At 43.8% G+C, this 46000-nt stretch carries 52 protein-coding genes (1 of these 52 only partly in view); 15 read left to right on the top strand and 37 right to left on the bottom strand.

The window, feature by feature from the left end; all coding sequences use genetic code 11:
• Window positions 1–78: 78 nt before the first annotated feature.
• From ACYUCY_RS16550 to ACYUCY_RS16515, 8 genes are all read right to left on the bottom strand, one after another.
• A complete protein-coding gene (locus tag ACYUCY_RS16550; protein WP_460227632.1) occupies window positions 79–840 on the bottom strand; it encodes a hypothetical protein in 762 nt (253 codons plus the stop codon).
• A 65-nt stretch (window positions 841–905) separates the two neighbouring features.
• Complete coding sequence (locus ACYUCY_RS16545; RefSeq protein ID WP_460227631.1) at window positions 906–1574, bottom strand: hypothetical protein; 669 nt, start codon at window positions 1572–1574, stop codon at window positions 906–908.
• 93 nt (window positions 1575–1667) lie between these two features.
• Window positions 1668–2054 (bottom strand): hypothetical protein, encoded by a 387-nt coding sequence (locus ACYUCY_RS16540; protein WP_460227630.1) that lies wholly within the window; start codon window positions 2052–2054, stop codon window positions 1668–1670.
• Between the two features lie 111 nt (window positions 2055–2165).
• Window positions 2166–2831 (bottom strand): adenylate kinase, encoded by a 666-nt coding sequence (locus ACYUCY_RS16535; protein WP_460227629.1) that lies wholly within the window; start codon window positions 2829–2831, stop codon window positions 2166–2168.
• A 120-nt stretch (window positions 2832–2951) separates the two neighbouring features.
• Window positions 2952–3416, bottom strand: a complete 465-nt coding sequence (locus ACYUCY_RS16530) for an SMI1/KNR4 family protein (RefSeq protein ID WP_460227628.1) — start codon at window positions 3414–3416, stop codon at window positions 2952–2954.
• Window positions 3417–3497: 81 nt separating this feature from the next.
• Window positions 3498–3941 (bottom strand): hypothetical protein, encoded by a 444-nt coding sequence (locus ACYUCY_RS16525; RefSeq protein WP_460227627.1) that lies wholly within the window; start codon window positions 3939–3941, stop codon window positions 3498–3500.
• Between the two features lie 483 nt (window positions 3942–4424).
• The gene (locus tag ACYUCY_RS16520) at window positions 4425–4841 is read right to left on the bottom strand and encodes a PaaI family thioesterase (protein WP_460227626.1); all 417 of its coding nucleotides are present in this window, start codon (window positions 4839–4841) and stop codon (window positions 4425–4427) included.
• 139 nt (window positions 4842–4980) lie between these two features.
• Window positions 4981–5364 carry a hypothetical protein gene (locus ACYUCY_RS16515; protein WP_460227625.1) on the bottom strand — a complete coding sequence of 128 codons (384 nt, stop codon included), beginning with the start codon at window positions 5362–5364 and terminating at the stop codon, window positions 4981–4983.
• A 95-nt stretch (window positions 5365–5459) separates the two neighbouring features.
• On the opposite strand from ACYUCY_RS16515, the gene ACYUCY_RS16510 reads away from it, so the two are divergent.
• Both ACYUCY_RS16510 and ACYUCY_RS16505 read left to right on the top strand, forming a co-directional pair.
• On the top strand, window positions 5460–6533 hold the full coding sequence (locus tag ACYUCY_RS16510; RefSeq protein ID WP_460227624.1) for an integron integrase: 1074 nt from the start codon (window positions 5460–5462) through the stop codon (window positions 6531–6533).
• A 41-nt stretch (window positions 6534–6574) separates the two neighbouring features.
• Complete coding sequence (locus ACYUCY_RS16505; RefSeq protein ID WP_460227623.1) at window positions 6575–6907, top strand: hypothetical protein; 333 nt, start codon at window positions 6575–6577, stop codon at window positions 6905–6907.
• Between the two features lie 28 nt (window positions 6908–6935).
• Here the strand turns inward: ACYUCY_RS16505 and ACYUCY_RS16500 are convergent, their stop codons facing one another.
• The 8 genes from ACYUCY_RS16500 to ACYUCY_RS16465 form a co-directional block, all read right to left on the bottom strand.
• Window positions 6936–8261: a DUF58 domain-containing protein gene (locus ACYUCY_RS16500; RefSeq protein WP_460227622.1), complete on the bottom strand. Its 1326-nt coding sequence runs from the start codon at window positions 8259–8261 to the stop codon at window positions 6936–6938.
• Window positions 8258–9355 (bottom strand): AAA family ATPase, encoded by a 1098-nt coding sequence (locus ACYUCY_RS16495; RefSeq protein WP_460227621.1) that lies wholly within the window; start codon window positions 9353–9355, stop codon window positions 8258–8260. Before ACYUCY_RS16495 ends, ACYUCY_RS16500 begins: the two co-directional genes overlap by 4 nt.
• Window positions 9352–10716 (bottom strand): DUF4350 domain-containing protein, encoded by a 1365-nt coding sequence (locus ACYUCY_RS16490; protein ID WP_460227620.1) that lies wholly within the window; start codon window positions 10714–10716, stop codon window positions 9352–9354. Before ACYUCY_RS16490 ends, ACYUCY_RS16495 begins: the two co-directional genes overlap by 4 nt.
• Window positions 10706–12340 carry a hypothetical protein gene (locus ACYUCY_RS16485; protein ID WP_460227619.1) on the bottom strand — a complete coding sequence of 545 codons (1635 nt, stop codon included), beginning with the start codon at window positions 12338–12340 and terminating at the stop codon, window positions 10706–10708. Before ACYUCY_RS16485 ends, ACYUCY_RS16490 begins: the two co-directional genes overlap by 11 nt.
• Window positions 12321–13304: a stage II sporulation protein M gene (locus ACYUCY_RS16480; protein ID WP_460227618.1), complete on the bottom strand. Its 984-nt coding sequence runs from the start codon at window positions 13302–13304 to the stop codon at window positions 12321–12323. Before ACYUCY_RS16480 ends, ACYUCY_RS16485 begins: the two co-directional genes overlap by 20 nt.
• Window positions 13305–13338: 34 nt before the next feature.
• Window positions 13339–14070, bottom strand: coding sequence for an RDD family protein (locus tag ACYUCY_RS16475; protein ID WP_460227617.1), 732 nt, complete (start codon window positions 14068–14070; stop codon window positions 13339–13341).
• 50 nt (window positions 14071–14120) lie between these two features.
• Window positions 14121–14558 (bottom strand): single-stranded DNA-binding protein, encoded by a 438-nt coding sequence (gene ssb / locus ACYUCY_RS16470; RefSeq protein ID WP_460227637.1) that lies wholly within the window; start codon window positions 14556–14558, stop codon window positions 14121–14123.
• 377 nt (window positions 14559–14935) lie between these two features.
• A complete protein-coding gene (locus ACYUCY_RS16465) occupies window positions 14936–16333 on the bottom strand; it encodes an MFS transporter (RefSeq protein WP_460227616.1) in 1398 nt (465 codons plus the stop codon).
• 313 nt (window positions 16334–16646) lie between these two features.
• On the opposite strand from ACYUCY_RS16465, the gene ACYUCY_RS16460 reads away from it, so the two are divergent.
• The gene (locus ACYUCY_RS16460; protein ID WP_460227615.1) at window positions 16647–17318 is read left to right on the top strand and encodes a LuxR C-terminal-related transcriptional regulator; all 672 of its coding nucleotides are present in this window, start codon (window positions 16647–16649) and stop codon (window positions 17316–17318) included.
• A 49-nt stretch (window positions 17319–17367) separates the two neighbouring features.
• On the opposite strand, the gene ACYUCY_RS16455 is transcribed toward ACYUCY_RS16460, so the two are convergent.
• The 3 genes from ACYUCY_RS16455 to ACYUCY_RS16445 form a co-directional block, all read right to left on the bottom strand.
• Window positions 17368–19326 (bottom strand): hypothetical protein, encoded by a 1959-nt coding sequence (locus tag ACYUCY_RS16455; protein ID WP_460227614.1) that lies wholly within the window; start codon window positions 19324–19326, stop codon window positions 17368–17370.
• A gap of 246 nt (window positions 19327–19572) precedes the next feature.
• Window positions 19573–20229, bottom strand: a complete 657-nt coding sequence (locus ACYUCY_RS16450) for an alpha/beta fold hydrolase (protein ID WP_460227613.1) — start codon at window positions 20227–20229, stop codon at window positions 19573–19575.
• On the bottom strand, window positions 20222–21145 hold the full coding sequence (locus ACYUCY_RS16445; protein WP_460227612.1) for an alpha/beta fold hydrolase: 924 nt from the start codon (window positions 21143–21145) through the stop codon (window positions 20222–20224). The genes ACYUCY_RS16450 and ACYUCY_RS16445 overlap by 8 nt, the downstream gene beginning before the upstream one ends.
• Window positions 21146–21438: 293 nt before the next feature.
• Between ACYUCY_RS16445 and uvrA the strand changes: the two genes are divergently transcribed.
• From uvrA to ACYUCY_RS16430, 3 genes are all read left to right on the top strand, one after another.
• Window positions 21439–24321 carry an excinuclease ABC subunit UvrA gene (uvrA, locus tag ACYUCY_RS16440; protein WP_460227611.1) on the top strand — a complete coding sequence of 961 codons (2883 nt, stop codon included), beginning with the start codon at window positions 21439–21441 and terminating at the stop codon, window positions 24319–24321.
• A gap of 566 nt (window positions 24322–24887) precedes the next feature.
• Entirely contained in the window at window positions 24888–25829 is a 942-nt protein-coding gene (locus tag ACYUCY_RS16435) for a lysophospholipid acyltransferase family protein (RefSeq protein ID WP_460227610.1), read from the top strand.
• A 127-nt stretch (window positions 25830–25956) separates the two neighbouring features.
• Window positions 25957–27459, top strand: a complete 1503-nt coding sequence (locus ACYUCY_RS16430) for a helicase HerA-like domain-containing protein (RefSeq protein WP_460227609.1) — start codon at window positions 25957–25959, stop codon at window positions 27457–27459.
• A 90-nt stretch (window positions 27460–27549) separates the two neighbouring features.
• Here ACYUCY_RS16430 and ACYUCY_RS16425 read toward each other — a convergent pair whose 3' ends face one another.
• Window positions 27550–27753: a dodecin family protein gene (locus ACYUCY_RS16425; RefSeq protein ID WP_460227608.1), complete on the bottom strand. Its 204-nt coding sequence runs from the start codon at window positions 27751–27753 to the stop codon at window positions 27550–27552.
• A gap of 495 nt (window positions 27754–28248) precedes the next feature.
• Between ACYUCY_RS16425 and ACYUCY_RS16420 the strand changes: the two genes are divergently transcribed.
• The 9 genes from ACYUCY_RS16420 to ACYUCY_RS16380 all read left to right on the top strand — a co-directional run bounded on the left by ACYUCY_RS16420 (window position 28249) and on the right by ACYUCY_RS16380 (window position 37120).
• Window positions 28249–28671, top strand: a complete 423-nt coding sequence (locus ACYUCY_RS16420) for a DUF6152 family protein (protein ID WP_460227607.1) — start codon at window positions 28249–28251, stop codon at window positions 28669–28671.
• 70 nt (window positions 28672–28741) lie between these two features.
• The gene (locus tag ACYUCY_RS16415; RefSeq protein ID WP_460227606.1) at window positions 28742–29617 is read left to right on the top strand and encodes a hypothetical protein; all 876 of its coding nucleotides are present in this window, start codon (window positions 28742–28744) and stop codon (window positions 29615–29617) included.
• Window positions 29618–29789: 172 nt separating this feature from the next.
• Complete coding sequence (locus tag ACYUCY_RS16410; protein WP_460227605.1) at window positions 29790–30281, top strand: DUF6644 family protein; 492 nt, start codon at window positions 29790–29792, stop codon at window positions 30279–30281.
• 8 nt (window positions 30282–30289) lie between these two features.
• Window positions 30290–30784, top strand: coding sequence for a DUF6644 family protein (locus ACYUCY_RS16405; RefSeq protein ID WP_460227604.1), 495 nt, complete (start codon window positions 30290–30292; stop codon window positions 30782–30784).
• A 28-nt stretch (window positions 30785–30812) separates the two neighbouring features.
• Complete coding sequence (locus ACYUCY_RS16400) at window positions 30813–31826, top strand: YVTN family beta-propeller repeat protein (protein ID WP_460227603.1); 1014 nt, start codon at window positions 30813–30815, stop codon at window positions 31824–31826.
• A gap of 92 nt (window positions 31827–31918) precedes the next feature.
• Complete coding sequence (locus ACYUCY_RS16395; protein WP_460227602.1) at window positions 31919–32992, top strand: LacI family DNA-binding transcriptional regulator; 1074 nt, start codon at window positions 31919–31921, stop codon at window positions 32990–32992.
• Window positions 32993–33477: 485 nt separating this feature from the next.
• Window positions 33478–35058 (top strand): carboxylesterase/lipase family protein, encoded by a 1581-nt coding sequence (locus ACYUCY_RS16390; RefSeq protein ID WP_460227601.1) that lies wholly within the window; start codon window positions 33478–33480, stop codon window positions 35056–35058.
• A 149-nt stretch (window positions 35059–35207) separates the two neighbouring features.
• The gene (locus ACYUCY_RS16385; RefSeq protein WP_460227600.1) at window positions 35208–36161 is read left to right on the top strand and encodes a hypothetical protein; all 954 of its coding nucleotides are present in this window, start codon (window positions 35208–35210) and stop codon (window positions 36159–36161) included.
• Window positions 36162–36175: 14 nt separating this feature from the next.
• Window positions 36176–37120, top strand: coding sequence for an MBL fold metallo-hydrolase (locus ACYUCY_RS16380; protein ID WP_460227599.1), 945 nt, complete (start codon window positions 36176–36178; stop codon window positions 37118–37120).
• A gap of 105 nt (window positions 37121–37225) precedes the next feature.
• Here ACYUCY_RS16380 and rplQ read toward each other — a convergent pair whose 3' ends face one another.
• From rplQ to rplN, 17 genes are all read right to left on the bottom strand, one after another.
• Window positions 37226–37627 carry a 50S ribosomal protein L17 gene (gene rplQ / locus ACYUCY_RS16375; RefSeq protein WP_460227598.1) on the bottom strand — a complete coding sequence of 134 codons (402 nt, stop codon included), beginning with the start codon at window positions 37625–37627 and terminating at the stop codon, window positions 37226–37228.
• 45 nt (window positions 37628–37672) lie between these two features.
• Entirely contained in the window at window positions 37673–38674 is a 1002-nt protein-coding gene (locus ACYUCY_RS16370; protein WP_460227597.1) for a DNA-directed RNA polymerase subunit alpha, read from the bottom strand.
• A 74-nt stretch (window positions 38675–38748) separates the two neighbouring features.
• The gene (gene rpsD / locus ACYUCY_RS16365) at window positions 38749–39369 is read right to left on the bottom strand and encodes a 30S ribosomal protein S4 (RefSeq protein WP_460227596.1); all 621 of its coding nucleotides are present in this window, start codon (window positions 39367–39369) and stop codon (window positions 38749–38751) included.
• A 10-nt stretch (window positions 39370–39379) separates the two neighbouring features.
• Entirely contained in the window at window positions 39380–39772 is a 393-nt protein-coding gene (rpsK, locus tag ACYUCY_RS16360; RefSeq protein ID WP_460227595.1) for a 30S ribosomal protein S11, read from the bottom strand.
• 66 nt (window positions 39773–39838) lie between these two features.
• Window positions 39839–40195 carry a 30S ribosomal protein S13 gene (gene rpsM, locus ACYUCY_RS16355; protein ID WP_460227594.1) on the bottom strand — a complete coding sequence of 119 codons (357 nt, stop codon included), beginning with the start codon at window positions 40193–40195 and terminating at the stop codon, window positions 39839–39841.
• Window positions 40196–40433: 238 nt separating this feature from the next.
• Window positions 40434–40550: a 50S ribosomal protein L36 gene (gene rpmJ, locus ACYUCY_RS16350; protein WP_460227593.1), complete on the bottom strand. Its 117-nt coding sequence runs from the start codon at window positions 40548–40550 to the stop codon at window positions 40434–40436.
• 48 nt (window positions 40551–40598) lie between these two features.
• On the bottom strand, window positions 40599–41942 hold the full coding sequence (gene secY, locus ACYUCY_RS16345; RefSeq protein WP_460227592.1) for a preprotein translocase subunit SecY: 1344 nt from the start codon (window positions 41940–41942) through the stop codon (window positions 40599–40601).
• 29 nt (window positions 41943–41971) lie between these two features.
• The gene (gene rplO / locus ACYUCY_RS16340; protein ID WP_460227591.1) at window positions 41972–42406 is read right to left on the bottom strand and encodes a 50S ribosomal protein L15; all 435 of its coding nucleotides are present in this window, start codon (window positions 42404–42406) and stop codon (window positions 41972–41974) included.
• 2 nt (window positions 42407–42408) lie between these two features.
• A complete protein-coding gene (gene rpmD / locus ACYUCY_RS16335; protein WP_460227590.1) occupies window positions 42409–42591 on the bottom strand; it encodes a 50S ribosomal protein L30 in 183 nt (60 codons plus the stop codon).
• A gap of 60 nt (window positions 42592–42651) precedes the next feature.
• Window positions 42652–43161 carry a 30S ribosomal protein S5 gene (gene rpsE / locus ACYUCY_RS16330; protein ID WP_460227589.1) on the bottom strand — a complete coding sequence of 170 codons (510 nt, stop codon included), beginning with the start codon at window positions 43159–43161 and terminating at the stop codon, window positions 42652–42654.
• Window positions 43162–43185: 24 nt separating this feature from the next.
• The gene (gene rplR, locus ACYUCY_RS16325; protein WP_460227588.1) at window positions 43186–43536 is read right to left on the bottom strand and encodes a 50S ribosomal protein L18; all 351 of its coding nucleotides are present in this window, start codon (window positions 43534–43536) and stop codon (window positions 43186–43188) included.
• Window positions 43537–43546: 10 nt separating this feature from the next.
• Window positions 43547–44080 carry a 50S ribosomal protein L6 gene (gene rplF / locus ACYUCY_RS16320; RefSeq protein ID WP_460227587.1) on the bottom strand — a complete coding sequence of 178 codons (534 nt, stop codon included), beginning with the start codon at window positions 44078–44080 and terminating at the stop codon, window positions 43547–43549.
• A gap of 23 nt (window positions 44081–44103) precedes the next feature.
• The gene (gene rpsH / locus ACYUCY_RS16315; RefSeq protein WP_460227586.1) at window positions 44104–44496 is read right to left on the bottom strand and encodes a 30S ribosomal protein S8; all 393 of its coding nucleotides are present in this window, start codon (window positions 44494–44496) and stop codon (window positions 44104–44106) included.
• A 78-nt stretch (window positions 44497–44574) separates the two neighbouring features.
• Window positions 44575–44880, bottom strand: a complete 306-nt coding sequence (gene rpsN / locus ACYUCY_RS16310; RefSeq protein ID WP_460227585.1) for a 30S ribosomal protein S14 — start codon at window positions 44878–44880, stop codon at window positions 44575–44577.
• A gap of 23 nt (window positions 44881–44903) precedes the next feature.
• Window positions 44904–45443 (bottom strand): 50S ribosomal protein L5, encoded by a 540-nt coding sequence (gene rplE / locus ACYUCY_RS16305; RefSeq protein ID WP_460227584.1) that lies wholly within the window; start codon window positions 45441–45443, stop codon window positions 44904–44906.
• A gap of 102 nt (window positions 45444–45545) precedes the next feature.
• Complete coding sequence (gene rplX / locus ACYUCY_RS16300) at window positions 45546–45857, bottom strand: 50S ribosomal protein L24 (RefSeq protein ID WP_460227583.1); 312 nt, start codon at window positions 45855–45857, stop codon at window positions 45546–45548.
• A gap of 31 nt (window positions 45858–45888) precedes the next feature.
• Window positions 45889–46000, bottom strand: partial view of a 50S ribosomal protein L14 gene (gene rplN / locus ACYUCY_RS16295; protein ID WP_460227582.1) — the end only. Its footprint extends 257 nt past the window's final position; 112 of the gene's 369 nt are visible here — the last part of the coding sequence; its start codon lies off the right edge, out of view — the gene reads right to left on this strand; its stop codon occupies window positions 45889–45891.

Below are 46000 nucleotides of genomic sequence, written 5' to 3'. Positions count from 1 at the left end.
TCCAAGCAGCCGAATTGCGGGCGTTTTAATGGCCTGCTTTTCAAGGCCATTGCCCGCTGTTTCGGCTGGCTTGGTTTGTTAAGTTTTATTGCTACTGTATGCATAATTTTTATTAGCCGACTCTTCCATACCGATTACGAGTGCTTCACACTCCTTAAAAGCTTCTTCATCACCAAATGCTTTGGAAGCCAGGGCAAAGGATGTGAGAGTCCTATAATAGTAGTTCCACACTTCATCTCGATATTCTAATTCTCTTGGAGTCCCACTCATTCCCTTCATATGAAATTGACCTGGAGAACCTCCGTACATTTCCATAACTTGAGGTGATGCAGCGTGAACAAACCCGGAATATGCTTTAGATACCGTTCTCGCTGCTTCTTTTCCGGTACTAGGGTCATCGCCCGCTTCTTCTTGATAGTTAATATACGCTTGAATTTTTTCCCTCCGTACCATTGGGCGCTTTTGGGTGGATTTCAAACTACTTTCCTGATCGAATTCTTCTTCCCAAAAGGCGTCGAGGAATTTGTTGTGTAAATCCTTGAGATCGTTTTTTATGACGCCCATGCTGAGGAACGTAATATCCTCGTTTAACTCATCCAGCACTCGATGCATTACAGCTTGTTCCTGATAGTAACCATGTTCCATCAGAATTTTGGTTGCGTTGAGAGAACTAGTTACCCTTGCAAGTTTTTGAACAATTGCTTGATAAATTGTCTGCTCTTTATACCGAAATACAAACGAATCTCCACAAGGTACTTGCACTGGAGGTTCGACTTTAGCGCTCAACTTGTGTGTCAGCTCTTCAGCTAGAACCGTTATTTTCTTGAATAATATTTCCATACTCGAAAATAAACTTAACGCCTTAAGAAGAGGCGCCGATTAAGGCGTCCTTCTTGCTTAATTTGTTAGAGCTTTTCCTCGCTGCGGGCCATAAAATCATTTAGTGCCTGCGAAAAGAACACTACTTGCCCTTTAGAATAATTATCATATTTCCCATGAGCGGCATCATTGCGCAACCCAAGCCATGCGATAATATTCTTTTGATCAAGCTTGCTATATATTTCTGCTTTCGCCAAGTCAGCATTAAGAACGTCGGCTTTTTTAGGGCTAATTTTTCCTTTCGATTCGATTTCAACTTCTACCCCATTGTTTCTAGCTAATTGCCTGAGGTGTTCCTCTAAGGTGCTACCTAACATTACGGCAGCTGCATCTTTATAGCCTTCATCCAAAAGGTGATTGGCCATTTCAATAAAATCTGAAAAAAGTTCTGCACTTACGACGCCTCTGATACTTTTATGCCAGCCTTGATCAATTTCATCGGAAATCGCCTCAAGCACACCGAGCGATTGTTCGATGGTTGGTCCGTAATTACTATCCTTTGAGTGAAACTCAATGTAGTAAGGATGTTTTTCGCCATAGAACTGGCTTATGAAAGATAGACCCGCTGTACGATATTTATTTTGTATTCTTCCATCGACTATATCGCTTCTATGCTCAGTGCTTCGTTTAGTCGATAAAACCTGCCCACATAAATCAATTAGATATTCAATTCTTTCTTTAAGGGGATTCTCCATTCGATCTCCGTTTTGTAGCTCTAACGCCGCAATTTGGGGCGCGACGCCAGGAGCGTCCCGCCGCGTCTTTTCGCGGCAAACAAGATTGCTTTGTTAAGCATTTTTTACCAATGGATTTGTCAATTTAAAAGATGATTCTGGAACAACACTACCAGTGACTGCACTTATTATTGCCATTTCGAACCTCTCTTTAAAATCATATATTTGATCTGTAGATAAATTCCGAATTTTGAAGATGTCGTTTTTTACAAAATGCGATGTAACCAAATTTAAAACTTTTTGTTGGATAGTTAAAAGCTTATATGCGAGATTGCGATCTACCATATCAGATTCTTTATTATTCTTCGCGATCTGTAATAATTCTAAATGTAACGACCAGAACGAATCGACATCCCACTCGCGATATTCGACCAGTCTTTCGTAAAATGAGCCTTTCCATTTTGGATGGCCTGGAATATTTCGTTCTAACTCTTGATACATCTGCACTTCCTTGATGCTTAACGCCCGCAGAACCGGGCCTGCAAGCGCTTATTGGCCTGCTTTTTAAGGCCAATGCTTGCTGGGTCCGTGTTGCTGCGTTTGTTAAGCCTTTTATTTGCCAAGCTTAGATAATAGTTCATTTTTTACATTCTCTATTGAACTGCTACCATCGATTTTTATATATTGAGCTGAACTATTTTGTTGAAAATAATTTGCAGCAGCCAGGGTACCAGTAACATTGTCGTAATATATGTCATGCCTTTTGTCGATAGCTTCTTCATCCTGGTCATCAGCTCTTGTTTTTAAACTTGCGCCGCAGACTCGGCACAAGTTGTTAGCAGGCTGAATTGACTCTATATAAATATTATTTGGATGATGCGAATGCTCTGTGCAGATTCTTCTGCCCATTATTCGATTTTTTGCAATTGGACGCTCAAGCTCAATTTCTATTATAAAATTTAATTCGCTACCGCTTTCGATTAGAGATTGGTTCAGAGACCTTGCTTGCGAAACGTTTCTTGGAAATCCATCAAGAAGCCAGCCTTGGTTTTTTATGTTGCCCAAAGTTTCAAGTACCATCGGAATCGTAATTTCATCCGGGACCAATTCTCCTTTTTCCATAAATTCACTAGCTTTTTTCCCAAGCTCTGTTCCTTGGCCAAGATGCTCTCGAAATATATCTCCAGACTCTATATGCGCAAGAGAGTAAATATCCTTTATAAGGTCACTTTGCGTTCCTTTACCACTACCATTTGGTCCAAAAATTATAATGTTCATTTAATACTCTAAACTCTAATGTAGGCTTAACGCCGCAATTAGCGGGCCCGGCAAGCGTTTAATGGCCTGTTTTTCAAGGCCATTGCTTGCCCGGGTCCGCTAGATTGCTTTGTTAGCAATTTATTCATATTCAGTAAGACTAAGTTCGTTGGTGATGTCTAGATTTTTAAACCCGTTGCCGACAAATGATTTTAAAAAGGAACCAATGTCTGGTGCAACTTTTCCATAACCCAATGGATCATGGCAACAGTAAAATATTTCAGAATCGTTTTCGGATTTTGGATTAAAAACAAAATAGTTACCTAGAGTATCTGTCGCGATTGCAACGAACCCTTCGATCGGCCCGTTATCTTCATCGAATGGGTATATTTGCTCAGCGTGATTTATGTAAAAATCCTCCGTAGATCCTGACCCAAGCTCCAACAGGAATTCTTTTATCTCCGGCGGAAAAGTGAACCTATACTTTTCTTCAACTTTAGAGAGCAACTCTGGAGAATTCTTCTTTCCTTGCGAGTAGACAGGCTTTTCTCCAAACAAGAATTTCTTGCGAGTTGCTGTTTTAATTTGTGATATTTGCTCGTTCATATGTATTGCTAACGCCTTTAGCACGCGAAAACGGTTGTGTAGCGAAAGCGAAACAACTGGTTTTCGCTGTGCCTAAATTTGTTAGGTGTCGCTTTTCCAGCAATCGGTACTTTCATTTTTTTCATCAAAAATTGATATTCTCTTTAAATTAACAATTTCATAGTAACCACTGATATTTCTATCTTCTTGAATGTACAACAAATCCCCCTGCAAGCGAGCGTTGTATCCACTACAGATATCGGAAATATATTTTCCATCAACAGCTATATCTTCAACATAAACCGAAGATGCAAAATCTAAAACTGAAGCACTATCTTTGGAAATAAACAAATGAAGGCTTCCAGCTGAATCCGAAAGGTAACCATATACTTGGATATGTTGGTCTTCATATTTTTTTGGATTAGCTACAATATTTATAAGTGAAACAGATAATGGCGAGCCTGGAGCCATAGAGTACATTTGAAATTCCTGTCTTTCACAGGAAATTAAAATTATACAGCTTGCAATAATCAACAATTTCTTCATAGATTTTTATTTCACCTAACGCCAAGGTTTGGGGCGCGACGCCAGGAGCGTCCCGCCGCGTTTAGCGGCATACAACACCGCCTTGTTACGTGTACTTAATTTGTATTTCATTTAAGGCACCGTTGCTGCCGATACGTACAAACAAAAAACTTGAAACTACCGCGATTGTTTTACTTTAGCAAGCTACCGATTAGAACGTTGTTGCTGCAAAAAGTACTTGCGATGAACTTTACTGAGCCGCGAACTACGATACTTATAGAATGAAATTTTTAACCTTGCTCCGTGGCTTCTCTACCCTGCGACAGGGTTTGAGTTACTACCGCACTATCTAGCATCTTTTGTAACTTAAAGAATGCACATTTGTTTTTTGCGGCGACACTAAATTATGATTTTTAATACACGTAACGCCTACAACAGCGGCGAGCCACGGAGTGGCGAGTCCTGTTGATTGTACTTGTTACGTGTTTTTTTATTTCAGACATTTTATTTTGGTATTGAGAAGGTGCCTACAGCATGTGCTACAGGATTAGTGTTGCCATCCGAGAGTATTGAAACTTCACCTACTACCAAACTTTTACCCACTTTTAAAAGCGAACACTCTGCTAATAGATCGGATGAAGCTACTGGCCTTTGAAGAAAGTTTATATTCATGTTTGTGGTAACCGCCATTGCAGTTATACCAAGCTCTCCAAATATGGCTGCATATAATGCAGCATCTGCAAGTGCCATCATAAAGGGACCCGATACTGTGCCTCCGGGCCTTAAGTCTTGCTTCGTTACTGGCCTTCTTAATTTTGCCTGCTTATTTCCCAAGCTTTCTACTATTAATTTAGTACCTTCAAATTGCTGCTCAAAGAATGTCTGGACTTCCTCTTTTGTCGCCATTTCATCAATTCTCACATTCTTTCAGATTTACAGACACGTAACAGTTTAATAGATAACGTGGTCAGATATAGGCACCGTGCCTATATCTGACCACTTGTGTCTACATCTAGGCACGGTGCCTACATCTAGCCACGTTACGTATTTTTCGAATTGTCTACTGCTTCTCATTTTTTCCTTCAACTTTTCTAATTATCCTCGATTTCAATCCAATATTAATTGCGGATTGATATTTCATGCACCATTGTTTTTTATTTTTATCCCATCGTGCGCCGGCTGCTTTCGCTTTAGTTTGTAATTCTCGCCCATGGTATCCGATTCTAATAAAAACTAACGAGCGAGATCGCGATTTCAGGTAACCAATCTGTTGACGATTCTTACTCATCTTGGTACGTTCATCAACCACAACTTCCACTGTTGTTAAAATCAACCCTCGCTCCACGTCCTCGCGATAACGTACTGCCAACAGATTGTCGCCCCATTCATCCAAAAACCGCACACTCCCCTTCTCACCCGCAGCAATTGTCTTTATCACCTTCATAAAACCTCCTTGTGAACATTTTTAACTCCGCAGTTGTAAATCACAGAAATACTGTTAATATATACAGCTATATTCTAAAAGCAAGGAAAGCTGAAATGGATGTAAATAAGCGAAAAGAAAATCATCGTAAGCGCACGACATTCTCGAATATTGACTTCAATGTTTACGAATCGCGGTTTGCAATGGATGGCGTGCCGCCGCCAATACCGCTTCAACCAACTCGACTTCTTGACCAAATACGTTTATTTCTTCGCAAAACGGGCAAAAGCTATGCGACAGAAAAAACTTATATTTATTGGATACGTTATTTCATTCGCTTTTGCGAAAAATCTCACCCGAAAGACCGTGGTACTGAAGATGTCTCAGACTTTCTTACTCAGTTATCAACTCAACGAAATGCTTCCGTTAATACTCAGAAAACAGCTTTAAACGCGCTTTCCTTTTTATACAACCAGTTTTTGAACCAACCACTCGGCGATCTAGCTTTTCGTTATGCGAAGCGTCCGCCACGCATACCAACGGTTTTTTCCCACGAAGAGGCAAAAGCGGTTATTGCAGAATTACAATCGTCTTCGCAATTGATCGCGCAGTTATTTTATGGATCGGGGCTTAGAATTTCAGAAGCGGTTCGATTGCGAGTTAAAGACATTGACTTAGCTATGCACTATATCGTTGTGCGCGATGGAAAAGGCAATAAAGATAGAACAACGTTGCTGCCGAAAAGTTTGAATTCAAAACTCACCGAACAAATCGAGCGAGTAAATATTCAACACCAAAAAGATCTTGAAGTCGGTGTTGGTGCCGCTTATTTACCCAATGCGCTTGCGCGCAAGTATCCGAATTACCCGAAGGAACTAGGTTGGCAATATCTATTTCCCTCTACTTCACTGTCGGTAGATCCAAGAGCGGGAGTTGAGCGGCGTCATCATATCCATCGACAAACTATTCAACGTCAAGTCCATCATGCAATACGCAAGGCGGGCATTCACAAACAAGCAAGCTGTCATACATTTAGGCATTCCTTTGCAACACGACTATTGCAAAAAGGTTATGACTTACGAAAGATTCAGCAGTTGATGGGACACAGCGATATAAAAACCACGGAAATATATCTTCATGTACTAGAAGATATTGGTGGATGGGTTGTTAGCCCGATGGACGAAGATTAATTTATTTCTCTAAACACTATTATTTTTATTCGAGGTCAATAATGAACAGAAAGGAAACTTTGGACTACTTCGATAATTATAGCTCGAGTAGGGATGAACTGTACGAACATAGAAGCATGCTGCCGCAACAAGTGATGCGAATTTTGTGGGACGGCTTTGCTTGTGCGGTCGATCATGCAGAAACTACGAGCGCATATTGCGATGTGAGCTTTGCCGCTCAAACTTATTCAAATTTAGTCGATGCGGCAATCGACTTGCCTGAGCTTCAAGCTGAATATTGGGTTGGTCGTGCAGATGATTATCTACCAACTTTTTGGTGCGTATGGATGCAATGGCTCGATGAGCGACATGAGAAGAGAACAAGATTAAACTAAAATACCTTGCTTAGATTTAGCTTCGCCCCTAAATCCTCCCACTCCTCTTCAGCGCCCAATACTGATTCACTAAATGAATCGGCAGTTGCTGCGGAATTGAATCAGCGACGATGACGCCGCTACTGCGGACTCTGTCGAGAAGGCGGGTGCGCATGGCGAGGATTTCGGTGGTTTCGCAATACAGCAAACTGGAATCAAAATCAGTTACTGGTTCTTCGATAACTTCGTCGAGGAAATTTTCGCGCAGGCTGGCGACCATAACTAAATGTTTTTTGTTTAACAATTGCGTCGCGGCAACGACATCGTCGCGGTCTTCTTCTCTGATATTGGTAAGTACGATAACTAAGGCGCGCTTGCGATGTCTTGCCATTAACTCTGTCGCGGCTTCTACCAAATCGCTCGTCGCGGTGCTGGAGTGTAAATCATAAACTGAATTTAAAATGACATTGATATTGGCTTTGCCTTTTACCGGCGGCAGCCAACGTTTATCGCCGGCGTAACTTAACAAACCAATGCCATCGCCTTGGCGTAAGGCGACGTAAGACAACAACAACATTGAATTTAAGCAGTGATCGAAATGACTGAGTTCGCCGTCTTTCGCATGCATTCGACGACCACAATCCAAAAGAAAAATAATGTCTTGATCACGTTCGTCTTGATATTCGCGGGCGATTAATTTTCGTCTTCGTGAACTGGCTTTCCAATCGACTTGCCGCGAGGTATCCCCATTGCGATATTCCCGGAGCTGATGAAAATCTAATCCTTCACCGCGACGTTGTAATAAGTGAACGCCGAGTTGACTCGATTGCTGATCATGCCCTAACTGTTCGAATTGCGTTATCGCAGTGAAGTTTGGATACACATTTACCGTTTGCGGTATCGAGTAGCGGTACCGATAATCCCAAAGTTTACCAGGCGATTTAATACGGATTTCGACGGTAGTGAAGTGGGCATCACCACGGGCGTTAGGATGCGCCCAATAATTTATTTCCGTCGCTTTGTTCGCCATTACCACAACGGACACCGGCAAACCTTTCACATGAATTTGCTCGGGGTAATGATCGGCGACGGTGCAATATAAATCTCGCGCCAAATTATTATCCAAACGGATGGTAACTTTATTACCAACCCCAACGGCAAAACTACCGGGTAAATCGCGGTACACGGTTAACGGATTTTTGTAACTCGAAAAAAAACCATCCCACAAAGCAATGAGCAAGAAGATGGCGAGTGCGAACCACCACAAGTTAGCGAACAAAGCCGTCTCTGAAAAATACAGACGTAACAAGGCAACCGCCAAAGCGGAACCGCTTATGATCAACAGTATTTTTATAAAAAGACGGCTGGGTCTCATTTACGCGGCGCTTCCACAGTTTCGAGTAACTGATCCAAAACACCGTCGACGCTTTGCCCGTCAATTTCCATATCCGCCGATAAAATTATTCGATGTCGCATTACCGCGTGGGCTAGTTTCTTAACATCATCCGGCAACACAAACTCATCGCCTCGTAATAATGCGCTTGCTCTGGCTGCTTTAACCAACGCGATACTGGCTCGCGGTCCTGCGCCTTTAACAATGGCGGTGCTTTCTCGCGTAGCGCGAACTAAACGCACTGCATAATCCATAACTTTATCGTCAATGGTTATTGCGCTGGCTATTTTTTGAAGTTTTATCACATCATCGGCGTTAATAAGCGCTTCCGTATTACTGACCGACAGCAAGTCATCAGAAGGCGCTCTAGAAACATCTTTGGTTAATTTTATTTCACTGTCATAGTCAGGATAATCCATTAGTACTTTTACCAAAAAGCGATCAAGTTCCGCTTCCGGCAATGGATAGGTGCCCTCTTGCTCAATCGGGTTTTGCGTCGCGAATACCATAAAGGGCAAGCTTAATTTCATTGCCTCCCCTTCGATGGTGATTTGTTTTTCTTGCATCACTTCTAACAAGGCCGCTTGGGTTTTCGCAGGGGAGCGATTGATTTCATCGGCCAATAATAAATTGGTAAATACCGGACCTTTACGCACATGAAACTCACCGTCTGCCATGTTGTACATCGAATGCCCCGTAATATCCGCAGGCATCAAATCTGGTGTGAATTGAATGCGTTTGAAGGTACCGCCAAAACATGTAGCCAAGGTGCGCACCAATAAGGTTTTTCCTAAACCGGGGATGCCTTCTAACAATACGTGGCCATTCGAAAGCAAAGCAACAATGACTTGATCAACAACTTCTTCTTGACCGATCAAAACACTGTTAATTCGCTCGCGAATTTTTGCTAAACGTTTGCTGGCACTTTGCACGGCTTGCGCGACATTTGAAGTCGCCGGTTTTTCATTGCCTACGTTGCCAAACCTCTCACTAATTTCGTTATTGGATGGAACATCACTTGCGACATCACTTATCTCTGACGTTTCCGATGAAGGTTTTTCATTGAAGTCTGTCATAACATTTTCCTAATTTTTTGTAATGTTTTTACTGCGTGAAAAAATCGAATTTCATCGGCTGGCGCCGCACCGTGCATTAACCCTTGCAAGGCCTGCTCAGGTTGCTGTGTTATTTCCGCGAGCTTGCTAAGTTGTACGCTTCCGTCAAACGTGTCAAAACCAGGATAGCGTTTTCTCATGGCAAGCCAAATATCCTCGCGCAAGCTTTCAACAAGTTCATCCGGCATTTTATTTCGCCAAAAATAATCACCCACCGCGAGAACATGTTCTTTGAATGATCGACGCGCGACTGCCCTTGAGTTTAGAATTGGCCCGAAGCGTCTAGAAAAATAATAGACCCAGGCCAAGGAGAGAATAATAAGTGCAATACACAGCTCAAAGTAATTATTCCAAATCAACGCCATTAGGCCTGGGACCGATGCACCGTAGAGAAATATAACGTGGTCAGAAGGAGCGACTAACGCGCGTAGCAGATAGGCGTGATCAAACATTCCGATTTGTTGAGATTGCCAAATATTTAAATCTGCCATCACACTTAATCTACCGTCACCAATTTGTAATTGCAGATAGCCAACAGCAATATCACTCTCCGTCCAGTAATTTAGCTTATGCCCTTCGTATTGTTTGTCCTCGCGATACATTGCAGGGTGATATAAAGAACCACTACCAGTAAAGTCCGCCCGGAAAGAATAGCCTGTCGGCTCAAGGTCAATTAACACCGTGTTTTCAGGTATCGAATAATCTTCCAACGCTTTCATATTTTCTGAGAATGAAAATGAATTGGCGGAAAAATCCCTAGAGAATGATTGTCGCTCTCTTAGCCGCCTGCGCCGATCTCGCTCGGCTTGCCGCTTAACTCGCTGCAACTCGGTATCGTCACTTTCTGTTTCAAATTCATTGAAGTCATCGACACCAAAAATTTCCTCGGCATTTACATCGCCTATCCAAGTATCTTCTTCGGTAAATTTTTCAACATTAAAATAGGACAGTAGAATATCGTTTTGCTCTTCATCGTTTAATTGCGCTTCAACAATTACGTGGCCCCCTCTTTCTATCCACTCAACAACGTCATTCACTCTTGAGTTAATTACCACATCGTTTGCATTTTTAATCACCAAGACCTTGTCAGTGGATAGACTTTTGACATCGATAAGCTGATTACTCGATTCCGATTCGATCCCATATAATGCCAAAAAACGCTCGGCCGCCAGATAAGGGTTCTCGCGTGCCTCGTCACTCCAAATTCCGCTCTCAATTGTTTCTACGCGTTCTATGTTTCTCAATACCAGATAAACGAGAACCGCAACAGCGGCGAGCACGCAAACCATAATAAGCGATATTTTTAACGCTTTAGCTTGCATGCTGGGCCTCATTTACAAAAAAACCTGACCATTGTGAACACAAATACTGAACTTCGCTTCTGTCTGGAGTTTGGTGAGCATAGGCGATCAATTGCCAAACACGGGTTAATTGTTTTACGTAGCTACTAAGTCGCTCATTCGATCTTTGGCTAACAACGTCGACACATTCTTGCTCCGTGTAGCCATCAAAAAATTCAAAACTATAGGTATAAATAAGGCCGGATAGTGTCGCGCGATATAACAAGCCCAGTGCTTCACGGTGTTGGCCTTGTTGCCATAGTTTATCCACCTCTTCGGTGATGTTGTCTGGCAGACTTTCTTGTCTCACGTCCAAACCGAATAGCACTTCAGTCTGCTGTTTTTCAACTTTTTGTTTTCTTGGTATCACAATAGCGGACAAGGCATCACGGAAACGATAAATGACAAAGGCGATGACGGCTCCAATCAGTAACCAGAATAGAATTTCGAAACCACCGAGAAATAAACCAACGAAATCGCGTATGCCGCCGAAAAAATTTTCGAGCCAGCTATTTGAAGGTTCTCTAACCTCGGGTACGTCTTCGCGCTTCCAGCGCCAGGACTCCGTCTTTTCAGGTTGATAAAAATCATCGCCCGATAAAATTTCAATGATCTCATCTTTGGATCGCTGAGCGCTTGGCGATTCAGCTAGCTCTTCATAATACTGTTGGACAAAAGGAGAGAGGCTGGTTTTATTTTCTTGCTCTTGGGTCGTATCTGTTTGCGCCCAAGAATGTTGCGGTAAAGTCGTTGCCAATAACATCCCCATCATGGCGCTAGCAATTAATGCGGACATCAGTTTTGAATTAAGCCCAGTGTTCGAATCAGCTGCTCCTTTGTTTTTAAATATCGGCTTCTTAATATTTTTCTCTTGGTGCTGCATTATCAAATGTCGGAAGCGAATTTCAATATCCCAGCCCTCCAGTTCTATACGCCGACATATATACAAGGCGAACCCCGCCACCGTGTAAAAAGGAGCAAGTGCGGCAACACAAAGCCAATAAAGGAAGTTAAGGAAAATCGCTTGGGCCGGATCATCGGATTGAAGATAGCTTGCCCAGTCGACATCGACTTCAATAGGAATCAGTAAAAACACGGCCCCCATTAATCCAAACGCTAAAATATATTCAATGCCAAAACAAACCAAAGTCAAACCAATCGCAGCACCTTCAGATTTTTGGTGGAGCAAATTTAATCGGCGAGAGCGCTCGGCTCCTCTTAAGCCTTCTAAAATACCAATAGGAATATCGTAAGAACGTGTTGGGCTAAACCGACGCCAAGTGAGAGATGAAAACCAATCTCTTCTAAAGATTGAAAACATTCGTCGCAATACGCCTTTCACTTCGAGAGGCTCGCTAAACAAGGCGCGACTTGCCAACATAATCGGCAGACGATCCCATAGCGGTTTGAGCCACCAAACCAGAAGAAAACAACTTAAGGGATAATTAGGAAAAATTGCGGTGACAACAATAAATAGAAAGAAGCTTGGAATTGCCCAACTCAAGGCTAATGGCAACCACCATTTGCGAGCCATGACGAAACCTAAATCGATGGCTTCCCAAGGGGTGCGCAAACGCGGGTCTATTTTAATTCGGCTCAGATCCATGATATTTCTTTCTTCCAACTAAGCCGATATAAGATAAAACCATGAGCCACAACGCAACACCGACAGAAATTTTGACGGGTATTGGCAAGCTCGCTTTCGATGACCAAAACGCCTCGAGAAAGGCGGCGATTAAAAGCATCGCTGCTGCGCCAAAAACAATTTGAATGACGTCTTTACTGGCATCTTTTAGGGCCGCAATGCGTGTCTGCGACCCGGGAGCAATCAACACGGAACCAATTTTTAAACCAGCACCGCCACAAAGAACAATTGCAGTTAGCTCGAAAGAACCATGACCAATCACGAATGGGTAAAAAGTCGAGTAATAACCCAGTTGACTGAGATGGCCACCGACTGCGCCGATCATAATGCCATTAAACACCGTAATAAAAGCCGAGCCGATGCCGAAAAAAATACCTAATGCAAAACTACGAAACGCGATGCCGATGTTGTTATAGATATAGAATCCAAACATGTATAAATCGCTGTCGGCTTCACGCTCTCTTCCCAATACCCGCGCCGCGGGGTCATACATTGACTCCATGCCGCGAACTTGCGATGTATCCATAATTGAATAAATTAATTCGGGATCGAGATAACAAAGGATGCCCATACCAAACAAGGGCACACAAAACAATGCGGTAGACAAACGGATAAAAAAACGATTGCGATACAGCGCGACGGGAAAATCTTCAATAAAAAAACGTAGCCATTGATAGCGAAAACGCGCGCTTTGCGAATATAAAATATTATGGCATTCGACAACGATTAAGTTGAGTCGGTCAACGAGAAAGGTGCTGTAACGACGATGTTTAGCCAACGCAAGATGATGGCAGACTTGTCGATAATGTACTGGCAATCGTTGCAGTACTTCGGGATCTCTGTCGCGCTTTTTCTTGCAAGCTAAAAGCGTTTCTAGATCTTGCCAAACCATTTGATGGGCTAATTCAAAGTCCTGTTGCTTCATCTATGTTCCATGCCTTTCGCTACATGTTTTTTCGTCATCGGTCGCCCAGCAACCAGCGGCCAATACCCCGTAAATAATCGACGCGATGTTTATCATCCACCGGCAAAATGGGTTCCAAAATTGACGCTAATTCATGTTGCCGCGCTTCACTCAAATCACGGAAGCGTTGAGTAAATCCAACAATTGCAATTTGATCTTGGCGGTCCAAAGAAATAGTTGGTGGGCGAGGTCTACTATTTGGCAGGCTATTGGGAAACTTGCTTGATGTTGCTCTGGTTAAATTATTTTTCTGTTTGTAAATGACAATCGTACCCGCGGCGATATCACCGATGCGCCTAAAATTTGTCGTAGTAGCCATGGCGACAAGGCCAAAAGTATAGAAAAGGGGCATAAAATCCGCGGTACGTAGTACATTGCGAATCATTGATGTCCCCCAAGAAATTGGCGTCAGATCATCGTTGACAACGGCGATACCCATCTGCATTTTGCCAATCGTTTGGCCATTGAAATACACCTCGAAAATAACCGGATAAAACCACCACAAAATAAAAAATGTGATCATGGTAAATCCCTGACCGGCGGTAGATCCAAAAATTAAGACAAAAAGTAGGTAGGCGACAAATAAAAGAATGCCGCGAATTAGCCAATCAAGCATACAGGCCAAAGCGCGACTGATAATTCCTGCTGGCTCGGCATTAAGATCAATACTTTCGGGGGTCTCGACAAGAACTTCGGTCGAGATAAGAGAATCCTTCGCGGCGGTCACAGACTAGACTTCCTCATGAAATCTGTTCGGTGGCAAAACCTAAGACGGCCTTAAAACGGAATATCATCATCAAAACTATCCATTCCCTGATCTTGCGGCTGCGGCGCTTGTCCTGATGATTGCTGTCCTTGAGGTGGCGGTTGATTTGAAGAACGCTGATCATTCCGAGGTGGCGCATTGTTGTAATTTGAACTGGCCATCTGGCCACCGGAATCACCACGGCTATCTAGCATTTGCATTTCGCTGCCGACAATTTCAGTTGAATATTTGTCTTGGCCATCTTTGTCTTGCCATTTACGCGTTCGCAAAGAACCTTCGACGTAAACCTTACTACCTTTATGTAAATACTCGCCGGCAATTTCCGCAAGACGATTAAAAAACACCACGCGGTGCCATTCTGTTCGCTCTTGGTTTTCGCCGGTTTGCTTATCTTTCCAAGATTCAGATGTCGCTAAACTCAAGTTAGTTACGGCACCACCACTTGGCATATAACGGGTTTCAGGTTCTTGTCCTAAATTGCCAATTAAAATTACTTTGTTCACGCCCCGGGCCATCGTTCTCTCCTAATCGTTGTTCAAGTTAGCGCTTTGCTAAATAGTGATTCTATTCGCAGGTTGCCGACTGAAAAATGTGTAATCTGAATGTGTTGTATTCTTTGCGAAAGCTCATTTAAGTTATTGTTTAGCCTTGCCTTTATTGAGTTAAGCATCCTCAGCCACCAGGTCTAGTGCCCACTTCCGCCCTTTCACGCCAGACTGGCCAGCTTACACCACCCTAGCAAATCCGACCAGAGAGCAAGTTCTTATTCTTCTTGATGATCGAGAAAAAATACCTCGGCGCCGCTAAGACCCCGAATACAACTGCGCTATGGCTTAGCTTCGCTCAAGCCCATCTCACTGATAAAGCGGTGCTCAAAAATTTGTCTATCTACTTTCAGTCGAGCGGCTTGCCGCTCTTCGATATAGGCGACTTCTGCCACACCCGGAATTTGTTGAAGCTTTGACAGCCACTGACGCTGATCGGCCAGCTCGGCGAGCGTCACCATGACGCTCGACAACTGTTTGGGTTTTGCCATAAACATTGCGACCCAAAACCAACAAGCAGCCAAACCGGCACAAAGCACAAAGACAGCCTTTTCACCGCCATAGGTCAACACTAGGCTGCCAAGTGCGCCACCTAAAAAAGCACCGAGAAATTGGCTAGTTGAATAAACCCCATTGGCAGTACCGCGATGACGTGAAGACGATATCTTACTCACCAGCGAAGGCAATGTGGCTTCAAGTAGATTAAAGGCCAGAAAAAACAAAAATAAACCCGCTAACAAAAAAGCGGGGATAACGAAAAACTGCGCCAATAAAAGCTGCACGCAAGCAAACAATCCGACCGCGCCAACAAAAACCGGCTTAATTTTTCCCTTACGCTCGGCAAGAATAATAAACGGCAACATAACAATAAAAGACGCTACCAAGATTGCCGTATAGACATAAGGGTGCTGTTCGCGCGGAATGCCCGCGCTGTTTTCCAACAATCTAGGAACGATGAGAAAGCTAGCCATCAGAATAAAATGCAGAATAAAAATTCCAAAATCGAGCCGCAGTAATTCTCGATTTTTGAGAGCAAGGTAAATCTCAGCCGTAATATTCTTGCTAGTAAGCGGGGAGTTTGGCAACGTCATATCTGTGTTTACATGCAGTTTCGGGACTTCTGGCACCACCCATACCAGAACCACAGTACCAATTAGAGCGAATGCTGCGGTCACCCAAAATATGGCGGAAACACCGCCGAAATTCGCAACTATCGGCCCCAATATAAACGCAAGTGCAAAAGACACGCCGATGGACGCACCAATACTGGCCATTGCTTTGGTCCGGTTCTCATCGGCAGTAAGGTCTGCAACCATCGCCATAATGGCACTGGCAATTGCCCCAGTTCCCTGTAAAAAGCGCCCCAAAATTAAACCGTAAATGGTGTCGGACATAGCAGCGATAACACTGCCTAGGGCAAACAGTAATAGCCCAAATAGAATAACGGGCTTACGGCCCCAGCGATCGGACCACATCCCAAAAGGAATTTGTAAGATAGCCTGACTACAACCGTAGGCGCCCAGCGCCAAGCCAATGAGAAAATGACTGCTGTAGCGATAATCTTCGCTATAGAGAGAGAGCACGGGCAACACCATAAACAGCCCGAGCATTCGGAATATATAAAGAGTAGCCAGCGAGAGTACGGCACGTCGTTCGTTGGGGTAGTGGTGATTATTCACACAAACAGAGCTCAAACTTGGATAAAAAGACAACTTATTGCAGCACCCACCGTATTCCATTATTTCGTATTATCGGTAAGGTCGAACGGCAGCCCAGCATTTTACCCCAGAAAGCAAGGGAAAGTAGCTCAAGATTTGAAGAATTCAATGCACTTGAGACAAATAAACACCCTTCAGTCACCCAGCCAGTTGCAGTAGGTTCGTTACCGTTCTATTCTTGCCAATTGAAGTTGTTCCGCTGACTCTGGAATTGAATCTGAGTTGGCTCCGTATTTTCCGGAATGGATTCGCTTTCAGCAAAGGACTGACTTGAATGGCAGTAGAAATTTTGAACACAAATTCCAATTCTTCATCTATCGCAATCTTTTCTAGTGACACGGGTAAAGAACCCCGCGCGCTCGCTGATCAGCTTTCGCAAAACCTTACTCAGTTATGTGAAGTTTTACCGCTCCAAGAAGCTATCGACATTGAATCTCGACCTGTAATTTTAATCGATTGCAGTTGCTACACCCCCAACCACATTCAGGATTGGCTTAACCAAAAAAATTCCGGTGTTGTACCGCCCGTTGCCTTGTACAACACTGAAGAGTCAAGTTTGCATGAGTCACTACTTGAATGGCCATGTCTAAAAGGATTTTTCTTTCGAGATACCAATACTCAGCAAATTATTGATGGCTTACGGCTGATCCTTGAAGGAGATTTCTGGGTTCCTCGTCGTTTGTTACACGCCTATTTGGAACGCAACCGCCGCGCACCTCGGCACAACATCAAAGCGCCAGAATTGTTGACACGTCGAGAACGAGAGATATTAAGCTTGTTGGAAAATGGTGCGACTAACGCGGCGATGGCCACCGCTATGAAAGTGAGTGAACATACCATCAAAACTCATCTATATAATATTTACAAAAAGATTGATGTTGCGAATCGTATTGAAGCGATTAATTGGTCACGACAAAACATTTCTAGCCAAGGCATGAGTAACTAAAAACTTAGCTGTTTTTTAACATTAGAAATATTACGAATCGACATTATTATTAAGCTTGATCGGCACCCTGATCACCACCTCGATCAAGCTTCTCAATAAAATCAACGAAAGCAGTATCCACTGCGATTTCCGTTTCGAATAACACCTGCATCCGTTCTTTCACCTCATCTATCATCACATCAAAAAATTTGCTTTGATTTTCAGTTAAATTCATTGTGTGCAAGCTGGTATATAACTCTGACAAAAAATCATCGACGGTTCGCCTTATTTCGGCTGATTGATGCTTACTCTGCACCGCTCGAGTCGACAAATTTTTCTTCACCCGCTGAATCAAACGTTGCATTGTTGCTTTTTGATTCTTCAGTAATAAGCCTTCATCAATAGCCGCCACCATTGAGTCTGCCACCACTAGAACATATTCCAGATGGGTACGTAATTGCTCTATCTCAGGCCTACTTTTGATACCTGTTCTTAAATAGACTCCAACCCTACGATGTCCGGCCAATAAGCCCTGGTTATTATCGATTAAATCAAATTCCGTGGCTTTCGAGGTGACGCTCTGCCTCAGCACATTAGTCACAGCTGATTTTACATTAGCTGCTAACTTGTCGGAGCTAGAAACCTCTATCTCACCTTGCTTCGCATTGATTTTCACGATGATTTGTTCACCAAAATCTTCAAGCGCCTCCAAGACGTGCGTGGCAACAACATGAACTTTTGAATCCATATCCGTTTTTGATGTCGTTATTATTGCCGCTGCTAGCTGTGATCTTATTTTCGAGTCTTCATCTAAACGCTGACTGGCGACTTCTAGTTCGGTGCGGATCGTATCTAATTCTTGCGAAATTTCGTCAGTATTTTTAATCTCCTTCGCTCCTTCCGCGGCCTGCTCTGAGTCGGAAGACATGGAGTCAATGCGTTCTTGCAAGTAGGAAATTTCATTTTCCAATATACCCACGCAACCTTCCGTTTCTGCTAGAAGTTTTTCTAACTTGGAAAGCTGTGCTTCTTTTTCCGCCTGATCTTCCTGACTCAATCCACCAATTGCTAACTCTTTACGCAAAGCGATCAGCTCACCTTCGAGAGAGAAGATCATCTGCCGTTGTTCGGACGTACTACTGCGTAAACGTTGAACTTCATTTTTTAAATTATGATAGTTCTGTATCGCTTCAATTTCGAAAGGATCTTTTTCATCATCAAGCACTTCGTCATGAGTGTTTTTAGAAATCAAAGTATAGGATTTTTTATCTCCCGTTTTCTTTTCGCTTATACTTTCGCTCTCGGATTGCATCCTCATTTTTTCGAGGCGGTCGACTTCTTTTTGGGATTTATCTAGCTCGCGACGGAGTTTTTCAAGGTTGTTTTCTAGCCTTTCGGAAGTTGACTGGGACTCAAGAAGTGCATTCTCCAAAGAATTCAAAGTTTCCAGCGCTTGGTTTTTTTTATCGATCTGCATCTGGTTTAAATTTGATTCAAGCTCATATTTTTTAATCTGAGAGCGCAATATTTCAATCGTGTCGCGTTGCTCAGTGTTTTTCTTATTAAGGCTCTTTAACTCATGAGAGGCCTTCTCTGTCGACCCTGACGCATCACTCAAGCATTTAGCTTTACGATTAAATTGCTCTTGCTTAGTCTCAGCCGTTTTTAAACTGGCAACTCCAGGGTCTGCACTGACACTTGCTGATTCGCCGGGCTTTTTCAGCATGTTTAAACGTAAAGATTCATATTTTTCTTTTAGTTTTGTATGTTCTACTTCAATTTTTTCTAGCGCAGTATTCTTGGTTTGCAGTTGCTGAATTTTCTTCATCAACAACTCACGGATTTGCTGACTCGTTTGATTTTTATCATCGGTTGCGCCATGACTAGAATCCGTTTTATTAATCTCTTGAGCAATTTTCTTTAGATGTAAACGGTGTTTGTTGGCGGCGAATTTTAGACATAGAGCCAGGATAACCACAAAGAAAAGTGATTGACCTATAAGAATGAAGAATGTTTGATTAAATTCCATCGTTCAGTCCGGATTTCCCAAAGCTGATTTCACTAGGGGCGATCATCCATGTAGCGAGGCGCAGGGTTAATCAATCGCATGCAATAGGTAATGAAAAAGGCTTCGCTTATCTAAGCGTAGACTATAAACATGGTTTTATTGGGGGGATTAATGGTCCGTGAAGACGATTATTAAAAAATGAAACAGAAAAGATGAATTTGGCGGCAATTAGAATACGTGTGGGAAGCTATAGTTTTGTAGCAATCGCTACGGAGCTGCTGCTCTAGAATAGTGCTTAAGCGCTTCGTCTAAACTTGTCACTTCTACCCCTGACTCTTCAACAATTTCTGACAACCAGGGAACACGCTCGCATGAACACACAGAGATTGGCCGCTCTAGCCCGGAATACTCCATCGCTAATTTAACAAACTCGATACAGTAATCGGCCGGTCTTACGTCAGTCGTTAACTCCAATATCGCAAAGGGATCTGGGCTAGCGCTTAGGTTTGGATCAGGATAACCAATGTAGGGTGAACTTGATCCCGCACCCCCACCCGCTAGGCCTGTACCGTCTAAAACAATAACGCCTTTTACTAATTCGGGGCGACTACCTGCGGTTAGCGTCGCAACATAGGCACCGAGACCACGTCCTACTAACGTCGCCCCTTCGAGTTCTGCAAGGGCAATGTCTACATCCGCGATGAGCAGTTCGGCAGTGTAGCCACCACCACGAGGTACGGTAGATTGGCCGTGACCAGTAAAATCCAAGGCATAAATTCCACCCGGCCAGTCTTTGTATTGGCTCGGTACCTGCGCAGGAGATTGCTCGCCCAAACCATGTAACAACAATAATCGCGGATGTGGCCCCTCTTGCAAAGTGTGGAGTGCTAGCTGAATTCGACCATGAGTGAGCTGCTTAATCATTGCGTAAAAACTCCAGAACTAGCTCGGCGGTTTCGGTGGGCTTTTCGATATGGAGAAAATGACCAACATCTTTAAGCACTTCTACCCGCGTTGTATTAGGCAAATACTTGCGCAGCGCTTCAGGGTCAACCCCCCAGCCCATGGGTTCACTTTCGGTGCCAAACAAAGCCAACAAGGGAATGGGGAACCCTGGTAAGCGATCGGTGACCCAGCGTGAGCGCCAAGGCCCGAAGCCGCCGAAACGTAGGGAGGGATCAATCCTCCATCGCCATCCGTCCGCAGATTCGTAAGCGCCTTTATAAACAATGTATTCCAGCCATTGGGCTGAAAGGCGAGGATTCATTGGCGCTCGTCGTTCAGCCAATTGTTTCGGCGTGCCGGGTCGCCTTTCCATATCGTGGCAACGGCGACGCTCATCCAACCATTTGATGGCTTTCTCACGTAATTTGATCGTACGTTCTCGATTCGCGACATCAGGAGGAGATTGGCGAAACGGTAAACCATCAATTGACGCAAAACGACTAAAGCGAAAGGGCATCGCCTGGATAATATGGGCAAGCATCGACCCCCCTTTTGAATGGCCAACCACCGGAAAAGGCTCGGTACTGATGCTATTTGCAACAGCCAACAAATCACGTTCATCGGCTTGCCAGCAATAAAGTTCGGCGTGCTCGGAATTACCATGGCCGCGATGATCCCAACTCACCACGCGATATCCGGCCGCTGCTAGCAAGGGGGCAAAGACGTCAAAGGTTCGCGCAAAATCAAAGCCGCCATGAGCGAGCAAAAGTGGTGGTGCTTCTGCCTCTCCCCACTCATAAACCGCTAGGCGAATACCATGAGAGTCGACGGTTCGTTGGCGATCCGGTGCTTTTGCGCCGGGGAAAGAAGGTTCATCAGTCGCATTTTTGATCAAAGTCGCAAGCTCTCTAAATTGATGCAAAGGAAGGGAATTTGAGTCATTGGGTAAATGTTAAAAAGGAGCGAAAGCATAAACAGTCTTTTCAATGAACTCCACCACTATTCCTGACCGAGCAATACTTAAGCTATTTGCGCACTCTTCTATTAACAATGGTGAATTCAACTGATCTAGGTATTTGCATTTTCTGGGTTTTTATCAGCTTCCAACAACATTCGAGGTATGCCTGAACCTTGCCGGCAATTATAATGCCCGGTTCATTTCCTTTATGAAATAGTGGTACAAAACGAGTGGATACAATTTCGGTACGGGGTGCTCGCACCCACAATCTCAAAAATATAGATCTCGATATTCCCCGCGACAAGCTCGTGGTTATAACGGGTTTATCTGGTTCAGGTAAATCTTCACTCGCCTTCGATACCTTGTACGCCGAAGGACAACGTCGCTATGTTGAGTCACTTTCAACCTATGCTCGCCAGTTCCTGTCGATGATGGAGAAGCCCGATGTCGACCACGTAGAAGGCCTTAGCCCAGCCATCTCGATTGAACAGAAATCAACATCACACAACCCTCGCTCAACGGTTGGCACGATAACCGAAATTTACGACTATCTTCGTTTGCTTTTCGCCCGCGTTGGCGAACCGCGCTGCCCTACCCACAATGAACCGCTACAAGCGCAAACGATTAGCGAAATGGTCGACCATATTCTCGACCTAAAGGCCGACACCAAACTAATGTTGCTGGCACCGATCGTTCGTGAGCGCAAAGGGGAACATTTACATGTCTTTGATCAATTACGTCGCGATGGTTTTATACGCGCAAGAATTGATGGCATCGTGGTTGATCTCGATGACACCCCAAAGCTCGACAAAAAGAAGAAGCACTCCATCGATGTGGTGATTGACCGCTTTAAAGTCCGCGATGATCTTAAATTGCGTTTAGCGGAATCCTTAGAAACTGCGCTGCAACTTTCCGACGGCATTGTTAGCATTAGTTTTATGGATGGCGAAGATGAAGATCGTTTGTTTTCTGCGAAACATGCTTGTCCACAATGCGAATATAGCCTGAGCGAACTTGAGCCAAGATTATTTTCTTTCAACAATCCCGCTGGTGCCTGTCCAAGTTGTGATGGTCTAGGCGTAAAGCAATACTTTGATGAAAGCCGCGTTTTACAAAACCCCGATGGATCATTAGCAGAAGGCGCCATTCGTGGTTGGGATCGACGCAATATTTATTATTTTCACATGCTGTCTTCTCTCGCTGATCACTATGGCTTTGATATCAACACACCCTGGAAAAAGCTTCGCAAAAAAGATCAGTCAGTAATTCTCCATGGCTCTGGCAGCACGGAAATTGATTTCAGTTACGTTAATGATCGCGGTGATGTTTATAGCCGAACCCACGTTTTCGAAGGTGTTATTCCCAACATGGAACGACGCTATCGCGACACTGACTCCCAAACTGTTCGCGAAGAGCTGGCAAAATTTTTGTCATCGCAAAATTGTCCGGAATGTCATGGAGACCGTTTGCGCCTAGCAGCGAGAAACGTTTTTATAGACGAAAAAACCTTACCCAACATCACGTCTCTTCCGGTTGGCGATGCCTTTGATTATTTTTCGCAATTAAAATTTGCTGGCGCGCGGGGAGAAATCGCAGATAAAATTTTAAAAGAACTGCGCGAAAGACTGCAATTTTTGGTCGACGTCGGTTTAAATTATTTAACCTTGAGTCGTAGTGCAGAAACGCTCTCCGGCGGTGAAGCGCAACGCATTCGGCTTGCCAGTCAAATCGGCGCTGGACTAGTGGGCGTTATGTATATTCTTGATGAACCTTCGATTGGTTTGCATCAACGGGACAATGATCGCTTGCTGAAAACTTTGACTCACTTACGCGATCTCGGCAATACCGTGATCGTTGTTGAGCATGATGAAGAAGCCATTCGCAGTGCTGACTACGTTATTGATATAGGCCCAGGTGCGGGTGTTCACGGTGGTGAAGTCGTTGCTCAAGGCGACATGAACGCGCTAATGAAATCTAAAAACTCCATTACCGGACAATATTTATCGGGCAAAAAACAAATTGCGGTTCCCAAAAAGCGGACTGAAGTTAATCCAAAAAAACAATTGGTGATTGAGGGTGCCACGGGCAACAATTTGCACGATGTTACCTGTTGGATTCCCGTCGGCTTGATGACTTGCGTTACCGGCGTAAGTGGCTCAGGTAAATCAACGCTAATCAACAACACCTTACACCCTCTTGCTGCCACGGCATTAAATAAAGCGACAACACTTAAAGCAGCTCCATATAAAAGCATTCAAGGCTTGGATCATTTCGACAAATGTGTCGATATTGATCAAAGTCCTATCGGAAGAACTCCGCGCTCTAACCCCGCAACTTATACTGGAATTTTCACGCCTATTCGTGAACTTTTCTCAGGAACACAAGAAGCCCGCTCACGCGGTTATAAACCGGGGCGATTTAGTTTTAATGTCAAAGGTGGTCGTTGTGAAGCCTGTCAAGGTGATGGCGTTGTTAAAGTCGAAATGCATTTTCTTCCCGATGTTTATGTGCCCTGCGATATTTGCAAAGGCAAACGTTATAACCGCGAAACCTTAGAAGTTAAATATAAAGGTAAAAGTATCCATGAAGTATTGGATATGACCATCGAAGACGCCAACGAATTTTTTAATGCAATACCGGCGGTATCGAAAAAATTACAAACGTTAATGGATGTCGGCTTAAGCTATATACGCCTCGGTCAAGCGGCAACGACCTTATCCGGTGGTGAAGCGCAACGAGTAAAACTATCACGAGAGTTATCAAAACGAGACACCGGCAACACCTTATACATTCTTGATGAGCCAACAACAGGTTTACATTTTCACGATATTCAGCAATTACTCCTTGTCCTACATCGCTTAAGAGATCACGGTAACACCGTTATTGTGATCGAACATAATTTAGATGTTGTAAAGACAGCTGATTGGGTTATCGATTTAGGGCCTGAAGGGGGTAGTGGCGGCGGTAAAATTATCGCCACAGGGACACCTGAAGATATTGCAAAACTAAAGCACTCCCATACCGGAAATTTTTTAAAGCCGCTGTTAGAACAAAACTCTAAAACGAGTAAAGCGACTAAAAAGAAAAGGGTTAAGCAAAAAGCTAGCGTTTAATTCAGCGCTATTGCTAAAAAATATTACTTTAAACTATCATTCGTGAATTTGAGGTGGACTAAGGGCACTCAAGTAAATTCAAGAAAACCAATAAAACCAACCTGCAAACATGGGTTTTCGTACCTAAAACCCACCATGACCAGAACAGTGAGTTGATTGTTGATTTTTTGGGATTTCAATGATTAACGAAACAACCGTGGCGCTTCAAGCAAGCAGAAGGGTTGTCGGAATACACTGTTTTCGCCTACCTTCTGCCATGCTATGCTTGCGTTTCTTACCTTGCTCTCGATGGGATAAACGGCAAGGTAAGTACGAAAAATCAGAAAATTAGGACTGTTAAGAAAAATTGATTTTCGATACTGGCGACCCCAGCAAGGGATACTAAACTAATAACAATAAAATTCATTCAACGGCATTATCAGACTGTTCATTGGTAAGTGCATTTAAGCTTAAACGGTTATCATTCTTATTCGCCATTGAATCAACACCACTCAGCCAATAACCACCACACTTATTTAATGTGCCTGCGGACATGTGATGTAAGTGAATCGCTATGAACCCTATCTATGACTGAAGTTTCGAACGCACTGCCAGAAAAAAAAGCCAGCACACCCTCCTTGACCCAAAAGATCACTTTTGCCATCTTCCGTATTTTTCTCACTTTAAGTGCCTGCCTTCCACTTTCCACATCTCGCTGGATCGGGCGTAAAATTGGCTGGCTTTATTACAAGCTGGCAAAAAAACGCGTTCACATTGCACGAGTCAATATTGATATTTGTTTCCCGGAATTGACTGCAAATGAAAAAGAATCACGAGTAAAAAATAGCATCGAAGAAGCGGGTTCTTGGTTTATGGAAGCTGGCGCTATTTGGATGTGGTCCGATGAAAAAATTCTGAAAAACGTTCAGTTTAAAAACATTGAAGTATTTAATGAAGCCGTCGCCTTAAACAAGGGCGTGATTCTCGCTATTCCCCACCTTGGTAATTGGGAAATTATGGGGCCCGCCGTTAGCTTGAATAATGAGTTCGCATGCTTTTATAAGCACGATGAAAAGAACCACCTATTTAGTGAGTTTTTAATCAAGCAACGATCACGGAACGGAACGGTCATGGCTTCGGCAGACCCTTCTGGTGTGCGCTGTCTTTACAAACATTTAAAAGCAGGAAAAGTCATTGGTCTTTTACCCGACCATAATCCCAGTGCCGAGATGGGCGTGTTTGCTCCATTTTTCGAAAAACCAGCATTGACCGGCACTCTGATCTCATCATTAGCGAAAAAAAATAACGCCACGGTGCTCTCTGCTGCAGCCATTCGAACGGAAGCAGGATTCGAAATATATTTTGCGAAGATCCCCAATCAACACAGTGAAGACAAATTGCTCGCAGCAACAAGTGTGAACAAGGCCATAGAAGATTGTATTCGACTAGCTCCAGAGCAATTCCAATGGGTATACCCTCGTTTCAATAAGCGACAAGACCCGAGCACACAAGCCTCCCCATATCGTTAACATTTCGCAGCTGAAACACTCGTCACTCAAAGTCTAGACTTGCGTTTTACGCATCGATCTATAATCTGTCGATTTAGCTTTTTACTATCAAAAAAATCCTTCTAACAACAGCACAACTGGGTATCGTATGTTATTGATCGGAGCCAACCCTCAACAGGAACACGTTCTTTTAAATCCAAAAATGGCCAATCGTCACGGCTTGATCGCGGGCGCTACTGGAACAGGAAAAACAATTACGCTGCAGATATTGGCCGAGAGCTTTTCCAAAATGGGTGTGCCCGTTTTTACGGCGGACATTAAGGGTGACTTGTCAGGTCTCGCCGCCGCCGCCAATCCCCATCCCAAGATTGATGAGCGAATAGAAAAAATTGGTATCGACGGATATTCCGCTCACGCAAACCCCGTTGTGTTTTGGGATATCTTAGGAACAAAAGGTCACCCTGTGCGCACCACCATTACGGAAATGGGGCCTATATTATTAGCCAACCTACTAGAATTAAACGACACTCAAGAAGGTATATTGCACATCGCTTTTGACATAGCTGATGAACAAGGCTTGTTACTAATTGACATTAAAGATTTACGATCAATGTTGAATTGGCTCAGCGACAACCGTAAAGAAATTATGCGTGAATATGGCAATGTTTCTTCGCAAAGCGTTGCCGCGATTATTCGAAAGTTATTAGTATTAGAAAACTCCGGTGGCGACATGTTTTTTGGCGAACCTGCGCTAAACATTCGTGACATGATGCGGACAGATTACAACGGGAAAGGCATCATCAATATACTTCATAGTAAAGAATTGATGATGAACCCACGAATTTATGCAACGTTTTTATTATGGATGCTCTCCGAATTATTCGAAGAATTGGATGAAGTTGGCGATCCAGAAAAACCTCGATTGGTGTTTTTCTTTGACGAAGCCCACCTGTTATTTGATAAAGCTCCGCAAGCCCTACTAGAGCGTATTGAGCAAGTGGTTCGTTTAATCCGCTCAAAAGGCATTGGTGTTTTTTTCATTAGCCAACACCCTACTGACATACCCGAGGATGTATTAGGCCAGTTAGGAAATAGAATTCAACATGCGCTACGCGCTTTCACGCCCAAGGATTTGAAGGCTGTCAAGATCGCGGCAGATACCTTTCGCCAAAATCCAGACATTGATTCGGCGCAACTGATTACCCAACTCGGTGTTGGAGAAGCCCTAGTATCTGTTCTCGACGAAAAAGGTCGCCCTTCGATCGTTCAGCAAACCTTAATCTGTCCTCCGGAATCACGTATCGGTCCACTGAACGAAAATGAACGAAACAAAATCCGGCAAGAATCTCCTTTGCAAGGCCAATACGATAAAGCGGTCGATAGGGAGTCTGCATATGAAATACTAAAAGAAAAAGAAGAACAGCTTATAGCTAGGCAAGAAAATGAAATGGCCGAAGCTAAAAAATTGCGCGAGAAGGCAGAGAGAGAAAAAGCCGCTGCGAAGAAACAAAAAACAAGCCGAAGAAAACCCAGATCGAATCGTCAATCCAATAGTGAAGTTTTTATAAAAACATTAATAAGAACAGTGAGTTCAGGTGTTGGCAGAAAAATCGTTCGAGGTTTATTAGGTTCGATACTCGGGGGACGTTGACTTATCTGAAAATAATCAAATTTCTGAACGGTTTATTAAAAAGGGAGCTTAAGCTCCCTTTTTAATCACAACATGATAACAACCAAAATATTAGTCTTTCAGAATGAACGTAATCTTCATAGTGACACGGAAACCGACGACTTTTCCGTCGTCAATAATCGCTTGCTGATCTTTCACCCACGCTGCTTTCACTTTATCCAAGGTTTTGTTCGCTCTGGCAACGCCTTTTACTACGGCATCTTCAAAACTTTTTGACGAATCAGAAATGATTTCGGTAACTTTTGCGACGGACATTATGCCTCTCCTAAACTAGTTAACTATTATTGAAATGAATCACTATCCTACCTCACTCCCAGACCCTGGCAATCGACCAATCTTCAAATTTTGTAAAATATTATTTAACAATTATTTGTAAGCGGGCAACGAACCTTTGCAGATCAACCCGCTCTCCCACCCTCAGCGCAACCCAAACAGCTGTAAAGTTGCGATTTGACAAAATTGAGGCAAACACCAGATTTGTCCGCTTAACCTAATCTGAATTAGCCCCAGTACAAACGTGACCAGAATACACATACCAACCACGCTCTCTTCACTACCAATAAGGCCTCATCAGTAACTACAGGTATTTTTGTGTAAAGCTCTTAAAAAAGGGTGGTTCTTCGACACTGTAATCGTTTACAGTTAGCCCAGCCTGAAAACGATTACAAAAGTTCGTATGGCTGTGTTTAGCGAATTGCTTATCGATGAGTATCGACACCACTCAAAATTACTTCAAAGCTGGAGGGCTCTATGGCACATATTGGCTTGCGTTATTTATTCAAAATTAGGTTTCTCGCCATCTTAATTGCTGCGTTAGGTGTTTTTAATGCCGTGCAGGTAGCGGCTCATCACTCCGTTAGCGGTCAGTTTGATGTCAGTCAAAAAGTTGAAGTCACTGGCAAAGTCGTGAAGGTCGATTGGGTAAACCCTCATATCTATGTTCACTTGGAAGTGATTGACGAAAACGGTGAAAAAACGATGTGGCGAATTGGCTCGGTACCCGTTGCTATGGCACGAAAAGCGGGCATCACCAAAAAGTCATTAATGGGGAATGGTGACATCGTTAAGATCACCGCGTACCCGGCCCGTGATGGCACCGAAGGATTGGGATTTATGACTCGCGTTGATTACGCGGACGGCACTTTCGTTTCGGTGAGCCCCGATCGACTCTAATGTTTGAGTCCTTATTAATTGAATATTTATTCGCGTCTCTCAACTATAAAAACTAATGGAAGGCAGAATCATGAAAACGTTTTTTTTATACGCTAAAAAATCATCAAACCTATCTCCGGTAAAGAAGTTGTTTGCGATATTATCTTGCGGCTTCCTATTCGCTACAGCGTATTCCGCGACAGCACAAGATCTAGACTTACCTGTCAAAAACACACCAAAGCTCATTAATGGTAACCCAGACTTTTCGGGCGTGTGGGTAAATGATGGCATGAGCTTTATTAATCCCAAGATTGGAGAAGATGGCAGTGTAATTTGTATTGTTGGCTGTCCTCCGAGTGAAGAAGCCAAAGCGAGAGCCGCATCCGCACCTCGAGCACCTCGCCCAAAACCGCAACGACCTGTCTATAAAGACGAGTATCTCGCGAAAGTTAAGGAATTGGATGAGCGCCAAGTTGAACTCGACCCGGCGTTGGCCTGCGGCAATCCCGGCTTACCAAGAATTGGCCCACCGTCAGCAATTGTTCAGAACGCCTCACATATCGTCTTCCTTTATGAAGATCTAGGCGGTAGTTTTTTCCGCATGATCCCAACTGATGGCCGCGATCACTACGAAGACCGAGAACCTTCATATCTCGGAGATTCCGTTGGCAAATGGAAAGACGGTACTTTGACAATTGAAGCGGTGAATTTTAATGACATTACTTGGCTCATTGACGATGGCGCCTTTCATACCGACGAGCTAAAAGTTATTGAAACGTTGCGCATGGTTGATGGCAAACTTGAATACCAAGCAACTGCTTACGATCCTGCTGTACTGAAAGAACCCTTTGCGATGCGCAAGCGCACGCTCAAACTCAGCGACACACCAATGCACGAACCAATTCCATGCGTGGAAATGGATCTCGATCATATGGTTGACGGTTCTTCTCACGATAACGCGCGCTAAAAATTTTTTAGCTTAGAAAGCGTATTATTACTTCAGGCCAAAAATAGCAATCACTTAATATATTTTAAAAAGATAAAAATATTGAGTGATTGCGGTTTATCGCAATATTCCCAAAAAACAAAATTAACCAACTAAAAATAAAAATTTTAAAAAAATAAAATTCGAGGGCATCTTGCAATTATTAGAATCATTTTCTGAAACATCATTAATGATTTGGGTTATCGAATCGAATTACGGTTACCCTATTGTTTTGAGCTTACATGCAGTCGGCATGGCCTTGGTAATTGGCATAATGCTGATGTTCAACCTACGGGTACTCGGTCTCGTACCGTCCATTCCTCTTTCTTCGGTAACGCGATTCTTTAAAGTTGCATGGATTGGACTGGCTATCAATCTTATATCCGGCACCTTGTTATTTTGCGGAAACTACAGTGCCTTTCTTCACAATACCGCATTCTTGAGCAAACTCAGTTTGTTGATTGCCGGAAGCATTGGAACGTGGTTTCTCGCTAAAGAAGTTAGAAACTCGACTGTCATCATTCAGCCATCCCCGAATGAACTCGCGAGCAAAAAAGCAAAAATAATTGCCGCCGCTCTCATTCTTATTTGGTTAAGCGCCATTACCGCCGGACGAATTGTCGGTTATACCAGTATTCCGGAGTAATAGATCTTATGTTTAAAGGCATTGTTACGTGGATGGAGGCGAGCTGGATAGGCGTCGCCGGCCGCGATATTTATTGGTTTTTTCCTGCTGCAGAAGTAGTACATTTTTTCGGATTATGCCTTTTGCTGGGATCGATAATAATTATTGATCTACGCGTTCTAGGTTTCGCAAAAAAAATACCTTTAGAAGCCAGCTTAAAATTAATACCTGTTGCTATTTTTGGCTTGGTATTAAATCTTCTGAGTGGAATTGTGTTTCTGTGTACATATCCAGAAAATTATTTTCCGGCAGCGGCTTTTCAGTTAAAAATGCTAGCTATTGTTATTGGCGGCCTAAACGCTTTCTGGTTTAAGTGGGTCGAGACTCCCAAGTTAGCAGGAGTATCTGATATTGCGGACGTAGGGTTTAGCGCGAAGTTTTCCGCCCTACTCTCGCTGTCGATTTGGCTATTGGTCATTGTGATTGGTCGCTTCCTCCCTTATGTCTCTTTTAGTTCAAGCTAGCTAAACGCTCATTATTTTGGAGATCCACGTGAAAATTAAATTACCGCAATTGATCTATAATGTTTTTCCGATAATTTTTATTGGCTTGTTTTGTAGTACAACCCTTGCAGGCAATTTCAATAATCTGATTATGATTGACAAGCGTGGCGGCTTGGTGCGTTTTTTCGACGCCTCGACTTTCGTCGAAATTTCACAACTTTCGATTGATGGTACGCCTCATGAATTAGCACTTTCGCCCGACCGTCGCACCGCTTACGTGCCCGATTATGGTAACGGCGTTTATCGAAACAACCCTAAACCCGGCAGTAAAATTGCGGTAATCGATTTAGAAACGCGAACACTACGCGGCAATATCGATATTTCTCCGTACTTAGCTCCCCACGGTTTACAGGTTGATGCAGAAGGTACGCTCTACGTATCGTGCGATATCAGTCGTAAACTATTAATCATTGACCCCGATTCATTGACGGTTAGTGATGTTATCGATACTGAAGGAACCGGTCACTGGTTGGTGGTATTACCTGACGGTAGTAAAGCCTATGTCGCTAATAAAAACGATCGTTTATTTGTAAGTGTGATCGACCTTAAAGCCAAACAAATGATTGGCAAAATTCCGATGCCGAATGGCACTCAAGGAATCTCAATCTCGCCAGATGGTCGCAATGTTCTCGCAATGGATCTCACCGAACCTAAAATTGTGGTGATCGATACGCAAAGCGACACCGTCAAACAAGAAATCATTATCGAAGGCAATAAAAGTGGTGGCTGGCAAGCAGAATATTCACCAAATGCTGAAAAGATTATTTCAATTAATGCGCGGGAAAAAACTGCGAATATAATCTCCGCGAGAGACCCAGAGTCAAAACAAATTAGCGTAGACGTCGGCAGCCAACCCTTCGGCATAGAATTTACCGCTGACTCTGAACAAGTGTTGGTTTCCAACCACGGCGATGGCACTGTCTCCTTGATCGATACTCAGCGCGGTAAAGTGATCAAAACCATTCAAGCGGGAACCGGCATAGAGACCCTAGCATACTTTTAACAGTCGCCGAGTCACGGCGGAATTCAGCCCAACTAAAGCCATATTAAGCCGCAGGAAAATTGCTGGATTCATTCCAACTTGCGAATATGACAGTGTACAATCCGCTAATTAATATTGATGGATTGACTGTAAACCATGCCGCTGTCGTTTTATCCACAAGGGCTTACCTGATGGAAGCCCCGATCACTCTTCAAGATGTCGCTGAAAAAGCCGGTGTGTCCGTCGCGACGGCTTCTCGCGCCTTAACTGGTATCAAAGTCAAAAGCAAAAACCAAGAAAAAGTCCTCAAAGCCGCGAAAGAGCTCGGTTATTCACCGAATGAAGCTGCTAGATCACTACGCAGCGTCAGCACCAAGACAATTGGCGTTGTTTTTCACAAACTCAGTGGCGGCTTAGGTATTGAACTTATAGCCTCTCTCTCCGCCGGTTTTGATGCTCGTGGATACTCCCTGTTCGTCTCGACCGCACAAGGACAAGACGAGCTATACGATAAGCTGGTCAATCGATTCTTAGAACGTCGTGTTGATGCGCTGTGTTGTGTACATGGCGCAGGTAAAGGGGAAGCATTAAAACGCTTTCTGGCAAGTGGTACACCAGTGACCGCTTTAATAAGTCAATCGGCCGGCTATTGCTGCCTACCTTTGATCGAACCCAGTATTGAGCAAGCGACCAAGGACTGCCTGAAACACCTTAAAGCTCTGGGACACAAACATTTAATTGTTTACTTTCCTGATCGTCAGGGGCCGACCTTTGAGGAATTCGCTAAAATCGCCGGCAAATCTGGCTTTAAGGTTGAGTCTCGAAAAATTGGCAGTGGCTTTTTCAACGCTGAGGAGGAATTGAAAACACTCTGCTCGGAGCAAAACAAAGCAACAGCGCTTATAGGACCACAATCAAATATTGCCAGTTTATTTGTAGCCGCCGATAAAATTTCCTTAGAAGTCCCCGCGTCAATTTCGTTGATCGCCATTCGAGATCGCGAATTACAAACTCAAAACATCCGACTACCCTTATCTATCATTCATCTAGAACCCGCCAGACTCGGCACCGAAGCAGCAGACCTGATCGCCAACCAACTTGCTGGCGAGCCCGGCATCGATAAAAAGTTGCGTGTGGAAATTGGCAAATGGATAGAAGGCCAGACCACCGCAAAGGCTGCAAATTAGAAAGCCGACCTACTCACCATCCATTGGCGCCCCATTCAATTCCGCAGCAATAATTCCCTAACGCCTAACAAAACTTGGCTTTTTCTTCGACTGAAATCGTTTGCAAAATGATTTTGTGTTTGTCATGCTATCCGCTTCTGAGTATCCAGAAGCCTCAAGTTTGGTCGCGCCTCAAATAAAATAAGGCAATAAAAAATAAGGCGAAACCACTATTTGAAATCAAGTCAAAAACCCGATGCTCGCTAGATAGGGCCAGAAATGTTGGGTTTTCCAACACCTCCTCCACCCAATTAACGCGATGAAGGCATGGTAAAAACTGAGTTAGCAATCAATGTGAGGCGACTTCTATTACCTGATGAGATTAACGTTCCGAACGCCATTTGAAATTCCATATTACCGAGCGTTCCCTTGGAACAGCCCCACACAAATCGACATTGATTGCGCTGTAAATCTAATCGCGCTGAGAAATTAAAGGACTAGAACAAATGAACACGCAGAATAAATCGCAAAATTTCGAGTGTACGCTGTCATTCTTTTTACTCTTGGGATTGACCATCTTCACAAGTTTATCCTTTGCACAGGGACCTGCCGCTGTCGGACCAGGGGCGCGCCCTGCTCCAGCAGAGATCCCCCTCAATGGATCTACTGTGCTCACCAAGCAAGGGCGAATTCAAGGCGCTTTGGTCGATGGTGTCGCGATATTCCGAGGCATACCCTTTGCCGCACCACCTATTGGAGATTTACGCTGGCGGGAACCTGCCGCACCAAAAAATTGGATTGGCGTTAGAGCAGGTAATGTTTTCGGATCAAACTGCCGCGAAGCCGAAGACTGTCTCTATCTCAATATCACCAGCCCTGGTAGCGCAACGGAAAATTCGAAACTTCCCGTAATGATGTACATCCATGGTGGCGGCTTTGCCGGTGGCGCGGGTACCACTGATGGATCTGGGTTCGCAAAGCAAAATGTTATTCTCGTCGGCATCAATTACCGACTCGGTCGCGCTGGCTGGTTCGCCCATCCTTCACTTACCAAAGAAAACCCAGATGGCCTACTTGGGAATTACGGTTTAATGGACCAGATCGCCGCCCTACAGTGGATTCAGGAGAACATTGCCGCTTTCGGAGGCGACTCTAACAAGGTCACAATTTTTGGCGGGTCCGCCGGTGCAATATCCGTGAACTATTTAATGTTAGCGCCTCAAGCCAGAGGGCTTTTCCATCGTGCTATTTCACAATCGGGTTTTGGTCGACTAGAAGCCCAACCCCTGCATACCAAAGACAACACACCCAGCGTCGAAGATACTGGGGTTAAGGTAGCGGAGCATTTTAAAATTACTGGCTCGGATGCTGACACAGCGCAAGCCTTACGCGCAATTCCCTTCGCCGATTTAAATACCAACATTGCCAATATCGGTGCGGCAGGACGATCATTACCTATGGCAGATGGCAAGTTAATTACCGGCTCTGCAGTAGAAGGTTTTACGGCAGGTAAACAAGCCCGCGTTCCCTATATGACTGGCGGCAACAGCGATGAGGCAAGCCTGCGCCGACGCGGTATAAATGCTGAAAATGATTTGGCGGCCATCAAAGAAGGTCGAGATGAATTTCTTGCAGCGTTTGATCCCAGTAATAGTCGAGATGCGAAGCGAATTATTTCACGTTTAGTAAGCGATCAAACCATTAGCGAACCTGATCGCGCCTTGGCCCGAGCTCACGCCAAAACCGGTTCCCCTACCTATGTATATCACTTTTCATACATCCCTAAAGCCGAGAGCGAAGTCGCTTTCGGACTACGTCACGGTGGCGAAACCCCATATGTTTTTAATATTCCCCCGACAGTCGGTTTCGATAATGAAGGCAAAATGTTAGCGGAATCAGCAAACAACTATTGGGTTTCTTTCGCAACAACGGGTGACCCTGCGGCGGCCGGTGGCGTGCAGTGGCCGAAGTTCGATGAAAAAGATGAAAGCTTGATGGAGTTTCCAAATGGCGGAAAAGCGAAAGTGAAAAAACATTTTCATGCGGAACGTTTGGATTGGGTTGAAAAAAACCTTACTGGCGAATAGATATAAATTTCCCAAACACCACAAACAAATCCATCTATGAAACACATCGCTGGGGTTTATTAATTCCCCGCGATGTTAATTTCAAATTAACTTATATAACGCTCATCAACGGATTTTAATTATCAGTTGTTAGTTTCGGAGATTTTCCAATGAAACAAAAAATAAAACTTACTTTTATCATCGCCATTTGCTCATCAATATTAGCGGGGATAAGTGTGCAGGCCGCAGATGAATATAATGGGAAAGCATCCATCAGCATAGGCCTGGGTGAACGCACGGGTAATTTAAGCCTAACTACGGAATGCCGAACAGGTACGCGATTTGTCGAAGGGGCAAGCGGGCTCGTGAAAGCAGAAGACGGTTCGGAATGGATCGTACCGATGAAAATCAACGAAGGTCGCGCTGCCGTTGATATGTACAACAACTGTAATAGTGACGGAGACAATCCCGATTATCTCGACGAACTCGAAACTATTGTTATCGACGAAGACGGTGAAATTATTACGGCGCAAATATTTGGCGACAATTATTTTGAACTCTACATCAACGGAAAATTTGTTGGCCGCGACACCATTAATTTCATTCCCTTTAACTCTAGCGCCGTGCGCTTTAAAGCGAAGTACCCCATTACAGTCGCTGTTCATATGGCCGATTGGGAAACCCATTTCGGCGTAGGTATGGAATACGCAAGCTACAATGTTGGCGATGCGGGATTTATCGCGCGTTTTAGTGATGGCACAATTACCAATGCCGAATGGAAGGTGTTACCGATATATATTTCACCATTAGATGATTTAGGCTGTATCACTGAAGATAAGTTTGGCAACATTGATGCCTCTGCTTGCCCTATTCGACCAAAGTGCTCCGACGAAAACCCAAACAGCTGCCGAGCAATGCACTTACCCACGCCCAATAATTGGACTCAACCTGGATTCGATGATTCAAACTGGAAAAATGCAGCGCTTTATGAAGCGCAAGCGGTTACGCGGGCAAAAGGTTATGCGGATTATGCAGATCGTTTTGGTTCTGCGTCTTTCATTTGGTCACCCAGTTTGAAACTCGACAACCAAGTACTTGCACGTTTTGTAATTGAAAAACCATAAACGGAGTTAATTCGATGAACACTTTACTAAATAAAAAATTATTACTTAGCGCCGTTTTTACGATAAGCGCTTTGGTTTTTGCGAGCGCTGTAAACGCTCAGGGTAATTCAAACAGTGGTCCCATGGTACCGAGAAACGCAACGGTAAAAATATCTGATCATGTTTATGTCATCCCCGATAACAACATCCCCGGCGTACCCAACGTCGGTATCATTGTTGGAAGCCAATCGACCCTCGTCATTGATACTGGAATGGGCCACGCAAACGGTATGATCGTTTTAGAAGAAGCAAGAAAAGTGAGTGGGAATAATCAGCTTTATTTAGTAACAACACATGTTCATCCAGAACATGATCTGGGTGCTCATGCTTTCCCAGACGATACAAAAATGATTCGTTCGGTTACTCAAGTTGCAGAAATCGCCGAAGTTGGTTTACGTACCGCCGATGCTTTTCGGAGTCGATCAGCAGCTATAAAGGAATTACTTGAGGGTGCAGAATTTCGTGAAGCTGACATCGAGTTTGAATCGGAATACAAACTCGACTTAGGTGGAGTCAATGTACACCTCTTTGCAGTAGGACCAAATCACACCCCAGGAGACACAGTAACACTCGTAGTAGAAGACAAAGTGATGTTTTCGGGTGATGTTGCGATGCAAGCGCTCCCCGCGTTTGCCAGTCCTAAATCCAGTCTCACGCACTGGCTAGCAAGCCTCGATCAACTTTACGCGATGCAAGCGAACATTGTCGTTCCTAGCCACGGCCCAATGGGCGGGGCTGAGTTAATTGAGGGTTATCAAAACTTTTTAACAAGCGTTAGGGACAAGACTCAAAAAATGAAATCCGAGGGACTGAGTTTAGATGAGGTTACTGAAAAATTATCGCAGGAGTTTGAAGAGCAATATTCTAGCTCGCGAAGAATTGCAGGGGCAATTCGAAATGCCTATGCAGAGGCGAAATAGCATCGAGAATTCAAACCAAGCGAACAAGTTGTTTAATAGGCATCGCGTAAAAACAAAAAAAGCCGGCTATTGCCGGCTTTTTTTGTTTTTAATTAATTTTTTAACTTATTCTGCTGAATCTTCTTCTGCCGCTGCTGGTTCAGCGAAATCGTTCCGACCAACCAACTCAACATAGGCCATAGGTGCTTTATCGCCCGCACGCAATCCGCACTTAAGGATTCGTAAATATCCGCCAGGGCGCGACTCGTAGCGAGGACCAAGATCAGCAAACAACTTACCTACTGCAGCTTTATGACCCAGCCGTGAAAACGCTAAACGACGATTGGCTACTGTATCTTTCTTCGCTAAGGTAATTAAAGGTTCTGCATATCTACGCAGTTCTTTCGCTTTAGGAAGTGTTGTTTTAATTAACTCATGCTCAACTAACGACGTAACCATATTTTTGAACATGGCTTTACGGTGAGAACTGTTGCGATTGAGTTGTCGCCCACTATGACGATGTCTCATGATATTACCCTACCCTTAAATCTGTCATCGACAGTGAACAATATTTTATGGAGCTAATTTGTCATCGTTCTTCAAACTAGCTGGTGGCCAATTTTCCAAACGCATACCCAATGACAAGCCGCGTGACGCAAGAATATCTTTAATTTCTGTAAGAGATTTCTTGCCCAAGTTTGGTGTTTTTAGCAATTCAACTTCTGTTCGCTGAATCAAATCACCAATATAATAAATATTTTCAGCTTTCAAACAATTGGCTGAACGCACTGTTAATTCAAGATCGTCAACAGGACGCAGTAAGACTGGATCAATCTCTTCTTCTTTCTGCTCTGGCTCAGCTTCTTTCTCGCCTTCAAGGTCAACAAACACAGCAAGCTGTTGCTGAAGAATCGTTGCCGCTCTGCGAATCGCTTCTTCCGGATCGATAGTGCCATTAGTTTCTAAATTCAAAACCAATTTATCAAGATCAGTACGCTGTTCTACTCGCGCACTTTCTACGTCATAGGCTAAACGTTTAATAGGGCTGTAAGAAGCATCCAACTGCAAACGTCCAATCGCTCGAGTTTCATCTTCTTCACTTTGACGCGCGTCAGCAGGCTGGTAGCCTCGGCCGCGAGCAACCGTTAAAGTCATATTTAAATCAACATCGCCAGTGATATTTGCAATCACATGCTCTGGATTTTTAATATCAACTTCATGGTCCAACTGAATATCAGCTGCGGTTACAACACCAGGACCACGCTTATTGAGCTGTAAGGTCGCATGGTCTTTGCCATGTAACAATATGGCAATACCTTTAAGGTTTAATAGGATCTCGATGACGTCTTCTTGCACGCCTTCAATATCGCCGTATTCGTGAAGAACACCTTCTATTTCGACTTCAGTTACTGCGCAGCCAGGCATAGACGATAACAATATACGTCTTAATGCATTACCGAGAGTATGCCCAAACCCGCGCTCTAGAGGTTCTAAAACCACCTTTGCGTGAGTTGCAGAGATTTCACTGACATCTATATGACGGGGAGTTAAAAATTCGTTTACAACACTTTGCATAGCCACACCTGTTAGCGATTCATCACTATGTTGAACTCTATATCGCCGTTGCCAACACTAGACAACGTTGACGCTTACTTCGAATAAAGCTCGACGATGAGGTTTTCGTTGATTTCCGCAGGCAAATCGATGCGATCTGGTACACGCTTAAAAGTGCCTTCCATTTTACTTGCGTTAACATCGACCCATTCAACTTCACCGCGCTGAGCAGCAACGCCAAGCGAACTTTGGATTCGAAGTTGTTTTTTTGCTTTTTCTCTCACCGCAATCACATCACCCATTTGTACGTGGTAAGAAGGGATGTTGACTGCTCTACCATTTACCAAAACTGCTTTATGTGCAACTAACTGTCGCGATTCCGCTCTTGTTGAACCGAAGCCCATGCGATAAACAACGTTATCTAGGCGGGTTTCTAGAAGCTTCAACAAGTTTTCACCCGTCGCGCCTTTTTGACGCGCTGCTTCTTTGTAATAGTTTCTAAACTGCTTTTCTAGCACACCGTATAAACGACGAACTTTTTGCTTCTCGCGTAACTGAACACCATAATCCGACAAGCGACCGCGTCTCTGCCCATGTTGGCCAGGCGCAGTTTCAACTTTGCACTTCGAATCAATGGGTCTAACACCGCTGGTAAGAAAAAGATCAGTTCCTTCGCGGCGAGAAAGTTTACAACGTGGTCCAATATAACGTGCCATTTCTTACCCTCTATACGCGACGTTTCTTCGGTGGACGGCAACCATTATGCGGAATGGGTGTCACGTCGACGATATTTGTAATTTTATAACCAATGTTGTTTAACGCACGGACCGCAGATTCACGACCTGGTCCCGGACCCTTAACTTCAACATCAAGGTTTTTCAAACCATACTCTTTAGCCACTTCACCGGCTCTTTCTGCAGCAACCTGCGCCGCAAATGGCGTACTTTTACGCGAACCCCGAAAACCAGAGCCACCAGAAGTTGCCCAACTCAAGGTATTGCCTTGTCGATCAGTGATGGTGACGATCGTATTGTTGAAAGAAGCATGAATATGCGCAATCCCATCAATAACTGTCTTTTTCACCTTTTTTCGAGGTGCTTGTTTGCTCGGCTTTGCCATTTGATTTTGGTTCCTACACATTCCGCCGATCGCTCTCAATGAGCTTTCGACAATCGAATAAATGAATTACTTTTTAATAGGCTTACGCGGACCTTTGCGGGTGCGGGCATTTGTTTTAGAGCGCTGACCTCTAACGGGCAAGCTGCGACGATGGCGAATACCACGATAACAACCTAAATCCATCAAACGCTTGATGTTCATGGAGACTTCACGTCGTAAATCACCTTCGACAGAAACCTTAGCAACTTCTACTCGAAGCGCTTCAACGTCCGCTTCCGATAAATCGGAAATCTTAGCAGCTTCCTTGACGCCAGCAGAGGCACAGATTTTCTTCGCAGTCGATCGTCCAACACCAAAAACATAGGTTAAGGCAATAACAGCATGTTTATTGTCAGGGATATTGACGCCGGCAATACGTGCCATTCAACTTACTCCAGTATCTTCTTTACTATTTAAAACCAGCTCTAACACTTAAATGCTAAGCAGCTGATTCTGTTAAATTTTTCTTGTCTAGCGCTTGGTCTATCACGCTAATTTTGCCTTTCGCCCCAGGTTTGAAAGCCTTCGTCGGAGCTAAAAGGCGCGAAAGGATAGCGACATTAGCCTTAAAAATCAACCAAGTATTAGCTTTAGGGCCTATGCCTGTTGATTTGAGGATCTATTAACCCTGGCGCTGCTTATGGCGAGGTTCAACGTGACATATCACTCGTAATACGCCTTTGCGTTTAACCATTTTGCAGTTCCGGCAAATCTTCTTTACTGATGCTCTTACTTTCATAATTCACTTCCTCTTGAGTCGAGCTCGTCTTTCACCTTGATGAGAAACTTAGCGCGAAACTCCAGTACCATAATTTTTCAAATTCGATTTTTTCATCAATGATTCGTATTGCTGCGACATCAAATGCGATTGAATCTGAGAAAACAAATCCATTACCACAACAACAACAATCAATAATGACGTCCCGCCAAATATAAACGGAAGGTTTAAACCAGCCACCATGAATTGTGGCAACAAACAAATACTCGCAATATATATTGAGCCAACAACCGTCAGTCGAGTTAACACTGTGTCGATATATTTTGCAGTTTGCTCACCGGGTCTAATACCAGGAATATAAGCGCTCGATTTCTTTAAATTGTCAGCAACTTCTGCGGGGTTAAACATTAAAGCTGTATAGAAAAAACAGAAGAAGATGATAAATCCAGTAAATAAAATCAAATACAGGGGTTGGCCAACACCAATTGCTAAAGAAATACTTTGCAACATATCGCTGACGAAACCGCCTTCTTCACTTCCCTGACCAAACCACGAAGCGATAGTCGCGGGAAACAATAAGATACTACTGGCGAAGATCGCCGGAATTACACCAGCCATATTTACCTTCAAGGGTAGATGGCTACTTTGTGCTGCAAAGACTTTTCGGCCTTGCTGGCGTTTCGCATAATTGACCGTGATTCGTCTCTGCCCGCGCTCAATTTTTACAACCAGCCACACGACTGCAATTAATACGATCGCTATTCCCAATACCCAGAGATAATTTAAATCGCCATTTTTGGCACTTTCTAGTAACTGACCAACACCACCTGGAAACGCTGCAACAATTCCGGCAAAAATCAGCATTGAAATACCGTTGCCAATTCCTCGTTCGGTCACTTGCTCACCGAGCCACATCATAAATACGGCACCAGTTACAAGAGATAAGGTCACCACAAAAAAGAATGAAAAGCCTGGCGAACCGCCATAAGCCTGGCCGGCCAGCGCTACCGCCATACCGAAACCTTGCCCCGTCGCCAATACCACCGTGAAATAACGTGTGTATTGATTGATTTTACGACGACCTGCTTCACCTTCTTTTTTCAACTGTTCCAAGGTAGGAACTGCCGCCGTCATTATCTGCATGATAATAGAAGCGGATATATACGGAATGATGCCGAGCGCTAAAATACTTACTCGCTCAAAAGCTCCACCAGAAAACATGTTAAACATGCCCAAGATGGTGCCTTGCTGTTGGTTGAGTAAGTTAGCCACCTGATCGGGATCAATACCGGGGATTGGAATGTGCGTGCCCACTCTATAAATAAAAATAGCGAGCAGTAAAAAACGTAAGCGAGCCCATAGCTCGCTTAATCCTTTTGTTTTTACGCCTGGCATGTTGCCGGGATTTGCCATTTTTGCCTCAGTATCTTAATCAGTAACGCTTACTCTTCGATCTTTCCACCAGCAGCTTCAATCGCCGCTTTAGCGCCCTTAGTTACAGCAATACCTTTTAGATTAACGGCTTGCTTCAGCTCTCCCGACAAGAAAACCTTGGCTCGCAAAGTATTTTCTTTAATCACGTTGGCTGCTTTTAACGCTTCAAGATCTACAACGTCAGCTTTTAAATTGTTTAATTCAGACAGTCTAACTTGTTCAACAAAACGGCCTACTCGAGAACTAAAGCCATACTTAGGTAAGCGCTTGCGCAACGGCATCTGTCCGCCTTCGAACCCAGGCTTTACTTTACCGCCAGAACGAGACTTTAAACCTTTGTGTCCACGACCTGCTGTTTTTCCAAGACCGCTACCAATACCACGTGCCACACGTTTTTTAGCAGTTTTATGTCCAGGTGCAGGGCTTAACGTATTAAGTTCCATTATTAACCCTCTACCTTTATCAAATATGAGACTTTATTAATCATTCCGCGAACCGAAGGCGTATCTTCCACTTCAACAGTATGACCGATGCGGCGTAAGCCAAGACCAGAAATACACGCTTTGTGTTTCTTCATTCGTCCCGCAGTGCTTTTGGTTTGCGTCACTGTAATTTTTTTCTTAGCCATAGCGCTTTCTTAAAACAGAATTTTTAGGATTAATACAATAAGTTCGGCGAGTATGCAGAACTAGTTCAATATTTCTTCTACAGACTTCCCACGTTTAATCGCAACCGATTCTGGTGAAGCCATTACTTTTAATGCATTGAAGGTGGCTCTAACAACGTTGACAGGATTCGTCGATCCATAACATTTTGCTAGAACATTTTGCACACCGGCAATTTCCAACACTGCGCGCATCGCACCACCAGCAATAACTCCGGTACCCGGAGACGCAGGTTGCATGAAAACTTTAGACGCACCATGACGACCCTTCATTGGGTATTGAAGCGTATCACCCTTCAAGTCGACCTGAATCATATTACGTCGAGCCGCTTCCATCGCCTTTTGGATAGCCAATGGCACTTCACGGGCTTTTCCGCGTCCAAAACCGACTTTACCATTACCATCACCGACAACAGTCAACGCGGTAAAACCAAAAATACGTCCACCTTTTACAGTTTTAGCAACTCGGTTAACCTGAACCAGTTTTTCCTGGAGGCCTTCTGTGTTTGGATCTTCTTTTTTGCTAAATGCCATTTTAGTCGTTACCAATAGTTAACTTTAAAATTCTAATCCGGCTTCGCGAGCAGCATCAGCTAACGCTTTAACTCTGCCGTGATAGCGAAATCCGCTACGATCAAATGCAACCGTTTTCACACCCGCTGCTTGTGCTCTTTCGGCAACTAGCTTACCTACGGCTTTAGCTGCTTCTGAGTTGCCGGTACTACCGCTACGCAAATCTTTATCCAGCGTAGATGCACTCACCAACACTTTATCACCGGATGGAGCGATAACCTGCGCGTAAATATGCCGAGGTGTGCGATGTACCGTTAAACGTGTAACGCCCAACTCGCGAATTTTTGCTCTCGCCCGACGCGCTCTGCGTACACGAGACTGTTTTTTATCGATCATGTTCGCAACCTTACTTTTTCTTCGCTTCTTTACGGCGTACATATTCATCTGCATAACGAACACCTTTCCCTTTATAGGGCTCAGGTGGACGGAACGCTCTAATTTCTGCTGCTACCTGTCCAAGCAATTGCTTATCTGCGCTTTTCAACACAATTTCAGTTTGGCTTGGAGTGTCAACTGACACACCTTCAGGTAAATCGTAATCAACAGGATGTGAAAATCCTAAAGTAAGATTTACTGTCTTGCCGCTTGCTTTTGCTCTATAACCGACGCCATTAAGCTGAAGTTTTTTCTCAAACCCTTCAGTAACGCCAATCACCATATTATTCACTAAAGCGCGTGTGGTTCCCGCAAGCGCTCTAGATTGCTTAGCACCATCACGTGCAGAACAACGTAGCTCGCTACCGTCTTGCACAACTTCAACACTACTGTGGACAGTTAAATCTAATTTGCCATTTTTGCCCTTGGTGCTGATTTCCTGGCCTTTGAGTGTGACCTCAACACCAGTGGGTACAGCTATGGGACTATTCGCAATTCTTGACATGCTGACTTTCCGCTATAACGACTTTAAAATACTGTACAAAGAACTTCACCACCAACACCAGCAGCTCTTGCTGCTCGGTCAGTCATGACACCTCGACTAGTAGTTACAATCGCAACTCCTAAGCCGCCTCTGACTGAGGGTAGTTCGTCTTTATTTGCATAATTACGCAAACCTGGGCGACTACTGCGCTCCAAAGTTGCAATTACGGGTTTACCTTCAAAATATTTAAGTTCGATAGTAAGCTCGGGTTTGCTTTCATCTGTAGAAGCGTAGTTATTAACATAACCTTCTTCCTTCAAAACCCTCGCGACATTCACTTTCAACTTAGATGAAGGCATAGTTACTGTTGCTTTGCCTACCATCTGTGCGTTGCGAATGCGAGTTAGCATATCGGCTATTGGATCTTGCATACTCATAATCGGGTACTCACTATTACTTTTTCCAATTTCTTGTTTCTGTTTTTAAAAATCTAATAATTTAAAAACTTAAATGATTTACCAACTCGCTTTTACCACACCCGGTACATCACCGCGCATAACCGCTTCTCTTAACTTGTGGCGACACAAACCAAACTTACGGTAAACACCGTGAGGACGGCCAGTAATCTGACAGCGTCGGCGCTGTCTTGAAGCACTCGCGTTTCTTGGCTGTTGCTGCAACTTGATATTCGCTTCCCAAACTTGCTCTTCAGTAGACTCGGTGTTGACAATGATTGCCTTCAATGCAGCACGCTTTGCAGCGTATTTAGCAACTGTGGCAGTTCGCTTTTTTTCACGAGCGATCATTGATTTCTTAGCCATATTTATACCTTACCGGTTTCGTCTTAGGTTCTTAGCGGGAAATTAAACGCACGAAGCAATGCTCTGCCTTCGTCGTCGGTACGCGCAGAAGTTGAAATACAAATATCCAAACCGCGCAATTTATCAATCTTATCGTAGTCAATCTCTGGGAATATAATCTGCTCAGTAACACCCATTGAAAAATTACCGCGCCCATCAAATTGTTTTGCGCCAATACCACGAAAATCTCGGATACGAGGAATCGCGATCGTTACTAAACGATCCAGAAACTCATACATGCGTTCTCGACGCAGAGTCACTTTACAGCCAATTGGCCAATCATCACGGATCTTAAATCCAGCAATTGATTTCCGAGCTTTAGTCACAACAACTTTTTGACCAGCAATTTTTTCTAAATCACTAACGGCATGCTCCAAAACTTTTTTGTCGCCAACTGCTTCACCCACACCCATGTTCAGAGTGATTTTAGTGATGCGAGGAACTTCAGTAATGTTTTTAATACCAAGTTCTTGCTGCAACTTGCTTAGCAATTCGTTCTGGTAGAGTTCTTTTAACCTTGCCATTTAACTTTCACCGTCATCCAATTCGTACTTTTTATACGTATTGAGTTGCCCTTAAATATTTTTCAATGTTTTTACTTAACTTTAATCCAAACGACTTTGAGTTTATGCAACTACATCGCCGGTAGACTTATAAATTCGTACTTTCTTCCCGTCTTCGACTTTAAAGCCAACTCTGTCAGCTTTTTTAGAAGTCGGGTTGTAAATTGCTACGTTTGATACCTGAATCGGAGCTTCTTGCTCAACGATCCCACCAGCAACACCTGCTTGAGGATTAGGGCGTTGGTGTTTTTTTACGATGTTAATTCCACCGACAATCAATCGCGTATCAGACATTACCTTTGACACCTTACCGCGCTTACCTTTATCTCTTCCGGCAATTACGATAATTTCGTCGTCGCGTTTAATTTTTTGCATAAACTTTTTCCTCGATAAAACGCCTAACGTTTTACAAAACCTCAGGTGCTAACGAAATAATTTTCATAAACTTCTCACCACGTAACTCACGAGTTACAGGTCCAAAAATTCGCGTACCAATCGGTGCTTCCTGTTGATTTAAC

This window comes from Aurantivibrio infirmus (assembly GCF_054767315.1).
The sequence above is the reverse complement of the archived record's forward strand: the minus strand, read 5'-3'. Positions and strand labels throughout refer to the sequence as shown.

Coding starts and splice junctions, on each gene's coding strand:
- ACYUCY_RS16530 (WP_460227628.1), bottom strand. CDS start 3,416: ATGAACGAGCAAATATCACAAATTAAAACAGCAACTCGCAAGAAATTC.
- ACYUCY_RS16415 (WP_460227606.1), top strand. CDS start 28,742: ATGAAAACGTTTTTTTTATACGCTAAAAAATCATCAAACCTATCTCCG.
- ACYUCY_RS16385 (WP_460227600.1), top strand. CDS start 35,208: ATGAAACAAAAAATAAAACTTACTTTTATCATCGCCATTTGCTCATCA.
- rpsK (WP_460227595.1), bottom strand. CDS start 39,772: ATGGCAAAGCCGAGCAAACAAGCACCTCGAAAAAAGGTGAAAAAGACA.
- rpsE (WP_460227589.1), bottom strand. CDS start 43,161: ATGGCATTTAGCAAAAAAGAAGATCCAAACACAGAAGGCCTCCAGGAA.
- ACYUCY_RS16425 (WP_460227608.1), bottom strand. CDS start 27,753: ATGTCCGTCGCAAAAGTTACCGAAATCATTTCTGATTCGTCAAAAAGT.
- ACYUCY_RS16420 (WP_460227607.1), top strand. CDS start 28,249: ATGGCACATATTGGCTTGCGTTATTTATTCAAAATTAGGTTTCTCGCC.
- ACYUCY_RS16430 (WP_460227609.1), top strand. CDS start 25,957: ATGTTATTGATCGGAGCCAACCCTCAACAGGAACACGTTCTTTTAAAT.
- ACYUCY_RS16550 (WP_460227632.1), bottom strand. CDS start 840: ATGGAAATATTATTCAAGAAAATAACGGTTCTAGCTGAAGAGCTGACA.
- ACYUCY_RS16485 (WP_460227619.1), bottom strand. CDS start 12,340: ATGGATCTGAGCCGAATTAAAATAGACCCGCGTTTGCGCACCCCTTGG.
- ACYUCY_RS16480 (WP_460227618.1), bottom strand. CDS start 13,304: ATGAAGCAACAGGACTTTGAATTAGCCCATCAAATGGTTTGGCAAGAT.
- rpmJ (WP_460227593.1), bottom strand. CDS start 40,550: ATGAAAGTAAGAGCATCAGTAAAGAAGATTTGCCGGAACTGCAAAATG.
- ssb (WP_460227637.1), bottom strand. CDS start 14,558: ATGCCAAGTGGTGGTGCCGTAACTAACTTGAGTTTAGCGACATCTGAA.
- ACYUCY_RS16525 (WP_460227627.1), bottom strand. CDS start 3,941: ATGAAGAAATTGTTGATTATTGCAAGCTGTATAATTTTAATTTCCTGT.
- ACYUCY_RS16495 (WP_460227621.1), bottom strand. CDS start 9,355: ATGACAGACTTCAATGAAAAACCTTCATCGGAAACGTCAGAGATAAGT.
- rplX (WP_460227583.1), bottom strand. CDS start 45,857: ATGCAAAAAATTAAACGCGACGACGAAATTATCGTAATTGCCGGAAGA.
- ACYUCY_RS16370 (WP_460227597.1), bottom strand. CDS start 38,674: ATGCAAAGTGTTGTAAACGAATTTTTAACTCCCCGTCATATAGATGTC.
- rpsD (WP_460227596.1), bottom strand. CDS start 39,369: ATGGCACGTTATATTGGACCACGTTGTAAACTTTCTCGCCGCGAAGGA.
- ACYUCY_RS16510 (WP_460227624.1), top strand. CDS start 5,460: ATGGATGTAAATAAGCGAAAAGAAAATCATCGTAAGCGCACGACATTC.
- ACYUCY_RS16535 (WP_460227629.1), bottom strand. CDS start 2,831: ATGAACATTATAATTTTTGGACCAAATGGTAGTGGTAAAGGAACGCAA.
- ACYUCY_RS16390 (WP_460227601.1), top strand. CDS start 33,478: ATGAACACGCAGAATAAATCGCAAAATTTCGAGTGTACGCTGTCATTC.
- ACYUCY_RS16490 (WP_460227620.1), bottom strand. CDS start 10,716: ATGCAAGCTAAAGCGTTAAAAATATCGCTTATTATGGTTTGCGTGCTC.
- rplQ (WP_460227598.1), bottom strand. CDS start 37,627: ATGAGACATCGTCATAGTGGGCGACAACTCAATCGCAACAGTTCTCAC.
- ACYUCY_RS16460 (WP_460227615.1), top strand. CDS start 16,647: ATGGCAGTAGAAATTTTGAACACAAATTCCAATTCTTCATCTATCGCA.
- ACYUCY_RS16405 (WP_460227604.1), top strand. CDS start 30,290: ATGTTTAAAGGCATTGTTACGTGGATGGAGGCGAGCTGGATAGGCGTC.
- rpsM (WP_460227594.1), bottom strand. CDS start 40,195: ATGGCACGTATTGCCGGCGTCAATATCCCTGACAATAAACATGCTGTT.
- rplF (WP_460227587.1), bottom strand. CDS start 44,080: ATGTCAAGAATTGCGAATAGTCCCATAGCTGTACCCACTGGTGTTGAG.
- ACYUCY_RS16450 (WP_460227613.1), bottom strand. CDS start 20,229: ATGATTAAGCAGCTCACTCATGGTCGAATTCAGCTAGCACTCCACACT.
- ACYUCY_RS16515 (WP_460227625.1), bottom strand. CDS start 5,364: ATGAAGGTGATAAAGACAATTGCTGCGGGTGAGAAGGGGAGTGTGCGG.
- rpsN (WP_460227585.1), bottom strand. CDS start 44,880: ATGGCTAAGAAATCAATGATCGCTCGTGAAAAAAAGCGAACTGCCACA.
- rplO (WP_460227591.1), bottom strand. CDS start 42,406: ATGGAACTTAATACGTTAAGCCCTGCACCTGGACATAAAACTGCTAAA.
- secY (WP_460227592.1), bottom strand. CDS start 41,942: ATGGCAAATCCCGGCAACATGCCAGGCGTAAAAACAAAAGGATTAAGC.
- ACYUCY_RS16540 (WP_460227630.1), bottom strand. CDS start 2,054: ATGTATCAAGAGTTAGAACGAAATATTCCAGGCCATCCAAAATGGAAA.
- ACYUCY_RS16435 (WP_460227610.1), top strand. CDS start 24,888: ATGACTGAAGTTTCGAACGCACTGCCAGAAAAAAAAGCCAGCACACCC.
- rpsH (WP_460227586.1), bottom strand. CDS start 44,496: ATGAGTATGCAAGATCCAATAGCCGATATGCTAACTCGCATTCGCAAC.
- ACYUCY_RS16505 (WP_460227623.1), top strand. CDS start 6,575: ATGAACAGAAAGGAAACTTTGGACTACTTCGATAATTATAGCTCGAGT.
- ACYUCY_RS16500 (WP_460227622.1), bottom strand. CDS start 8,261: ATGAGACCCAGCCGTCTTTTTATAAAAATACTGTTGATCATAAGCGGT.
- ACYUCY_RS16545 (WP_460227631.1), bottom strand. CDS start 1,574: ATGGAGAATCCCCTTAAAGAAAGAATTGAATATCTAATTGATTTATGT.
- ACYUCY_RS16380 (WP_460227599.1), top strand. CDS start 36,176: ATGAACACTTTACTAAATAAAAAATTATTACTTAGCGCCGTTTTTACG.
- ACYUCY_RS16455 (WP_460227614.1), bottom strand. CDS start 19,326: ATGGAATTTAATCAAACATTCTTCATTCTTATAGGTCAATCACTTTTC.
- rplR (WP_460227588.1), bottom strand. CDS start 43,536: ATGATCGATAAAAAACAGTCTCGTGTACGCAGAGCGCGTCGGGCGAGA.
- rplE (WP_460227584.1), bottom strand. CDS start 45,443: ATGGCAAGGTTAAAAGAACTCTACCAGAACGAATTGCTAAGCAAGTTG.
- rpmD (WP_460227590.1), bottom strand. CDS start 42,591: ATGGCTAAGAAAAAAATTACAGTGACGCAAACCAAAAGCACTGCGGGA.